Annotated in this window: 52 protein-coding genes and 2 pseudogenes (1 of these 54 cut by a window edge); 18 read left to right on the top strand and 36 right to left on the bottom strand. The window is 73.8% G+C overall.

The window, feature by feature from the left end; translation table 11 throughout:
* The 3 genes in view from ngcE (M2302_RS13910) to M2302_RS13900 are tightly spaced (at most 24 nt apart) and all read right to left on the bottom strand, a layout consistent with a single transcriptional unit that may run on beyond the window.
* Positions 1-802 carry the 5' portion of an N-acetylglucosamine/diacetylchitobiose ABC transporter substrate-binding protein gene (gene ngcE, locus M2302_RS13910; RefSeq protein ID WP_280838314.1) on the bottom strand. Its footprint begins 611 nt before the window's first position, so only the first 802 of its 1,413 coding nucleotides appear in the window; it begins with the start codon at positions 800-802; its stop codon lies off the left edge, out of view.
* A gap of 24 nt (positions 803-826) precedes the next feature.
* Entirely contained in the window at positions 827-1,576 is a 750-nt protein-coding gene (locus M2302_RS13905) for an SIS domain-containing protein (RefSeq protein ID WP_280838313.1), read from the bottom strand.
* A complete protein-coding gene (locus M2302_RS13900) occupies positions 1,573-2,520 on the bottom strand; it encodes a MurR/RpiR family transcriptional regulator (protein ID WP_280838312.1) in 948 nt (315 codons plus the stop codon). The genes M2302_RS13905 and M2302_RS13900 overlap by 4 nt, the downstream gene beginning before the upstream one ends.
* 200 nt (positions 2,521-2,720) lie before the next feature.
* Between M2302_RS13900 and M2302_RS13895 the strand changes: the two genes are divergently transcribed.
* Complete coding sequence (locus M2302_RS13895; RefSeq protein ID WP_280838311.1) at positions 2,721-3,710, top strand: BadF/BadG/BcrA/BcrD ATPase family protein; 990 nt, start codon at positions 2,721-2,723, stop codon at positions 3,708-3,710.
* 104 nt (positions 3,711-3,814) lie between these two features.
* Here the strand turns inward: M2302_RS13895 and M2302_RS13890 are convergent, their stop codons facing one another.
* The 6 genes from M2302_RS13890 to ngcE (M2302_RS13865) all read right to left on the bottom strand — a co-directional run bounded on the left by M2302_RS13890 (position 3,815) and on the right by ngcE (M2302_RS13865) (position 8,285).
* Positions 3,815-4,246: an SRPBCC domain-containing protein gene (locus M2302_RS13890; protein WP_280838310.1), complete on the bottom strand. Its 432-nt coding sequence runs from the start codon at positions 4,244-4,246 to the stop codon at positions 3,815-3,817.
* Positions 4,239-4,559 (bottom strand): metalloregulator ArsR/SmtB family transcription factor, encoded by a 321-nt coding sequence (locus tag M2302_RS13885; protein ID WP_154936109.1) that lies wholly within the window; start codon positions 4,557-4,559, stop codon positions 4,239-4,241. Before M2302_RS13885 ends, M2302_RS13890 begins: the two co-directional genes overlap by 8 nt.
* A complete protein-coding gene (locus M2302_RS13880; RefSeq protein ID WP_280838309.1) occupies positions 4,552-4,926 on the bottom strand; it encodes a VOC family protein in 375 nt (124 codons plus the stop codon). The genes M2302_RS13885 and M2302_RS13880 overlap by 8 nt, the downstream gene beginning before the upstream one ends.
* Before the next feature lie 75 nt (positions 4,927-5,001).
* Positions 5,002-5,901 (bottom strand): carbohydrate ABC transporter permease, encoded by a 900-nt coding sequence (locus M2302_RS13875; protein WP_280838308.1) that lies wholly within the window; start codon positions 5,899-5,901, stop codon positions 5,002-5,004.
* A complete protein-coding gene (locus tag M2302_RS13870; RefSeq protein WP_280838306.1) occupies positions 5,898-6,806 on the bottom strand; it encodes a sugar ABC transporter permease in 909 nt (302 codons plus the stop codon). The genes M2302_RS13875 and M2302_RS13870 overlap by 4 nt, the downstream gene beginning before the upstream one ends.
* A 63-nt stretch (positions 6,807-6,869) precedes the next feature.
* Positions 6,870-8,285, bottom strand: a complete 1,416-nt coding sequence (gene ngcE, locus M2302_RS13865; RefSeq protein WP_280838305.1) for an N-acetylglucosamine/diacetylchitobiose ABC transporter substrate-binding protein — start codon at positions 8,283-8,285, stop codon at positions 6,870-6,872.
* A 192-nt stretch (positions 8,286-8,477) separates the two neighbouring features.
* Between ngcE (M2302_RS13865) and M2302_RS13860 the strand changes: the two genes are divergently transcribed.
* Positions 8,478-9,923, top strand: coding sequence for an acyltransferase (locus M2302_RS13860; RefSeq protein WP_280838304.1), 1,446 nt, complete (start codon positions 8,478-8,480; stop codon positions 9,921-9,923).
* Here M2302_RS13860 and M2302_RS13855 read toward each other — a convergent pair.
* Complete coding sequence (locus tag M2302_RS13855; RefSeq protein WP_280838404.1) at positions 9,895-11,385, bottom strand: CoA-acylating methylmalonate-semialdehyde dehydrogenase; 1,491 nt, start codon at positions 11,383-11,385, stop codon at positions 9,895-9,897. The genes M2302_RS13860 and M2302_RS13855 overlap by 29 nt on opposite strands.
* Positions 11,386-11,399: 14 nt before the next feature.
* Positions 11,400-12,707: an aspartate aminotransferase family protein gene (locus M2302_RS13850; RefSeq protein ID WP_280838303.1), complete on the bottom strand. Its 1,308-nt coding sequence runs from the start codon at positions 12,705-12,707 to the stop codon at positions 11,400-11,402.
* A 266-nt stretch (positions 12,708-12,973) separates the two neighbouring features.
* Between M2302_RS13850 and M2302_RS13845 the strand changes: the two genes are divergently transcribed.
* Complete coding sequence (locus tag M2302_RS13845; protein ID WP_280838302.1) at positions 12,974-13,867, top strand: glutamate cyclase domain-containing protein; 894 nt, start codon at positions 12,974-12,976, stop codon at positions 13,865-13,867.
* A gap of 16 nt (positions 13,868-13,883) precedes the next feature.
* Here the strand turns inward: M2302_RS13845 and M2302_RS13840 are convergent, their stop codons facing one another.
* Positions 13,884-14,777, bottom strand: coding sequence for a hypothetical protein (locus M2302_RS13840; RefSeq protein ID WP_280838301.1), 894 nt, complete (start codon positions 14,775-14,777; stop codon positions 13,884-13,886).
* A 37-nt stretch (positions 14,778-14,814) separates the two neighbouring features.
* Positions 14,815-15,687: a hypothetical protein gene (locus M2302_RS13835; protein ID WP_280838300.1), complete on the bottom strand. Its 873-nt coding sequence runs from the start codon at positions 15,685-15,687 to the stop codon at positions 14,815-14,817.
* A gap of 87 nt (positions 15,688-15,774) precedes the next feature.
* Here M2302_RS13835 and M2302_RS13830 point away from each other — a divergent pair, with 87 nt between their 5' ends.
* A complete protein-coding gene (locus M2302_RS13830; RefSeq protein WP_280838299.1) occupies positions 15,775-16,743 on the top strand; it encodes a hypothetical protein in 969 nt (322 codons plus the stop codon).
* Between the two features lie 57 nt (positions 16,744-16,800).
* Here the strand turns inward: M2302_RS13830 and M2302_RS13825 are convergent, their stop codons facing one another.
* Together M2302_RS13825 and murD are read right to left on the bottom strand one after the other, a co-directional pair.
* Entirely contained in the window at positions 16,801-17,595 is a 795-nt protein-coding gene (locus M2302_RS13825) for a poly-gamma-glutamate hydrolase family protein (protein ID WP_280838298.1), read from the bottom strand.
* Positions 17,592-18,938 carry a UDP-N-acetylmuramoyl-L-alanine--D-glutamate ligase gene (gene murD, locus M2302_RS13820; RefSeq protein ID WP_280838297.1) on the bottom strand — a complete coding sequence of 449 codons (1,347 nt, stop codon included), beginning with the start codon at positions 18,936-18,938 and terminating at the stop codon, positions 17,592-17,594. Before murD ends, M2302_RS13825 begins: the two co-directional genes overlap by 4 nt.
* Before the next feature lie 92 nt (positions 18,939-19,030).
* Here murD and M2302_RS13815 point away from each other — a divergent pair, with 92 nt between their 5' ends.
* On the top strand, positions 19,031-20,380 hold the full coding sequence (locus M2302_RS13815) for a hypothetical protein (protein ID WP_280838296.1): 1,350 nt from the start codon (positions 19,031-19,033) through the stop codon (positions 20,378-20,380).
* Positions 20,381-20,496: 116 nt separating this feature from the next.
* Here the strand turns inward: M2302_RS13815 and M2302_RS13810 are convergent, their stop codons facing one another.
* From M2302_RS13810 to M2302_RS13790, 5 genes are all read right to left on the bottom strand, one after another.
* Positions 20,497-22,251 (bottom strand): PucR family transcriptional regulator, encoded by a 1,755-nt coding sequence (locus M2302_RS13810; protein WP_280838295.1) that lies wholly within the window; start codon positions 22,249-22,251, stop codon positions 20,497-20,499.
* Between the two features lie 63 nt (positions 22,252-22,314).
* Positions 22,315-22,893: a hypothetical protein gene (locus M2302_RS13805; RefSeq protein ID WP_280838294.1), complete on the bottom strand. Its 579-nt coding sequence runs from the start codon at positions 22,891-22,893 to the stop codon at positions 22,315-22,317.
* A gap of 38 nt (positions 22,894-22,931) precedes the next feature.
* A complete protein-coding gene (locus M2302_RS13800) occupies positions 22,932-23,741 on the bottom strand; it encodes an RNA methyltransferase (RefSeq protein ID WP_088964527.1) in 810 nt (269 codons plus the stop codon).
* 69 nt (positions 23,742-23,810) lie between these two features.
* The gene (locus tag M2302_RS13795; protein ID WP_210777536.1) at positions 23,811-24,380 is read right to left on the bottom strand and encodes a dihydrofolate reductase family protein; all 570 of its coding nucleotides are present in this window, start codon (positions 24,378-24,380) and stop codon (positions 23,811-23,813) included.
* A gap of 559 nt (positions 24,381-24,939) precedes the next feature.
* Complete coding sequence (locus M2302_RS13790) at positions 24,940-25,062, bottom strand: hypothetical protein (RefSeq protein ID WP_269458708.1); 123 nt, start codon at positions 25,060-25,062, stop codon at positions 24,940-24,942.
* A gap of 948 nt (positions 25,063-26,010) precedes the next feature.
* Between M2302_RS13790 and M2302_RS13785 the strand changes: the two are divergent.
* A pseudogene (locus tag M2302_RS13785) lies at positions 26,011-26,421 on the top strand (thymidylate kinase); the annotation flags it as partial.
* 214 nt (positions 26,422-26,635) lie between these two features.
* Here M2302_RS13785 and M2302_RS13780 read toward each other — a convergent pair.
* Complete coding sequence (locus M2302_RS13780; protein ID WP_280838293.1) at positions 26,636-27,115, bottom strand: SRPBCC family protein; 480 nt, start codon at positions 27,113-27,115, stop codon at positions 26,636-26,638.
* A 157-nt stretch (positions 27,116-27,272) separates the two neighbouring features.
* On the opposite strand from M2302_RS13780, the gene M2302_RS13775 reads away from it, so the two are divergent.
* Positions 27,273-27,692: a GNAT family N-acetyltransferase gene (locus tag M2302_RS13775; RefSeq protein WP_280838291.1), complete on the top strand. Its 420-nt coding sequence runs from the start codon at positions 27,273-27,275 to the stop codon at positions 27,690-27,692.
* Between the two features lie 63 nt (positions 27,693-27,755).
* Here M2302_RS13775 and M2302_RS13770 read toward each other — a convergent pair whose 3' ends face one another.
* From M2302_RS13770 to M2302_RS13755, 4 genes are all read right to left on the bottom strand, one after another.
* Entirely contained in the window at positions 27,756-29,921 is a 2,166-nt protein-coding gene (locus M2302_RS13770) for a transglycosylase domain-containing protein (RefSeq protein ID WP_280838290.1), read from the bottom strand.
* Positions 29,922-30,209: 288 nt separating this feature from the next.
* Positions 30,210-31,001 (bottom strand): hypothetical protein, encoded by a 792-nt coding sequence (locus M2302_RS13765; protein WP_280838403.1) that lies wholly within the window; start codon positions 30,999-31,001, stop codon positions 30,210-30,212.
* A 152-nt stretch (positions 31,002-31,153) separates the two neighbouring features.
* Positions 31,154-32,260 carry an SPFH domain-containing protein gene (locus tag M2302_RS13760; protein WP_280838289.1) on the bottom strand — a complete coding sequence of 369 codons (1,107 nt, stop codon included), beginning with the start codon at positions 32,258-32,260 and terminating at the stop codon, positions 31,154-31,156.
* Between the two features lie 5 nt (positions 32,261-32,265).
* Positions 32,266-32,739 carry an NfeD family protein gene (locus M2302_RS13755; RefSeq protein WP_280838288.1) on the bottom strand — a complete coding sequence of 158 codons (474 nt, stop codon included), beginning with the start codon at positions 32,737-32,739 and terminating at the stop codon, positions 32,266-32,268.
* A gap of 91 nt (positions 32,740-32,830) precedes the next feature.
* Here M2302_RS13755 and M2302_RS13750 point away from each other — a divergent pair, with 91 nt between their 5' ends.
* A complete protein-coding gene (locus M2302_RS13750) occupies positions 32,831-34,144 on the top strand; it encodes a serine hydrolase domain-containing protein (protein WP_280838287.1) in 1,314 nt (437 codons plus the stop codon).
* A gap of 193 nt (positions 34,145-34,337) precedes the next feature.
* On the opposite strand, the gene M2302_RS13745 is transcribed toward M2302_RS13750, so the two are convergent.
* Positions 34,338-35,150 carry a DUF3097 domain-containing protein gene (locus M2302_RS13745; protein ID WP_280838286.1) on the bottom strand — a complete coding sequence of 271 codons (813 nt, stop codon included), beginning with the start codon at positions 35,148-35,150 and terminating at the stop codon, positions 34,338-34,340.
* Between the two features lie 277 nt (positions 35,151-35,427).
* Between M2302_RS13745 and M2302_RS13740 the strand changes: the two genes are divergently transcribed.
* Positions 35,428-36,222: a hypothetical protein gene (locus M2302_RS13740; RefSeq protein WP_154936085.1), complete on the top strand. Its 795-nt coding sequence runs from the start codon at positions 35,428-35,430 to the stop codon at positions 36,220-36,222.
* Between the two features lie 73 nt (positions 36,223-36,295).
* Here M2302_RS13740 and M2302_RS13735 read toward each other — a convergent pair whose 3' ends face one another.
* From M2302_RS13735 to M2302_RS13720, 4 genes are all read right to left on the bottom strand, one after another.
* Positions 36,296-37,075: an HAD-IIA family hydrolase gene (locus tag M2302_RS13735; protein WP_280838285.1), complete on the bottom strand. Its 780-nt coding sequence runs from the start codon at positions 37,073-37,075 to the stop codon at positions 36,296-36,298.
* Between the two features lie 34 nt (positions 37,076-37,109).
* A complete protein-coding gene (locus M2302_RS13730) occupies positions 37,110-38,141 on the bottom strand; it encodes a ferrochelatase (protein WP_280838284.1) in 1,032 nt (343 codons plus the stop codon).
* A 70-nt stretch (positions 38,142-38,211) separates the two neighbouring features.
* Positions 38,212-38,979: an enoyl-ACP reductase FabI gene (gene fabI, locus M2302_RS13725; RefSeq protein ID WP_154936082.1), complete on the bottom strand. Its 768-nt coding sequence runs from the start codon at positions 38,977-38,979 to the stop codon at positions 38,212-38,214.
* 40 nt (positions 38,980-39,019) lie between these two features.
* Positions 39,020-39,724 carry a beta-ketoacyl-ACP reductase gene (locus tag M2302_RS13720; protein ID WP_280838283.1) on the bottom strand — a complete coding sequence of 235 codons (705 nt, stop codon included), beginning with the start codon at positions 39,722-39,724 and terminating at the stop codon, positions 39,020-39,022.
* Between the two features lie 428 nt (positions 39,725-40,152).
* Here M2302_RS13720 and M2302_RS13715 point away from each other — a divergent pair, with 428 nt between their 5' ends.
* The gene (locus tag M2302_RS13715) at positions 40,153-40,338 is read left to right on the top strand and encodes a hypothetical protein (RefSeq protein WP_154936080.1); all 186 of its coding nucleotides are present in this window, start codon (positions 40,153-40,155) and stop codon (positions 40,336-40,338) included.
* Between the two features lie 76 nt (positions 40,339-40,414).
* On the opposite strand, the gene M2302_RS13710 is transcribed toward M2302_RS13715, so the two are convergent.
* From M2302_RS13710 to M2302_RS13700, 3 genes are read right to left on the bottom strand one after another with little or no spacing between them, the layout of a single operon-like run.
* Positions 40,415-41,365: a VWA domain-containing protein gene (locus M2302_RS13710; protein WP_280838282.1), complete on the bottom strand. Its 951-nt coding sequence runs from the start codon at positions 41,363-41,365 to the stop codon at positions 40,415-40,417.
* Positions 41,362-42,366 carry a DUF58 domain-containing protein gene (locus tag M2302_RS13705; protein WP_280838402.1) on the bottom strand — a complete coding sequence of 335 codons (1,005 nt, stop codon included), beginning with the start codon at positions 42,364-42,366 and terminating at the stop codon, positions 41,362-41,364. Before M2302_RS13705 ends, M2302_RS13710 begins: the two co-directional genes overlap by 4 nt.
* Complete coding sequence (locus tag M2302_RS13700) at positions 42,345-43,466, bottom strand: MoxR family ATPase (protein WP_280838281.1); 1,122 nt, start codon at positions 43,464-43,466, stop codon at positions 42,345-42,347. The genes M2302_RS13705 and M2302_RS13700 overlap by 22 nt, the downstream gene beginning before the upstream one ends.
* 238 nt (positions 43,467-43,704) lie before the next feature.
* Here M2302_RS13700 and M2302_RS13695 point away from each other — a divergent pair, with 238 nt between their 5' ends.
* The 3 genes from M2302_RS13695 to M2302_RS13685 all read left to right on the top strand — a co-directional run bounded on the left by M2302_RS13695 (position 43,705) and on the right by M2302_RS13685 (position 46,293).
* Entirely contained in the window at positions 43,705-43,935 is a 231-nt protein-coding gene (locus tag M2302_RS13695; RefSeq protein WP_280838280.1) for a hypothetical protein, read from the top strand.
* A 22-nt stretch (positions 43,936-43,957) separates the two neighbouring features.
* The gene (locus tag M2302_RS13690; RefSeq protein ID WP_280838279.1) at positions 43,958-44,476 is read left to right on the top strand and encodes a PH domain-containing protein; all 519 of its coding nucleotides are present in this window, start codon (positions 43,958-43,960) and stop codon (positions 44,474-44,476) included.
* Between the two features lie 533 nt (positions 44,477-45,009).
* Entirely contained in the window at positions 45,010-46,293 is a 1,284-nt protein-coding gene (locus M2302_RS13685) for a PH domain-containing protein (RefSeq protein ID WP_280838401.1), read from the top strand.
* Positions 46,294-46,329: 36 nt separating this feature from the next.
* Here the strand turns inward: M2302_RS13685 and M2302_RS13680 are convergent, their stop codons facing one another.
* Positions 46,330-47,439, bottom strand: a complete 1,110-nt coding sequence (locus M2302_RS13680; RefSeq protein ID WP_280838278.1) for a phosphatase PAP2 family protein — start codon at positions 47,437-47,439, stop codon at positions 46,330-46,332.
* Positions 47,440-47,599: 160 nt separating this feature from the next.
* Here M2302_RS13680 and M2302_RS13675 point away from each other — a divergent pair, with 160 nt between their 5' ends.
* Both M2302_RS13675 and M2302_RS13670 read left to right on the top strand, forming a co-directional pair.
* Complete coding sequence (locus M2302_RS13675; protein ID WP_280838277.1) at positions 47,600-48,004, top strand: hotdog domain-containing protein; 405 nt, start codon at positions 47,600-47,602, stop codon at positions 48,002-48,004.
* A complete protein-coding gene (locus tag M2302_RS13670) occupies positions 48,001-48,831 on the top strand; it encodes an MBL fold metallo-hydrolase (RefSeq protein WP_280838276.1) in 831 nt (276 codons plus the stop codon). Before M2302_RS13675 ends, M2302_RS13670 begins: the two co-directional genes overlap by 4 nt.
* A 120-nt stretch (positions 48,832-48,951) precedes the next feature.
* Here the strand turns inward: M2302_RS13670 and M2302_RS13665 are convergent, their stop codons facing one another.
* On the bottom strand, positions 48,952-49,884 hold the full coding sequence (locus M2302_RS13665) for a PfkB family carbohydrate kinase (RefSeq protein WP_280838275.1): 933 nt from the start codon (positions 49,882-49,884) through the stop codon (positions 48,952-48,954).
* A 337-nt stretch (positions 49,885-50,221) separates the two neighbouring features.
* On the opposite strand from M2302_RS13665, the gene M2302_RS13660 reads away from it, so the two are divergent.
* Positions 50,222-51,340, top strand: coding sequence for a lytic polysaccharide monooxygenase (locus M2302_RS13660; RefSeq protein ID WP_280838274.1), 1,119 nt, complete (start codon positions 50,222-50,224; stop codon positions 51,338-51,340).
* Between the two features lie 122 nt (positions 51,341-51,462).
* Here M2302_RS13660 and asnB read toward each other — a convergent pair whose 3' ends face one another.
* Entirely contained in the window at positions 51,463-53,424 is a 1,962-nt protein-coding gene (asnB, locus tag M2302_RS13655) for an asparagine synthase (glutamine-hydrolyzing) (RefSeq protein ID WP_280838273.1), read from the bottom strand.
* A gap of 157 nt (positions 53,425-53,581) precedes the next feature.
* Between asnB and M2302_RS13650 the strand changes: the two genes are divergently transcribed.
* A complete protein-coding gene (locus M2302_RS13650) occupies positions 53,582-55,063 on the top strand; it encodes an aminopeptidase P family protein (protein ID WP_280838272.1) in 1,482 nt (493 codons plus the stop codon).
* Between the two features lie 293 nt (positions 55,064-55,356).
* Positions 55,357-56,773: pseudogene (locus tag M2302_RS13645) on the top strand (hypothetical protein); the annotation flags it as partial.

Here is a 56,773-nt window from a genome sequence, read left to right as displayed (position 1 = left end):
TGAGGATGCCGTCGGCCTTCCAGGCGCCGTCCTTCAGGTTGTCGATGTCGACGATGACCTGCTTGCCGGCGGACTTCCAGATGCTGGCCATCAGGGCCCAGCGCGGGTAGTAGCCGTGCACAGCGTCGTGGACGTACGGCGCCATGCCCTTGGCCTTGATCTTCGGCGCCAGGACGAAGAACTCGTCCCAGGTCTTCGGCGCCTCCCAGCCCTCCTGCTTGAACCTGGCCGCGTTGTACCAGTTGCCCCAGACGGTGAAGGCGACGTTCACCACGTAGAACTTGCCGTTCTGCGTGCCGTCGGAGACGGTGCCGGGCAGCAGCGAGTCGGCCACGGTGCCCTCGCCGTCCCAGGCGGGCGCGGTGAGCAGGTCGTCGAGCGGCTCGATGGCGCCCTCGTTGATCAGCGTGGCGCGGTCCATGCTGTCGGCGCCCGAGTTCATGACGAGGTCGCTGGGCTGCGTCGCCATCTTCGGCTGCTCTTCGGTCTTGATCTTCTGGGTGGAAGACATGTTGACCGTGATGTTCGGGTGCTTGGCGTTGAAGATGGCCTTGTCTTCCTTGGCCCACTGGTCGCCCAGGCCACCGTTGAAGACGACCACCTTGACGGCGCTGCCGTCCTTCACGCCGAACGGGTTGTCCTTGCTCTTCGCCGTGCCGCCGTTGTCGGACTTCTCCGGCTCGCTGCCGGCGCAGGCGCTGAGCAGGCCGGCGGCCGGGGTGACCAGAAGGCCCGCCGCGGCGGCCCGCCGCAGCAGGGTCCGGCGGTTGAGGTCGCCGGGGTTCTCGGGGGTAATCGACATCGTCGTCTCTCCTTGTGTGTCGGGTCAGGCGGTTCGCCGGAGACGCCCGGCGTACCGCGACTCGAGGGCGAGGTTGTGCTCGTCCCCACCGGGGACGTTGGCGGAGAGGTAGATAGGGGGTACCTCTCCGGCCTGGTGGAACCGTCGTACGACCTCCGCGGTCAGCAGCTGCGCCAGCAGCGCGGTGGTGACCGAGGAGACCGCACAGACCGCGCCGCCGCCCTCGAGCGGCAGCAGTGCGTCGCCGTACGGCGCGCCGTTGTCCAGCACGACGTCGGCGAGATCGGCGAGCCGGTGGCCGGACGGGTGGCGCGGGGCCACCCGTGCGGTGTGGGCGACCGAGGTGACCGCGATCAGGGGGTGGCCGCCCGACTTGACCAGCAGCGCCAGCTCGACGACCGAGCCGTTGATGCCGGACTGGGAGGCGACCACGAAGACGTCGGCCGGGTGCGGGTCGGCGAGGGCGTACAGCTGGTGGGCGACGGCCGGGTCGCGCTCCAGCTTCGGGTCGGCGAGCAGGCCGCGCGGCGCGTCGCCGTGCAGCACCAGGTCGTGCAGGGAGAGCCGGTTGGTGGGGACCAGCCCGCCGGCCCGAGCGACGAGCTCCGCGGCGAACGCCTCGGAGTGCCCGGCGCCGAAGGCCTGGAGCACCCCGCCGGCCCGCAGGCTGGCCACGATCAGGTCGGCGGCCTGGCCGATCGCCTCGGTCTGCGAGTCGACCACCCGGTCGAGCACCGGGCGGACGGCCTCGGCGTACCCCTGTGCGCTGATCATGAGGCGGCCCCCTTCGCGGCCTTGTGCCCGTCGACGGCCTGGGCGGTACGCCGGAAGGCCGCGTGGGCGCGGTCGTGGGTGCGCTGCGCCACGGCGATGTAGAGCAGGTCGAGCACGACGAGCTGCGGGTGCCGGGCGGAGAGCGCGTCCGGGCGGAAGGTGGTGGCCTGGCTGGCGGTGACCAGCACGATGTCGGCCAGCTCGGCCAGCGGCGAGCGCGGGAAGCCGGTCAGCGCCACGGTGGTCGCGCCCCGGCTGCCGGCCTCGGCGAGCATCTCGATGGTCTCCCGGGTCTGTCCGGTGTGCGAGATGCCGAGCGCGACGTCGCCGACGCCGAGCAGCGCCGCGCTGGCCAGCCCCTCGTGCACGTCGCTCCAGGCCCAGGCGGCCACGCCGATGCGGTGCAGGCTGAACTGCATCTCCTCGCCGACCAGGGCGCTGCCGCTGGCGCCGAAGATGTTCACCCGGGACGCCCCGGCGATGGCGACCGCGGCCCGTTCCACCTCGGCGAGGTCGAGCAGGGTGGCGGTGTCGTGCATGGCGCGGGTGTCGGCGGCCATGATCTGATCGAGCACCCGCTCCAGGGGGTCACTGGGCTGGATCTCGCGTCCGATGTCGACGGTCCACCCGGCCGACCGGGCCCGCCCGGTCTCGGAGGCGATGCCGAGCCGCAGGTCGGCGTAGCCGTCGAAGCCCATGGCGCGGCAGAACCGGGTGATGGTGGCCGGCGAGGTGCCGCTGCGCTCGGCCAGCTCGACGATGGTGGCCCGGGCGGCCGCCTCCGGGTCGCTGAGCACGTGCTCGGCGACCCGGCGCAACGCCCCCGTCAGCTCTCCGGCGCCGGCCCGGACTCTGGCCAGCACCCCGTCGGCGCCCCGCCGGTCGACCGTGTCGGCGTCGACCACCGCGGTCCCCGCGGAAGCGTCCACCTCATGATCCACCATCGGAGCGCCTTTCGGAAAGGAGTGTTTACTGTTAGTGGTAAAATTTCTTACTGAAGGCCCCTCCGTGTCAATAGCGTGGGCGAAGTTTTCAAACTGTTACCTGGCGCACACCGGCCCCGCCGACCGCCGATCTTGCCTTGCGGGCTCGGGTCGGACCAGCATGAACCCACCCGTACCGCCGCACCGGGAGGCCCGTGAGCATGTCCGACACCGTCGTGGTCGGTCTCGACGTCGGAGGTACGTCCACCCGCGCGACCGCGCTGACTCTGGCCGGCGAACGCCTGGGCACCGGTCGGGGCGGCGGCGGCAACCCGACCAGCCACGGCGCCGACCGCGCCGCCGCCGAGCTGCTGACCGCGCTGCGCGGCGCGCTCGCCGGGGTCGATCCGACCCGGGTACGCGCCGGCACGATCGGCCTCGCCGGCGCCGCCCGCCTGCTGGCCGACCCGGCGGGGCGGGCCGCCTTCGACCGGGCCTGGGCCGAGGCCGGCCTGCGCTGCCCGTACGCGGTGCACGGCGACGCCCTCGTCGCGTACGCCTCGGGCACCGCCGCCCCGGACGGCACCGTGCTGATCGCCGGCACCGGCGCGATCGCCGCCCAGGTACGCGACCTGCGGCTGGACCGGGTCGCCGACGGTCACGGCTGGCTGCTGGGCGACGCCGGCTCCGGCTTCTGGCTGGGCCGCGAGGCGGTCCGCCGGCTGCTGGCGACCCTGGACAGCGCCGGGACGCCCGGCCCGCTGGGCCGCCGGCTGCTCACCGAACTGCACGGCACCGCCGAGGTGGCGGCCCGCCCCCGGGACACCGTCGACGCGCTCATCCAGGCGGTGACCCGCCGGCCCCCGGTCGAACTGGCCCGGCTCGCGCCGCTGGTGGTGGCCGCCGCCGTCGAGGGCGAGCCGGCGGCGGTCGCGCTGATCGAACGGGCCGCCGCGCACCTGGTCGACAGCGCCGGGCGGATCCGGCCGGCCGGCGTGGTCACCCCGATCGTGCTCGGCGGTGGGCTGCTCACCGGGGACACCCCGCTGGCGGCGGCGGTCCGCGCCGAGGCGCACCGGCACTGGCCGGACGCCCCGGTGCGCCCGGCCGGCGACGGGGCGGCCGGGGCGGCCTGGCTCGCCGCCCGGGAGCTGCCCGAGGTGACCGATCCCGTCGCCCTGCACGCCCTGCTGGTCCCCGCCACCGCCTGAGCCCACCACCCCGGATCGACGCGGGCCAGGCCCGCCCACCTCGGATCGACGCGGGCCGGCCGCCGAGCACGTCCCGCGCACCGCGCGGGCCGGAACCACGCCCGTCAGTCGGCGGCGAGGATCTCCTCCAGCCGGCGCCAGACGTGCGAGCGCCAGCCGCCGCCGAGCAGGGTGGCCGTGCGCTGCTGGACCGGGTCGTCGGGATCGAAGCCGCTGTGCTCCAGGAAGAGCCGGGTGCCGCGCCCCTCCGGGGCGAGGGTCCAGCTCACCTCGGTGTCGAGCGACCCGCCGCGCCAGGCCCAGCGCAGCCGGCGCGGCGGGTCCACCTCCAGCACCTCGCAGTGCACCACGCCGTCGAAGCCCTGGGCCGGCCGCGGCTCGGTACGGAAGGTGAACCGGTGCCCGACGACCGGCACGACGTCGTTCGGCATCAGCCAGCGGGCGAGCAGGTCGGGCTCGGTCAGCACCCGCCACACCTTGGCCGGCGGGTGCGGCAGGAACTGGTCGACCCGGATCGTCGTGGTGGGCTCAGTCATCGGGCATCCCGTCGAGGACGTCCCGCAGCTCGGCCAGCTTCGCCCGCCAGAACCGCTCGTACGGGGTGAGCCAGTCGGCCACCTCGCGCAGCGGCTCCGGGCGCAACGCGTAGAGCCGCTGCCGGCCGACGGGGCGTTCGGTCACCAGGCCGGCGTCCTTGAGCACCCGCAGGTGCTCCGACAGGCTGGGCCGGCGCATGTCGAAGTGCGTGGCGAGCCGCTGCACCGGCTGCTCGCCACGCTCGCGCAGCAGCCGGAGCACCTCGCGGCGGGTGGGGTTGGCCAGCGCCGCGAAGACGTCGGCCTCAGACACGGGTGGACTGGAGCACGATGCCGTTGCCGTCCGGGTCGTCGAAGGTGGCGTAGCGCCCCCACGGGGCGACCTGGATGCCGTCCTCGGCGAAGACGACGCCCCGGTCGCGCAGGGCGGCCACGTCGCCGTCGAGGTCGTCGGTCTCCAGCACCAGGCCCTTGAGCGAGCCGGGCGGCATGGTCGGGAACCAGGTCACCAGGGTGAGGCCGGTGGCGGCGCCCTTCGGGGCCACCTGCACCCAGCGCTGCCCGGGACCCATCGGGTTGTCCCGGACCAGGTCGAAGCCGAGGACGTCGACGTAGAAGTCGCGGGCCCGGTCCTGGTCGCTGACGGGCACGGAGAGCAGCTGCACATGGGTCACGGTCATGCGCCCACCATAGGTAGGACTTTTCCTACCGGTCAAGTTGGCGGGCCGGCTGTGCTGATCGGTATCGGACAGGAGTCACTTGAGCTGACCGGCGGTCAGACCGGACTGGACCTGCCGCTGGAAGGCCACGTAGACGGCGAGCACGGGCAGCACCGCGATGGTGAGGCCGGCGAAGAGCCGGGCGTAGTCGCCGGCGTAACCCTGGCTGACCGAGAGCGCGAAGAGTCCCTGGGCGAGCACCCACTTCGACTCGTCGCCCTGCATCAGCACCTGCGGCAGCAGAAACTGGTTCCAGTGGCTCAGGAAGTTGAAGATCGCCACGCTGATCAGTCCCGGACGGGCCATCGGCAGCATCACCCGGAAGAAGAGCCGGAAGTGCCCGCAGCCGTCGACCAGCGCCGCCTCCGCCACCGAGGTCGGCAGGGTGCGGAAGAAGGCCGTCATGAAGAAGACCGTGAACGGCAACGAGTACGCCGCGTACACCAGGATCAGGCCGGTCCAGGTGCCGAAGAGCCCGGCGTTGCGGACCACGAAGAAGAGCGGCACCAGGGCGAGGAAGACCGGGAACATCAGGCCGCCGACGAAGAGGTAGTAGACGAACTGCCGGCCCCGGAACTCGTACCGGGCGAAGACGTACGCGGCGGTGGCGCCCATCAGCATGGTCAGGCTGACCGAGCCGGCCACCACCACCAGGCTGTTGAGGAAGTACCGGCCGATGTGCGCGCCGGTCCAGGCCCGGGCCCAGTTGTCGAAGTGCAGCGTCTCGGGCAGCCCCCACGGGTCGGCGAGGATCTCGCCGTTGCTCTTGAACGAGCTGACGAACATCCACACCAGCGGCAGGACCGTCAGCGCGGTCCAGACCAGCAGGAAGCCGTGCGAGAAGACGTTGGCGACGCCGAGTTCGCGGCGGACCGGGCGGTCGGCCGAGCGCACGGTCGTCGCGGCGACCGGGGCGGCCTCGTCCAGGGTGGTCACGAGTACTCGATTCGGTCACGTCGGCCGGCGCGCAGGGACAGCACCGCCACCGACAGGGTCAGGAAGAACATCACCACGCCGATCGCCGAGGCGTAGCCGAACTTGGTCTCGCTGCCGAACGCGGTGTCGTACATCCGCACGCCGATCACGTCGGTGGAGAAGTTGGGGCCGCCGTTGGTCATCAGCTGCACCAGGATGAACCCGTCGAGGGCGAAGATGGCCAGGTAGACCCAGGCGACCTGGACGGTGTCCCAGAGCAGCGGCAGGGTGACCCGGCGCAGGGTGGTCAGCCGGGACGCCCCGTCGAGCATCACCGCCTCGTAGATCTCCTTCGGCACGGCCGACATCGCGGCGCCGAAGAGCACCACGTAGAAGCCGACGTTGCTCCAGACCATCACGGCCAGCACGCACCAGAAGGCGGTCCGCGGGTCGCCGAGCCAGGTGGGCGAGCCGAGCCCCACCGCGTGCAACGAGCTGGTGAGCAGGCCCTTGTTGGGGTGGTAGACCTCCTTCCAGAGCAGCGCGATGATCACCACCGAGAGCACCTGGGGGAAGAAGTAGACGGTGCGGTAGAGCGCGCTGCCGCGTACCCCGGTCACCCCGGCCCGGCCCTTGCGCCCGCCCATGTTGAGCATGGTGGCGAAGAAGAGCCCGAGGACGATCGTCAGCACCGGCACCAGGGCCAGCAGGATCGCGTTGTTCTTCAGCGCGTTCCAGACGTAGTCGTCGTGCCAGAGCGCGCGGAAGTTGGCCAGCCCGACGGAGTTGGCGTCGGCGGAGTAGCCGAGCCAGTCGGTGGTGGAGATCTGGAACGCCTGCAGGTACGGCGATACGACGAAGACGACGTAGAGCAGCACCGGCGGCACCAGGAAGGTGATGATCAGCGGGTACTTGCCATGTTTCACGGTGGGCCCCAACTCCCGGCGGTCGGCCGGTGGGGGCCTCGGGGGTCCCCACCGGCCGGGTTGTCACGCGGTGCGCTTGTACTTCTTGACCGAGCTGTCCTGGGCGATCGAGTCGGCGCCCTTCTGGCACTGGTCGAGGAACTCCGCCGGTCCGATCCGCCCGCTGAAGAACTCGCCGCACGCGGCGTCGACGAGGTTGCGCTCCAGCTTGCGGTAGTAGTTGTTGTAGACCCAGTTGAAGCCGTTGGCGCCGGAGGCGTCCAGCGCTTTCACCACGGTGCTCAGCCCGTACGGCAGTTCGACGCCGTCGGTGGCGCCGGCGACCACGGTGAGGCTGGAGACCTTCTTGGTGAAGTCCTGGGCGCCCTTCTTGGACAGCATGGTCCGGAAGTATTCCAGGCCACCGGCGACGTTCTTCGCCTTCGCCGGCACCATGAACGGCTCGCCGGCGGTGCCCCGGACCGCCTCGAACGGCAGCTTGTCGCCACTGCCCAGGCTGGGCGTCGGCTGGACGGTCATGTTGAACCCGGCCGGCGTGACGTCCTTCTGCTCGCTCTCCAGCCAGGAGCCGCAGGAGATGAAGGCGGCCTTGCCCTGGCACCAGGCGGTCTGCGACTGCTTGTGGTCCAGGCCGGGCGAGCCCTCCAGGATGTACTTGTCCTTGACGATCTGGTGCCAGGCGTCGGCCGCGGCCTTCATCGCGTCGGACTTCCAGGCGTTCGGCTCCAGGTTGTCGATCGCGGTGGCGACCGACGGCCCGCCGAACTTGATCGCGGTGGCGATCAGCGGCCAGCTCATGTAGCGCGGGTGCAGGCCGGCGTACGTCCAGGGGGCGATCCCGGCGGCCTTGATCTGCTTGCACAGCGCGATGTGGTCGTCCCAGGTCTTCCCGTACGACCAGTTGCGCTCGCCGAACAGCTTGGTGGAGTGCCAGATGCCGTAGACGGTGTAGGTGTAGTTGAACACCAGGAACTTGCCGTCGTACGAGCCGACCTCGACCGCGCCGGGCAGCAGGGTGTCCTTGACGGTCTTGCCGGGGATGTCGAGGCTCGGGGCGGCGAGCAGCTCACCGAGGTCGGCGAGGGCGTTCTGCGAGACCAGGCCGTTGAAGTCGATCTGGCCGGCGCCGGAGTTGTTGACCACGTCCGGCGGGGTGCCGTCGACGAAGCGCGGCTGCAGGGTCTTGCTGATCTCCTGCGTGGCCGAGTGCTTGATCTCGGCCTTCGGGTACTTCTCCTTGTACATGGCCTCGTGGGCCTTGGCGTACTCCTCGCCGAAGCCGCCGTTGAAGATCACCACCTCGAGCGGCGCGTCCTCCTTGACCCCGAGGGGGTTCTGCTCGCTCTTGGTGCCCTTGTAGGTGCCGCCGTCGGCCTTGTCGTCGCCACCGCCGGTGGCGCAGCCGGCGAGCAGGCCCGCCGCGGGGGTGGCCAGCAGGCCGGCGGCGGCGGTACGCCGCAGGATCTCACGCCTGTTCATGAGCTCTCCTCGGTTCGGGTGGGGCGGATCGCCGCTGACATCCGGTGGCGTCCGCCGGTCGAGGCACGTCGATTCTCTTCAGTTTGCCTGTTGTTGCTGAAGAATTTCTACGGCAGGAGCGCGTCGACTTCAAGACCCGGCAGCCGATCCGTTATCACCACCGGCCGCACCGCGTTGGCATAGCCTGAGCGCATGCGCCGCCTGGGCCAGCTCGCGGAGCGCACCCCGGCAGGGCGGGAACGCTACGTCGACCTGCTCCGCGCGCTCGCGATCACCATGGTCGTCGCCGGCCACTGGGGCGTCACCGTGATCGGCCGGGACCCAGCCGGCCGGCCGACCGGGCACTCCGCGCTCGCCGACCTGCCGTGGGCGTACCCGCTGACCTGGCTGGCCCAGGTGATGCCGGTCTTCTTCCTGGTCGGCGGCTATGCCAACGCGGCGTCCCTGACCCGCCACCGGGCCCGCGGCGGCGACGGGGCCGGCTGGCTGCTGGACCGCAGCGCCCGGCTGGTCCGCCCCACCAGCGCGCTGCTGCTGGTGCTCACCGTCGGCGCGGCGCTGGGCCGGCTGCGCGGCACCGACCCCACCCACGTGCGCACCGTGATCTGGTTCGCCACCATCCCGCTGTGGTTCCTGGTCGCCTACCTGCTGGTCGTGGCTCTCACCCCGCCGATGTACGCGCTGCACCGCCGCTACGGGCTCGCCGTGCCGCTGGCGCTCGTCGCCCTGGTGGCGCTGGGCGACCTCGGCCGGCTGACCGGGCCGGCGACGCTGGCCGCCGGCAACTACGTCTTCGGTTGGCTGGCGGTGCACCAGCTCGGCTTCGCCTGGTACGACGCCCGCACCCCCGCGACCGGGCCGCCGTCCGGGCCGTCCGGGCCGTCCGAGACCGCACCGCCCGACCCGGCAGAGACGGCCCTCCCACCGTCGGGGTCCGACCGGCCGGGCGTACGCCGGCGACGCCTGCCCACCTCCCGGCCGACGGCGTTGGCGCTGCTGGTCGGGGGCCTGGCCGCGCTGATCCTGCTCACCGTCGTCGGGCCGTGGCCGGTGGCGATGCTGAAAGTGCCCGGGGAGCGGCTGGACAACGCCTCGCCGCCGAGCCTGGCGCTGCTCGCCCTCGCCGCCGCCCAGCTCGGGCTGATCCTGCTGCTGCGCGCCCCGGCGCGACGCTGGCTGGGCCGGCCCCGACCGTGGCGGGTGGTGATCGCGGTCAACCTGGTGGTGCTGACGGTCTTCCTCTGGCACCTGACCGCCGCCGTGCTGCTGATCGGGCTGCTCGACGCCGTCGGCCTGCTGCCCACCCCACCGGTCGGCTCGGCCGCCTGGTGGGGCTGGCGGGTGCCCTGGCTGCTGCTGCTCACCGTGGTGTTGGCCGTGCTGGTCGCCGTCTTCGGCCCGATCGAGACGCGCAGCGCCCGGCACCGCACCGGGCGGCGGATTCGCCGGGCCGGCCGGGTCCGCGCGGCGCTGACCGTCGCCGGGTACGCCGCCGTCATCGGCGGGCTGCTGGTCAACAGCGCCACCCCGAAAGCCGCCCCGGAGCCGCTCGGCACGCCCGTCCCGGCGCTGGTGGCGTACCTGGCCGGGGCGGGCGTGCTGCGGTTGCTCAGGTCTGGGTGGGGAAGCCGAGGTTGACCCCGCCGTGGCGCGGGTCGAGCCAGCGACTGGTGACCACCTTGCCCCGGGTGAAGAAGCGCACCCCGTCCTCGCCGTGCGCGTGCAGGTCGCCGAAGAGGGACGACTTCCACCCGCCGAACGAGTAGTACGCCATCGGCACCGGGATCGGCACGTTGATCCCGACCATGCCGACCTCCACCTCGTGCTGGTAGCGGCGGGCGGCGCCGCCGTCGTTGGTGAAGATCGCCGTGCCGTTGCCGTACGGGTTGGCGTTGACCAGCTCGACCGCCTCGTCGTACGAGCCGACCCGGACGACGCTGAGCACCGGGCCGAAGATCTCGTCGGTGTAGATCGACATGTCCGGGGTGACCCGGTCGAACAGGGTCGGGCCGAGCCAGAAACCGTCGGACTCCCCGTCCGGGGTGACGTCCCGGCCGTCGACCACCGGCACCGCGCCGGCCGCCACGCCGGACTCCACGTAGGAGCGGACCCGCTCGGCGTGCGCGGCGGTGACCAGCGGACCCATGTCGCAGCCGCGCCGCCCGTCGCCGGTGCGCAGCCCGGACATCCGTTCGGCGATCTTCGCGACCAGGGCGTCGGCGACCGGCTCGACCGCGACCAGCGCCGAGATCGCCATGCACCGCTCCCCCGCCGAGCCGAAGCCGGCGTTGACCGCCGCGTCCGCGGCCAGGTCCAGGTCGGCGTCGGGCAGCACCACCATGTGGTTCTTCGCCCCGCCGAGCGCCTGCACCCGCTTGCCGGCCATCGACCCGCGCTGGTGCACGTACCGGGCGACCGGGGTGGAACCGACGAACGACACCGCCCGCACCGAGGGGTGGTCCAGCAGCGCATCGACCGCCTCCTTGTCGCCGTTGACCACGTTGAGCACGCCGTCGGGCAGGCCCGCCTCGGCGAACCAATCGGCCAGCAGGAGCGCGGCGCTCGGGTCCTTCTCGCTCGGCTTGAGCACCACCGCGTTGCCGCAGGCCACCGCCACCGGCACGAACCACAGCGGCACCATCACCGGGAAGTTGAACGGCGAGATCACCGCCACCACGCCCAGCGGCTGCCGGAGGCTGTACGAGTCGACCTCGGTGGAGACGTTCTCGCTGAAGCCGCCGCGCAGCGCCGACGGGATGCCGCAGGCGTACTCGATCACCTCCAAGCCGCGCTGCACCTCGCCGGCGGCGTCCGCGAGCACCTTGCCGTGCTCGGCGGTGATCACCTGGGCGAGCCGGTCGCGGCGGGCGTGCACCAGCTCCCGGAAGGCGAACAGCACCGCCGTGCGCTTCGCCAGCGACGCGTCCCGCCAGGCCCGTGCCGCGCGCTCGGCCGCCTCCACCGCGGCCGCGACGTCCGCGGCCGAGGCCAGCTCCACCTCCCCGGTACGCCGGCCGGTGGCCGGGTCGAAGACGTCCCCGCGCCGCGGGGAGCCGCCGGAGACCCGCTTGCCGTCGACGAAGTGCCCGATGACCGTCACGTCGTCCGTCCCGCTCATGCCGCCACCTCCGCCGAGGCGCAGGAGCGGATGGCGTCGACGAGAATGGCCAGCCCCTCGCGGGCCTCGTCCTCGGTCAGCGTCAGCGGCGGGCCCATCCGCAGCACGTTGCCGTGCAGGCCGCCCTTGCCGGCGAGCAGCCCACCGGCCCGGCACGCCTCGAAGACGCGGGCGGTCAGCGCGGGGTCCGGCTCGGTGCCGCCCGGCCGGACGAACTCGACGCCGAGCATCAGCCCCTTGCCGCGTACCTCGGCGACGCAGTCGAGACCGGCCACGGCGGCGCGCAGGCCGTCGGCGAGGATCGCGCCGGTGCGGGCCGCGTTGGCCTGCAGGTCGTGGTCGCGCAGGTAGTCCAGGACGGCGTTGCCGGCGGCGGTCGAGATCGGGTTGCCACCGAAGGTGGAGAAGCTGATCGCCGGCACCGACTCCAGCACGTCGGCCCGGCCGACCACGCCGGCGAGGGCGAAGCCGTTGCCGACGCCCTTGGCGAAGGTGAGCAGGTCCGGGGTGACGCCGTGCGCCTGGTAGCCCCAGAAGTGCTCGCCGGTACGCCCCCAGCCGGTCTGCACCTCGTCGGAGATCAGCAGGATCCCGTGCTCGTCGAGGACCTTCTTCCAGGCGGCGAAGAGCCCGTCCGGCGGGGCGACGAAGCCGCCCACGCCCTGGATCGGCTCGGCGATCAGGCAGGCCACGTCGCCGGCGGTCTGGGTGGCCAGCACCTCGCGCAGGTCCTCCACCGCCGCGTCGATCCGGTCGGACTCATCCAGGCGGGCCAGCAGGCCGCGCAGCCGCTCGCCGGAGTGCAGCCAGGCCACCTGGAGCGGGTTGAGCGCGCTCGCCGTCCAGCTCCGGTTGCCGGTGACGCCCATCGCCGCGTACGACCGGCCGTGGTAGCTGTTGCGCACCGCCAGGATCTGGTGGGAGCGGCGGTGGTTGGTGGCGACCAGCAGGGCGGCCTCGTTGGCCTCGGTGCCGGAGTTGGTGAAGAAGACCCGGGCGTCCGGGATGCCGGAGAGCCGCGCGATCTTCTCCGCCAGCTCCACCTGCTGGCGGATCAGGTAGAGCGTGGAGCTGTGCACGATGCCGGTGCGCAACTGGCGCTCCACCGCCTCCCGGATCTCCGGGATGTCGTAGCCGATCATGTTGGTCAGCACGCCGCCGAAGAAGTCCAGATAGCTCCGGCCCTGCGCGTCGGTCACCCGGCGACCCGAGCCGGACACCAGCTCGATCGGTTCGGCGTAGTAGAGCGGCATCCAGGACGGGAGCACGGCCCGGTGTCGGGCCAGCAGGTCGTCGGAGGTCATCGTCGCACCCTTCAGCGGCGGCGGATTCGCGTTCCCCGCACGCTTCCACCACCCGGCGACAGGGACAACTGTCACTGTGTAGCGCAGCCGGGGTGGCGGCCTGACACCGCGTCAACCTGCTCGGTGCGGTTTCCGGAGCCGACCGCCTCCTTCGCAATCCTTTCCGGTGGACATCTGAGCGATCCACGACCCATTCCGCAGGGCGGCGGCCGGCTGGACCGCTCGCCCTACGCTGGGCCGGTCCCCCGGGTTGCAGGAGGTCCGACATGCGGCTGGCGCAGACCATCGCGGAGCTGGAGCGGACGGCCGCCCGGGAGGTGGGCCGGGGCAGCGAGCGGCTGGCCGTACCGGCGGCCGGCGGCCTGCTCGCCGCCGCCCGCTCGCTCGCCGCGACGCCCGACGCCGCCGTCCTCACCGGGTTCTACATCCCCGCCGCCGACCCGCCCGCGGCCGAGACCGACGGTCCGATCGGGGCGGTCCAGCTCGCCGCCGCGCTGCGGGCGCTCGGCGGCGAGGTCCGGCTGGTCACCGACGCGCCCTGCGCGCCGGTGGTCGCCGCCGCGCTCGGGGCCGCCGCACCGGACGTGCCGCTGGACGTGGCGCCGGTCCAGGGGTACGACGAGTGGGCCGGCAGCGTCCTGCCCCGCTACGCCGCGCTGTCGCACCTGATCGCCTGCGAGCGGGTCGGCCCCTGCCTCGACGGGTGCCCGCGCAACATGCGGGGCGAGGACATCGGCGCCCACACCGCGCCGCTGGACCGGCTCTACGCCGCCGGTTCCGCCTACCGGATCGGCATCGGCGACGGCGGCAACGAGCTCGGCATGGGCCGACTGCCGGCGGAACTGGTGGGCCGGGTGGTGGACCGGGGCGAGCGGATCCACTGCGTGGTCGGCTGCGACGCGCTGCTCGTCGGCGGCACGTCCAACTGGGCCGCCGCGGCGCTGGTGGGTGCGCTGGCGCTGCTGCGCCCCGAGGTGCCCGCCCTGCGCGACCTGCTCCGCCCCGACTGGTCGTACGGCGTGCTGACCGAGATGGTGACCCGGGCGGGCGCGGTGGACGGCGTACGCCGGCGGGCCGAGGTCAGCGTCGACGGCCTGGACTGGCCCGCGTACGCCGAGCCGCTGACCCGGATCGCGGAGCTGGTCGCCGCGGCGGGTTGACCGGCGGGCGTCGGTCTCAGGTGGTCGCGCGGCGCTCGGCGGCGGTCGGACGCGGCCGGGGCCGGGCGCGCGGGGCGCCGGCCGCACCCTCCGGCGCGGGCCGGGTCGAGGGGTCCGGCGCGGGCCGGGTCGGCGCTGCCGGGGCGGGGCCGGCCGACGGGTCCGAGAGGGCGCCGGCCGGGGCGGGTTCGGCGCGGCGGCGGCGCGGCAGGTGCAGGGCGGTGGCCAGCAGCGCGAAGGCGGCCCAGCCCCCGGCCAGGGCGACGACCGGCGACCCGTCCTGGAGATGGTGGTAGGCGGTGAGGAACCCGACCAGCGCGAGGCTGTTGCGGGCGAAGTGCCGGCTGAAGTCGACCAGTTGGCGACGGGCCTCGACGGCGACCAGCACGCCGGAATAGGGGAAGGTCACCACCATCCCGCGCAGCAGCTGGCCGAGCAGGCCGGTGAGCACCGCCCCGGCGAAGATCACCGCCAGCTTGGCCGGGGCGGGGAGGCTGTCCCCGCGGGCGTCGACCGGCCGCTCCGGTGGCGCGGCGACCGCCCGGGCGCGGCGGCGCAGCACCACCATGGCGAGCAGCCAGAGCGCCAGCGTGCCCGCCAGGGCCGGCCCGAACGGCACTGGGACCGCCAGCAGGCCGGCGCTCAACGCCACGTAGGCGGCGATCCCGGCCAGGTCGGCCAGGAGGATCGGCCAGCGCAACCGGTGGTGGGTCAGCGCCACGGTGACGAAGAAGAGGTTGAGGCCGAGCACGCCGAGCAGTTGGGCGCCGTCGACCCGGTGGTCCGTGGTGACCAGGGCCAGCGTCATCGGCAGCGGCAGGCTGTAGACGAACGCCCGCAGCCGCACCGAACGGATCACGCTGACCGCCCAGACCACGGCGGTCACCAGGAGCACGGCACTCCACGTCATGGCTGGCCCATCTCCGCTCCACCGCCCGCCGGCGCGGTCAGTCCTCGAAGGTCGCGACGTTCGCGCACAGGTCGAACACCCGGGTGAGCCGGTCGATGTCGGCGCGGTTGACCGAGAACTGGTTCTCGCTGATCTCCCCGTGCGCGCTCATCCTGGCCTCCCAGCAGCTCGAGCCGTCCCAAAGTGTCAGATTGACGTGCAGGTGCGGGCTGACGACACCCAGCGGCAGCAGGCCCACCCGGACCCCGGCCCGGCGCTGCTTCTCCACCAGCTCGACCAGCTGGTCGGAGAGCGTGGCGTAGGCGAAGACCCGGGTGATCCGCACTCCGCGCGCCAGGGCCGCCAGGTTCGCCTCCCAGTAGCGTCGCCCGATCTCGCTGCGCCACCAGCTCAGCTCGCCGCTGGCCCGCGGCGCCAGGTTGGTCAGCCCCCGCAGGCTCCGGGTGCAGTCCCGGGTGGCGCCGATCAGGTCCTCGTCGTCGTCGCCCCGCCGGACCACCCGCCCCGTGGCGAGCTGCTCGGCCTCGATCCGGAACTGCTCGTAGCGGCGCTGCGCCTCCTCGGCGACCCGGGTGCCCGGGTGCCGCTCGACCGCCTCCCGGACGGCGACGACGATCTCCGGCGCGCCCTGCACCAGCCAGGGTGGCCCGTCCAGCAGCGTACGCAGGTGGAACCGGCGCTCCGCGCGGGCCAGCGAGTCCACCAGCAGCGAGATGGTGATGCCCATCAGCCCGGCCAGCAGCGACTCGACGCCGCTGGCGGCGTTGGTGAGGTCGAGCGTGACGGAGAGCGCGATCGACAGGGTGATGCCGATCAGCGCCACCGGGTCGGTGTGCGCCACCAGCCGGACCAGTCCACTGGTCGACCCGGTACGCCCGGTGGAACGCCGGCGGAGCACGTCGCCAGTCATCGGCAGCCCCCGATCTCGTCGGTGCGCCCAGCGTAGTGCCGATCCACAAGGGCCTCTCGTGGCCACGGCCGTCGGTACGATCCGGATGTGCGGATCGCGGACGTGGCGCTGCCGAACTGCCCGGCCGGCGCGTCGCCCGCGCAGCTCGCCCACGGGGTGCGGGCCTGGGTGGAGTCCCCGCCGCTGCGGGCGCTGGTCGCCCGGTTCGGTGGCGAGTGGCCGACCGGCGACCTGACGGCCGTGCTGGCCGGGCTGGACGACTTCTCCGCCCGGCACTGGGACTTCCGGGGCGGCCGGGAACGCCCCGAGGCGCGGGAACCGACCCTGGACCCCAGCACCGCCGCGCTGGTGCACGCCACGGCCGAGGCGCTCGGCCTGGTCCGTCCGGTGCCGCCGGCCCACCCCCGGTACGCCCACCTGGTGGTCCTGGGCGGGCTGGCGCACGCCTGCCTGCGGCGCGTGGCGTACGCGGCCCACCTGGTGCGGCGCGGGTTGGCGGTGGACGGGGAGGTGGCCGTGCTCGGCAGCTTCCGGCCGCTGTCCGAGGTGGAGCGGGACGTGCTGGCCGGGGCGGGGATCGCGGCCGACACCGAGGTCGACGCCCTCGACGCGGCGGTCCGCGCGGTCCTCGGGGTGGCCGCGCCGGACGAGGAGGACGGGCACGACGCCGGCCACCCGCACCAGTCCTGGTCCGCGCGGACCTACCGGTCGGACGGGCTGCCGCCGGTCCGGGTGCTCGCCGCCCCGTCCAGCGAGCCGGAGCGGCGGCGGGCGCACACGGCGGACACCCAGCGGTTCTGGGCCGGGCACGTCCGGCTCTCCCCCGGCGACGCGCTGCTGATGGTGACCGCGCCGATCTACGTGCCGTTCCAGCACTGCGACGCGCTGCGCACCCTGGCGGTGCCGTACGGCTGCGCGATCGACACCGTCGGCGTCGACCCGGCCCTGCCCGACCTGGTCCGGCTGCCCGAGCCGGCCCTCACCCCGGGGCGCTACCTCCAGGAGATCCGTTCGGCGATCCGCGCGATGCGGGCCCTGTACGAGGTGCTCGGCTGACCCGGGCCGCACCCGGGCCGCCCGGATCAGGGGCCGCTCGGGTCGGGGCCGCTCGGATCAGGGGCGTCCGGCGTCGGCGTGCAGGGCGAGTGCCGTCCGGGTCGCGGAGACGAAGTCCCAGAACAGCGGCCGGGTGCTGTGCTTGCGTCCGTCCCAGGTGTTGGTGCCGAACATCGCCTCGCGCAGCGGCGTGGTCAGCTCCAGTTGCGCGCCCGCCCTCGACGCCGTCCGGTTGCAGATGTTCCGCGGGCTGGTCCCGTCGATGGCGCGGTTGACCCGCCGGGCGACGGTGATGTCCACCTTCGCCAGCTCCCGGCGCAGCAGGTCCCGCAGCCTGGCGTCCAGCCCGCCGATCACCACCGCCTCGGCCCCGGCCGGCGCACCGGCCTGCCGGGTCGTGCAGCCGTGCAGGGCGACGGCGTGGTGGACCGCACCGCAGATCGACTCCGCCCACGGGTCGTCGCAGTTCACCGAGGTCACGTGCAGGGCGGCGTTGCCGGAGCCGAGCAGTCCCTCGAACATCCAGTAGTGGTGCAGGCCCTTGCCGTCGGTGCTCGGCTCCAGGGTCGCCGGGTGGTAGCCGGCGACCGCGAGGCACAACTCCGACGTGCCCACCTCGATGCCGCCACCGTGCGGCGCGAGGACCGCCGTCCGCGTCGTCCCGGTCGCGCAGCCGGGCGGCTCGTCCGGGGCGCATCGATGGCAGCAGCGCAGGGCGTACCCGACGCCCTCGACGAGGCCCGCGGTGGCGTACAGCTCGGTGTTGGAACCGTACCGGTCGGTGGGGTGCGCGGTGGGCCGGCTCGGGCGGGGACGGTCGGGATCCCCGGTCCGGTCCTCGGCGGAGGTCACCGCGCGGTGTCGGCGACCGCTTGGGCGAAGACCTCGGAGCGGTGCTCGAAGTTGCGGAACCGCCCGTAGCTGGGCGCGGCCGGCGAGAGCAGCACCACCCCGCCGGACGGGGTGAGCTTGCGGGACAGCCCCACCGCCGCGACCAGGTCCTCGGCGAGCTCGGTACGCACCGCCGGCAGCCCGGCCAGCGCCTCGACGATGCGGGGGCCGCTGTCCGGGATGCCGATCACGGTGATCTCCCGCTCGGCCAGGTGCGCGGCGAGCGGGCTGTAGTCCAGCCCCCGGTCGGTGCCGCCGACGATCACCGTCAACGGCCGCCCCTCGTACGCGTCGATCGCGTGCATGGCCGCGTACGGGCTGGTGGCGAGGGTGTCGTCGACGAAGGTGAGGCCGGACGGGTCGGCGATCTCGGTGAGCCGGTGGGCCAGCCCCTGGAACTCGGCGACCGCCACGGCCAGGGTGTCCTTGCGGGCCACCACGTCCACGTCGAGCGCGTCGAGCACGGCCAGCGCCACGCAGAGGTTGCCCTCGTTGTGCCGGCCGACCAGCGGCAGCACGGCGCGCGGGAAGAGCGGCTGCTCGCCCAGGTAAAACCAGGGCGTGCCGTCGGGACCGTTGGCCACGTTCGCGGTGTCCGGCCGGCCGGCGCGCACGGCAGCCCGGTCGCCCAGTTCCACGGCCAGCCGCGGGTCGGCGCCGTTGACCACCACGGTCCGCGGGCCGTACGCCAGCAGGTTGAGCTTGTCCCGGTAGTACTCGGCCTCGCCGCCGTGCGCGTCGAGGTGCTCGGGGAAGAGCGCGGTGACCACGGCGACGCGGGGCGAGTCGGTCAGGTCGGTGCACTGGTAGCTGGAGAGCTCGAGCACGTACAGGTCCGCCTCGGGCAGGTCCAGGGTGGGCACCCCGATGTTGCCGCCGAAGACGTTCGGCCGGTCCACCGCGGCGAGCAGGTGGCTGATCAGGCTGGACGTGGTGCTCTTGCCCTTGCTGCCGGTGACCCCGACGGTCCGCTCGGCGTGGTCGGCCATCCAGAGCGCGGTGCCCTGGGTGATCGTGGCCGCCCGCGCCCGCAGCTCCACCATCCACGGGTGGGTGTTCGGCACGCCCGGGGAGCGGACCACCACGTCGGCGGCGGCCAGCCGGTCGAAGCCGGCCTCCCCGGTGATCAGGGGCGCGGCCTCGGCGAGCGGACCCTCCCAGGGCAGGGTGAGGAAGTTGGCGCTGTCGTCCACGGCGACCAGGCCGGCGGGGCCGTGCGCGGCGATGGCGGTCACGGCGGCCCGGCCCTCGCGGCCGGCCCCCCAGACGGCGACGGTACGTCCGCGCAGGTCAGACAGGCGCACGGGCTCTCTCCTCGGGGGTCTCGACGGCGTGGCACGGGGCACGGTCCGGCGCAGCCGGACACGGCCGGACGAACCAGGGCCTAGTATGGCGTGTGCCCAACGAGCAGCTCCGGCGGATGGACGCCTTCACCTTCCCGTCCTACTCGATCGACCTCGCCACCGGCGAGGCGTTGTTCGACTACAAGCTGACCGGTCCCGACGGTGAGCAGCGGTTCACCGAGGCCATCACCCTGCCGCTGCCCGCCGACCCGCCGTCGGACGAGACCGTGGCCACCCTGGGCCGGGTCCTGGAGCTGCTGCACGTGGTCGCCGGGGTCAGCTACTACAAGGCCGCCGCGCCGCGCCGGCTGGTGCTGCCGGCGCCGCTGGGCGCGGCCGCCGCCGAGCTGGTCACCGCCGTCTACACCAAGGGCCTGGCCGAGTACGCCTACCGCAACCAGCTGCCGCACGTGCTCGAACTGCGCCCGGAGGTGCCCGCCGGCACCGTTTCCCCGGCCCGCGAGTACGACGACTCCGACCGTCGTCCGCTCTCGGCGGTTGGCGGCGGCAAGGACTCCATCGTCAGTCTCGAGGCGCTGCGCCGGGCCGGCTTCGACCCGGTGCCGTTCTCGGTCAACCCGAACCACGTGATCGTCTCGGTGAACGAGGCGTCCGGGCTCGCCCCCCTCGCGGCCCGCCGGCGGATCGACCCGGTGCTGTTCGACCTCAACGCGGCCGGCGCGCTCAACGGCCACATCCCGGTCACCGCGATCAACTCGCTGATCGCGGTCGCCACCGCCGTGCTGCACGGGCTCGGGCCGGTGGTGATGTCCAACGAGCGCTCCGCGTCGGACCCGAACCTGATCTGGAACGGTCACGAGATCAACCACCAGTGGTCCAAGGGCGTCGAGGCGGAGGGGCTGCTGCGGGCGGCGCTGGCCGAGCACGCCGGTCTCACCGAGCCGTACTTCTCGCTGCTGCGCTCGCTGTCGGAGCTGCACATCGCCCGGCTCTTCGCCGGGATCGACCGGTACGACGCGGTGGTGACCAGCTGCAACGCCGCGTTCAAGCTGCGCGACGCGAGCGAGCGCTGGTGCCGCGACTGCCCGAAGTGCCGGTTCGTCTTCCTGGCCATGGCGCCGTTCATGCCGCGCGAGCGGGTGGTGCGCATCTTCGGCGGCGACCTGCTGGCCGACCCGGCGCAGATCCCCGGCTACCGGGAGCTGCTCGGCGTCGACGGGCACAAGCCGTTCGAGTGCGTCGGCGAGGTGGAGGAGTCGGTCGTGGCGCTGAGCCTGCTCGCCGAGCAGGAGCAGTGGCGCGACGCTCCGGTCGTCCGCGCCCTGGTCGACGCGGTCCCGGAGACCGCCTGGTCGGCGGCGGCGTCCTCGGACGTCTTCACCCCCGGCGGCCCGAACTTCGTCCCCGCCCCCTACGCCAAAACCCTCACCGCCCTCGCCTGACCCCCGTCCCCCTCCCGCGCCATCCCCGTTGATCATGACGTTATTGCCGCGATACGCCGCGGCGGACGACAACAACCTCATGATCAACAGGACGACGGGCCCGGGAGGCGCGCGGGTCAGGGGGTGCGGATGGCGTCGAGGGCGAGCAGGGCGACGTGCAGGGAGAGGCAGGCCTCGACCGAGTCGAGGTCGACGTCGAGGATGCGGGCGATGCGGGCCAGCCGCTCGTAGAACGCCGGCCGGGACAGGTGCGCCGCCGCGGCCGCCGCCGACTTGTTGCGGCCCTGTTCCAGGTACGCCCGCAGCGTGCCGAGCAGCTGGTCGCGGGGGTGCCGGGCGTCGTGGGCGAGCAGCGCGCCGAGTTCCCGCTCGACGAAGGTCTGCACCCGGGGCTCGTCGCGCAGCAGGTGCAGCAGCCCGGCGAGCCCGACGTGGGGTAGCCGGAAGATGGCCAGGTCGCGGCGGTCGCGGCGGGCCGCGTCGGCGATCTGCCGGGCCTCGATCAGCGACCGCCGGGCCTCCCGCAAGCCACCCACCCCGGAGCCGGCGGCGACGATCACCGCGTCCGGCGGCACGGCGCCGGCCAGCGCGGGACGGGCCGGGGCGGCGTCGAGCCGGATCCGGCGCAGGGCGGCCGCGAACGCGGTCAGCGCCCGCTCCTCCGCGGCCGGGTCGGGCAGGGCGAGCAGCGCGCCCACCGCCTGGTCGTCGACGGCGCTGGTCAGCCCGGTCAGCTTCGCCTCCCGCAGCGCCTGCCCCACCGCCTCGGCGAGATCCCGCAGCCGCGCCGGGCCGGCCTCCGGGGCCGACTCGGCCGCCACGGTGCTCTCCCCGGTGGCGCCGCCCTCGGCGGCGGGGTCGTCGAGGCGGTGCCGGACCACCACCCCGACCAGGTGCCGGCGTTCCAGCGTGACGCCGAGCGCCCGCGCCCGCAGCGCGACCTCGTCGACCGGGCGGGAGTGGTCGAGCAGGGCGGTGAGCAGGGTGCGGTGGATCTGCCGTTCCAGGCCCTCGGCGTCGCGCCGGATCAGCCGGCCCAGCGCCAGCGTGGAGGCGGCCCGCTCCACCAGGATCGTCAGCCGGGTCGGCGGGGTGCCCGCCGGCCGGCCGCCCAGCGTGGTCCCGGCGGCCAGGTCGCCCCCGCCGGGCCAGCGCAGCAACAGCCGACCCCAGTCCTGCCCCCGCGCGCCGACGGTGGTCACCAGCCAGCCGCTGTCGGAGTCGTACGCGGTGCGACCGGCGGGACGGATCCGCCGGGAGTGCTGCTCCCAGCCGTCCAGCAGCAGCTCGGCGCTCTCCCCCGCCGGGTCGTACGCGAGAACCTGCCGGGACAGGTTCTCCAGCACCACCGGACAGCCGGCCAGCTCGGCGGCCTGCCGGACCACCTCGGCCGGGCCGGCGCCCTCGACCGACAGCTCGGTGAACCGCTGGTGGATCTCCTCGGTGGCGCGCAGCTCGGTGAGCTGGGCGTCGACGATCAGCGCGTGCACCGCCTCGGTGATCCGGACGAACGGGGTGGCCCGGCGCAGCTCGACCAGGGGCAGGCCGCGCCGCTCGGCGGCGGCCGCCATCACCCGGGGCACCCCGCTGACGTACCGGCGGCCCAGCTCGACCACCAGCCCGGAGACACCGACGTCGGCCAGGTCGCCGATGAAGGCGCGCAGCCCGGCGTCGTCGGCCGGCAGCCCGATGCCGGTGGTGAGCACCAGTTCGCCGCCGCCGAGCAGGGTGGCGATGTCGGGCACCTCGGCGACGTGCACCCAGCGGACCGGCGCGTCCAGGCCGGCGTCCCCGGCGACCAGGCGCGGCGCGCCGTGGCGGACCGGGTCCAGGGCGAGGACCTCACGCACGGTAGGGAACACGGGCGACACGCTACCGTCCGTGACCCCGGTCCCGATACCTGCTGCTCAGCGGGGGCGGCACGCCCCCGACGGTCACCAGCTCGCGGTCCAGCCGTACCAGCCATCGCCGAGGGGCCAGAACATCGGCGACTCGAAGGAACCGTTGTGCAGGGAGGGGCTGGGGCCGCCCGGCAGGTAGGCGAAGCCGGCGTCGTTGAAGAAGGCCCCGTTCTCCTCGTAGAAGATGACCCCGCCGGGCACGAGATAGGCAGTTCTGATCCGGTAGCTGGCGACCCGGGCCGGCGCCTCCACCCGGTCGAACCTCGTTGCCGCAGTCGACTCGGGGAGGCGGGCCGCGACCGCCTCGAACGCGCCCCGGCTCAGCTCCCAGCGGGAGTGCAGCGGGGCCCGCGTCACCAGCAAAGCCAGGGTGACGGCCGCCATCACTGGGGCGACGAGCAGCCACCACGGCCACGTGCGGCCGGCACGGTGTGACAACTGCGCCCCGACGGTCCAGAGCACTGCCGCCACGGCGAGCACGGTGAGGCCGATCAACGCGACGATCACCGAGAAGCCAGGAACGCTGAACGCCCAGAGCAGGATCAGCGCCCCGCAGCCCCCGACCGTGTGGGCGGCCCACGCCACACGACGGAGGCTCGCGGCCAGGCTCACGCCGCGACCCTACCGGCCCGGTGGCCGGCCGTGGGGGCTCAGAGCGGGTCGTCGCGGCCCAGCTCCCAGCAGGCCACTGCGGTGGCGGCGGCGACGTTGAGCGAGTCGACGCCGCGGCGCATCGGGATGACCACCCGGGCGTCGCTGGCCTCCATCGCCGCCCGGGTCAGCCCGGCGCCCTCCGCGCCGAGCAGCAGCGCGGCACGGGCCCGCTGGGCGGCGTCGAGGCGCTGGATGGGCACGGCGTCCGGGGCCGGGGTCATCGCCAGCACGGTGAAGCCGGCCGCCCGTACCTCGGCGAGCGCGTCGGGCCAGGGCTCCAGCTTCGCGTACGGGACGGCGAAGACCTCGCCCATGCTGACCCGTACGCTGCGCCGGTAGAGCGGGTCGGCGCAGGTCGGCGAGAGCAGCACCGCGTCCACGCCGAGCCCGGCCACCGCCCGGAAGATCGCGCCGAGGTTGGTGTGGTTGTTGACGTCCTCCAGGATCACCACCCGGCGGGCGGTGGCCAGCACCTCGGCGGCGGCCGGCAGCGGCTTGCGGCGGAACGAGGCGAGCACGCCCCGGTGCACGTGGAAGCCGGTGGCCCGCTGGAGCACGTCCGGGGTGGCGGCGTAGACCGGCGCGTCGCCGGTGTCGAGGTCGGCGAGCTGGTCGACGCGCTTGGCGTCCACCAGGTACGACCGGGCCGGGTAGCCGGCGCGCAGCGCCCGCCGCAGCACCAGCTCCCCCTCGGCGATGAAGAGCCCGTGCGGGGGCTCCCAGCGGGTACGCAGCTCGACGTCGGTCAACGCGCGGTAGTCGGCGATCCGGTCGTCGTCGGGGTCGGTGATCTGGTGGACGGGCACGGCGACGATTCTGCCGGGTGCCCGTGGTGCGGCGGCCGGGGCGGGTCGCCGGGGCGACCCGGGCCACCCTCACCCCGCCGCACGCTCATAGCGCAGCAGCACGGTCCGGCCGTCGAAGACGCGCGACCCGGCCAGCCGCAGGTCCAGCCGCTCCGGGCCGCCGGGGAAGACCGGCCGGCCGCCGCCGAGCAGGACCGGGTGCACGATCACCTGGTACTCGTCGATCAGGCCGAGCGCGGTCAGCGCGGCGGCGGCGCCGGAGCCGCCGGTGAGCAGCAGGTCGCCGCCGGGCTGCTCCTTGAGCGCGGTGATCTCCTTGGCGAGGTCGTCGCCGCCGACCACCTGCGCGTCCCACTCGGCCCCGGTCAGCGTCCGGGAGACGACCACCTTCGGGGTCCGCCGCCAGATCGGCGCGAAGGCCAGGTCGTGCGGGTCCGTCGACATCGACTCGGCGCGCGGCCAGTACCAGGACATCATCTCCCAGACCTTGCGCCCGTAGGCGAAGGCGCCGGCCCGGTCGGTCAGCTCCAGGGAGTACGCGGACAGCTCCGGCCCCATCGACGGCCAGTCGAACTCGCCGTTCGGGCCCTCGATGAAGCCGTCGAGGGACTGGTGGACCCAGTGCACGACCTTGCGCATGATCTCTCCTCACGCCCGGGCGCCTCCGATGGGCGCTCTCACCGGTGGGTCGGAGCGGGGCGCCGGTTCCCGACAGCTCGGCGGAGATTTTCTTGCCCGGGCCGGCTAGTGCGGTGTCCACAAACGTTGGCCGGGTGGTGTCGGGTGCGAGAGTGTCGTAGGGGTGGTGTTGGCTTCGGTGTATGCCTCGTCGTCGTGATCCGTGCGGTCCTCGGGTGGTGTATCGCACTGCTCGAGTGGGGTTGTGGGTGACGGTGGGGCAGCGGCGGCGGTGTTTCGGGTTGCTGCGTTCGGCCGGTGACGTGTGGGCGTGCCTGTTGGAAATCAACGGGTGGCGGCGTCGCCGCGGGGACGCCCCGCTGGTGGGCTATCAGGAGTTGTGCCGGGAGTTGGCGGCGTCGGGTCCGGGCACGTTCGCCGAGTTGGACAGCACGGGTGCGAGGTCCGTGCTGCGCCGGTTCTCCGACGCGTGGTTCGCAGCGGCGAAACGCCGCAACAGCGGTGACGTGTCGGCGCGGTTCCCGCGGCGGCGGCGTGGGCTGGTGCCGGTCCGCTGGTATCACGGCACCTTCACGGTGGACGGGCGCGGGGTGCGTATCCCGGTGGCGAAGGGCAGCCCGTCGTTGTGGGTGCGGTTGGCCCGGGATCTGCCGTACCCGCCCGAGCAGGTTCGGTCGGTCACGCTGCTGTGTGAGGGTGGCCGGTTGTTCCTGGACGTTACCGCCGAGGTGCCGGTCGCCACCTACACGCCGGGTGAGGGGCCGGACCCGGGTCGGGTGGCGGGGGTAGACCTCGGTGTGATTCACCCGTATGCGGTGGCCGGCCGGGACGGGGAGGGGCTGTTGGTGTCGGGGCGGGCGATTCGCGCCGAGCATCGCATGCACCTGGCCGACAGCAAAGCCCGCGGCCGCGCGGTCGCCCGCCGCGCCCCGAAGCCGGGTCAGCGGGGGTCGCGGCGGTGGCGCAAGTATCGTCGCCGGGCCCGTCTGGTGCAGGGCCGGCACCGGCGTCGGGTCCGTCAGGCCCAGCACGAAGCCGCCGCCACGGTCGTGTCCTGGGCGGTCCGCCATCGGGTGGGCGTGCTGCACGTCGGGGACCCCCGCGGCGTGCTCGAGGTACCGGCGGGGCGGCGGCACAACCTGCGGCTGCGGCAATGGCAGGTCGGCCAGCTCATGCAGGTCCTGACCGACAAGGCCACCCTGGCCGGTATCACCGTCCACCTCGTGGATGAACGTGGCACTTCCTCCACCTGCCCCGCCTGCCGGCGGCGGATACCCAAACCGCGTGGGCGGAGCCTGTCCTGCCCGCACTGCCAGCTCACCGGGCACCGCGACCTGGTCGCGGCCGCCATCATCGCCACCCGCATCCCGGGCGGCGGACCCACCACCCCCACAGCCGCAGTTGTGCTGCCCGGGGTGCTCACGCACCGTCGAGCCGGACGGCACTTGCCCGGTGCCGGCCGGTCCCGGCGTGACCCCCGCCGCCCACCCCTGGTGGCGCGAGGATCAGTTGGCCCGCGGAGGCCCGCCCCACCATCCGGTGGGGAGTCGCTCGCCCGAAAGGCGAGGATCCACAACCCTCACCGGACACCCGGTGAACGTTCGTGGACACCGCACTAGCGTGCCGGGGCATGGCCCGTCCCGTGATCATCGCGCTGCTCGGGGTCGACGGCTCGGGCAAGTCGACGCAGGCCCGGGCGCTGGCCCGGCGGCTGTCCGAACGGGGCATCCCGGCGACGTACTTCGAGAACGCCGGCGGCCGCCCGCTGTGGAACCGGCTGGCCCACCGGCTCGGGCGGCGCGACGGCGGGCACCTGTTCGGCCGGCGCCTCTACCCGGCGCTGGAGGCGGCGGTGCGCTGGCTGGCCGTGGCCCGGGCGGTCGCCGGGGTCCGGCTGACCGGCCGGGTGGGCGTGATGGACCGCTGGACCTGGTGCCAGTACGTGATCATGCGAGCCCGTGGCGACCGGGGCGTCCGGCTGGTCCGGACGGCGTACGCGCTCTTCCCCCGTCCCGACCTGGTCTGCTTCCTGGCGGTGTCGCCCACGCTGGCGCAGCGGCGGGTGCACGAGCGGGGCATCGACACCGAGGAACTGGGCCACCTGGCCGCGCTGGACGCCGCCTACCGGGCGCTGCCGGAGTTCGCCGACTTCCGGGTGCTCGACGGCGAGGCCGACCCGACGGCGGTCGCCGCCGCCCTGGACCGGCTGGTCCGGCCGCTGGTCACGGTGGCCCCGGGGACCGGGCGCGACGCGGCTAGGCGATCGTCCTGCCACCTTCCGGCCCCGGCCCGCCGCGCTCCCGCTCCAGCAGCGCCTTCAGCCGGGCCAGGTCCTTCCGGTTCGCCCGGCGCATCGCCGCCGCCATCACCGGGGCGGTCACCGTCGCGAAGCCGCGGGGCTCGCCACGGTTGCGCAGGGTCATCCGGGTGCGCCCCTGGCCCTGCGGTTCCCAGCGGTAGGTCGTCTCCATCGGAAACGGGCCCTGCGCGGTCCGCATGACGAGCCGCTCGCCGGGGACCAGCTCGACGATCTCGTACGTGTAGGCCAGCCGCCGACCGAGGAACTGCGCGACGAAGGCGAGGCGGGACCCGACCCGCAGTGGCGCAGGTGTGCGCCACTCCACCGACTCGATGTTCACGTACCAGGTGGGAGCGTTGCCGGGGTCGCCTGCGTACGCCGCCACGTCGGCGACCGGCCGGTCGATCACGATCTCCGTCACCACGTCCATTGCCATGGCGGCACTCCCCTCGGCGGACATCCCTCGTCCGGTCCCACGGTGGCGGTCCGCGGCGCGAGCGGCCGCCCCTCATTCTGGCCGCCCTCCGGTCACGGCGCCCGCGCTACGGGGAACCCACGACTCGGGTCGACAGCACCCGGCCTAGGCTTCGATCATGGAGTACCGACTGGTCGACCGGCTGCCCACCGTCGAGGAGTTCGTCGCGGTGACCCGCGCCGTCGGCTGGGCCGACGCGTACGACCCGGCGGCGATCCCCGCCTCGCTGGCCGCCTCGCTGCACGCCGTGGTGGCGGTGGAGGGCGACCGGGTGATCGGGCTGGGCCGGCTGATCGGCGACGGGGCGATCTACTACTACCTGCAGGACCTCGCCGTGGTGCCGGAACGGCAGCGCCGGGGGGTGGGGGCCGCCATCCTCGGTCGGCTGGAGGAGTGGATCGCCGGCCGCGCCTCGGCGCGTACCTTCGTGGGCCTCTTCGCCGCGGGTGGGTCGGTCGCCCTCTACCGACGCTTCGGCTATGCCGTCCACGAGGACATGACCGGCATGTTCCGGGTCGGCCCGCGCCGCACGTCCTGAACCGGCGACGGTCACCGTCCCCGGGCGGGGAACGGTGACCGTCCACGATCGTGCGGCCGGGCGTCAGCCGCGGCGGTTCTGCAGCCAGCGCAGGATGTCGTCGGGGATCTCCTGCTCGCGCCGCGGCTCGTCCGGGCGGGGCGCCGGCTTCGGCTCGGGGCGCTGCGGGTTGCCGGCCCGCTCGCGGCTCGGCGCGGTGAAGTCGCGGACCGGCTGGCCGTCGACCGCGGCGCGGATGATCCGGGCGACCGCGTCGATCACCTTGGTCTGCACCGCGGCGCCGACGGCGTCGCTCGGGTCGTCCGGGTTGGCGGCGATCCCGGCGACCGCCACCTGCGGGGTGAACCCGACGAAGGTTTCGGTGGCGTTCTTCTCCGAGCTGCCGGTCTTGCCGGCGACCGGGCGGCCCACGATCCGGCTCACCCCGCTGGCCGTGCCGCCGTTGCACTGCGCGTACGCGGACTGCTGCCCGACCGGGCAGCGCGCCGCGTCGGTCGCGGCCCGGGCGATGTCGGCCTCCAGCACCCGCTTGCAGGACGGCTGGCCGACCGGCACCTTGGTGCCGTCCGGCGCGGTCACCGACACCACCGGGGTCGGGGCGCAGTACGTCCCCTCGGCGGCCACGGTGGCGTACGCGTTGGCCAGGTCGAGCGGGGTGGTGGCGGCCACGCCGAGGGTGAACGCGCCCCAGTCGGCGGCGTCGTTCGCGGCGAAGTCCGCGTCGGACTCGGCCCGGAAGGTGATGCCCAGCCGCTGCGCCATCTCCACCACCTTGTCCTGGCCGACCTGCTCGGCCAGCCAGACGAAGTAGGTGTTCACGGAGCGGCCGAAGCCGTCCCACATCATCCGGTAGCCGTCCATCCGCTCCGGGTTCGCGTTGGCCGGGCACCACCTGCCGTCGCAGCTGCCCTCGCCCTCGGCGGCGTACCGGGTGGGCAGGCGGCTGGGGGCGTCGAAGCCGGTGGCGAGGGGCTTGCCGGCCTCCAGCGCGGCGAGCATGGTGAACATCTTGAAGGTCGAGCCGGCCTGGTAGCCCTCGACGCTGCCGCCGCCGGAGATCAGCGGGTTGACCGTCTCGTTCTCGGCCACGCCGTACCGGCGGTTGACCGCCATCGCCAGCACCCGGCCGGTGCCCGGCTCGACCGCCGCGATCGGCACCGCCCGCGCGTCGTCGTCGGCGTACACCTTGCGGGCCTGGCTGGCCGCGGTGGCCTGCACGTCCGGGTCGAGCGAGGTGACCACCCGGTAGCCGCCCCGGCGCAGCGCCTGCTCCCGCTCCTCGGCGGTGGCGCCGAACGCGGGCTGCTCCAGCCACCACCGGCGCAGGTAGTCGCAGAAGAAGCCGGCGTCGTCGGTCCGGGTGGCCACGCAGCCGTTGGGCTGAGCGGTCGGACGCAGGGTGAGCTTCTCGGCCCGGGCCTGCGCCCCCTGGGCCTCGGTGATCACGCCGGTGGCGACCATCGCGTCGAGCACGTACCCGCGCCGGGTCAGCGCCGCCTCGGCGTCGCCGTCGATCGGGCTGTACTCGTCGGGCGACTGGACCAGGCCGGCGAGCAGGGCGGCCTCGCCGAGGGTCAGGTCCGCCGGGGCCTTGCCGAAGTAGCGCTGGCTGGCCGCCGCGACGCCGTACGCCCCGGAACCGAAGTACGCGATGTTCAGGTAGCGGTTGAGGATCTCGTCCTTGCTGAGGGAGTCCTCCAGCGCGGTGGCGTACCGGATCTCCTGGAGCTTGCGCCCGACGGTCTGCTCGGTGGCGGCCTGCCGCTCCTCGGCGGTCCGGCTGGGATCGGTCTTGAGCACGTTGCGGACGTACTGCATGGTCAGCGTCGAGCCGCCCTGCGCCGAACCGCCGGTCAGGTTGGCGACGACGGCGCGGGCCAGGCCGCGCAGGTCGGCCCCGCCGTGCGAGTAGAAGCGCCGGTCCTCGGCGGCGACGATCGCCTGCCGCATCACCGGGGCGATCTCGGCCAGCGGCACGTCCGTGCGGTTCACGTCGTAGAACGTGGTGAGCAGCGTCGTGCCGTCGTTGGCGTAGAGGTAGGACCGCTGCGGGGTGGCCGGCGTGCGCAGGGCCGCCGGCAGCTCGTCGTACGCCCCGAGGGCCGCCTTGGCCACGGTGCCCGCGAGCAGGTTGCCCGGCAGCGCGGCGACCGCGAGAACGAGGCCGGCCAGCAGGCCGGCGAGCAGCACGGTGAAGAGCCGCGACAGCGGCGACCGGGGTCGGGGCATGGTGTCCAGGATTGCCAGCAATTCGTGAAGCGGGCCACCCCGGCACGCGATTGTCAGCTAACTCACCGTGACCTGCCAGCGATCTCCCCGCCCCACAACCCTCCCGTCCCCACTCCGCCCTGTCATCCCCTCTGCACCCCCGCGCTCCCCGCACCCCCCTCACGGCCCTGCTGTCCCCGCCCGCCTGCCTGGCGTTGATCAAGAGGTTTGCGTCAGCCGGCGGCCATTTCCCGACGCAAACTTCTTGATCAACCGGCCAAGGCGGGCACGGGCGCGGGGGCGGGCGGGTCAGGCGGCGGGGAGGGGGCCCTGGGGGCCGCCGGTCGAGGTGGGGACGCTGGCGGTGGCGGCGTCGCGGGCGATCGCGGCGGGGACCAGCCGGCCGGAGCGGTAGCCGATCCCGATGCCCGAGATCAGGATGAAGATGGCGCCGAAGGTCTGCAGCGAGCCGATCAGCGCGCCGCCGAGGCCGAGCAGCGGGGCGGCGATCATGAGCATCACGCCGTCCCCCATCGAGAACATCCCGGAGCGGGCCACCGACCAGCCGGTGAACAGCCAGCCGGCGCTGTAGAAGGTGGCGCCGACCAGGACCAGCATCCGGGCGGTGGTGCCGAAGACCGGGGTCTGCTCGGCCAGCCCGGCGAAGGGCAGCATCAGCACGGTGCCGGCGATGCTGACCAGCAGCCCGGTGACGGCCACCTTGCGGTCGCGGGTGGCGGCGAGCAGCCCGGTCAACGCCAGCAGGGCGAGCAGGCCCAGCCAGACCGCGGCCACCCAGCCCACCAGGTAGAGCGGCCGGCCGTCGGCCGGGTACGGGTCGTTGCCCACCCCGCCGTCGCTGGCCATCGCCACCACGCCGTACAGCACCGCGTACGCGGGCAGCAGCCACACCGATGCGCGGGCGAAGCGCCGCAGCGACCACGCCCAGCTCGCGTTGGTGGCCGGCGCCGCGGGGCCCGGGTCGCCGACGAAGGGCAGCACCCCGAACCCCCCACCGGTACGGCGGGTGCCCAGCGGGCCGGCGGGATCGTGCGCGCCGGGGACGGGGGTGCTGGAGAAGAGCCGCTTCGCCGGGTCCATGGTCACCTCGCTCGCTCCGACGGGCGGCGCGGGGACGCATCCGGCGCCCCGGCTCCTGTCCACCACCCGTCCGTCAGACCGATCGTGGCAGGCGCCGGGACGCCGTATGAGTGTTTCTCGCATTTGCCGTCCGGGGTCGGACGGCCGCCGGATCAGCCGCGGGCGCGCTGGTCCGACGGGTCGTTCACCAGGCTCTCCGGCGAGACCGGCTCCGGGGCGGGCAGCCCCTGCGGGGCCTTGCCGCCGGTGGCCTGCGCCTCGGCGACGCGTACCTCGTCGTGGATCGCCTGGGCGGCGGTGGCCGCCGCCCGGGCGGCCTCGGCCGCCTCGCGCTCGACCTCGCTGGCGGTGTTGGAGGCCTCCGGCGTCGGCTCGTCGCCGACCATCCGGCTCAGCCCGCCGAGCGCGCCGCCCATGCCCTCCAGGGCCTTGGTCAGCTCGGCCGGGACGATCCAGACCTTGTTCGCGGTGCCGTTGGCGATCTGCGGCAGCGCCTGGAGGTACTGGTAGGCCAGCACCTTCTGGCTCGGGTTGGCCTGGTGGATGGCGTCGAAGACGGTACGGATCGCCTTGGCCTGACCCTCGGCCTGGAGGATCCGGGCCTGCCGGTCACCGTCGGCGCGCAGCACCGCGGACTGCTTGTCACCCTCGGCGGTGAGGATCTGCGACTGCTTGTGCCCCTCCGCGGTCAGGATCGCCGCCCGGCGGTCCCGCTCGGCACGCATCTGCTTCTCCATCGAGTCCCGGATGCTCGCCGGCGGCTCGATCGCCTTGATCTCCACCCGGGTGACCTTGATGCCCCAGCGTCCGGTGGTCTCGTCCAGCACCCCGGAGAGGTGCCGGTTGATCTCCTCCCGGCTGGTCAGCGCCCGCTCCAGGTCCAGCGAGCCGATCACGTTACGCAGCGTGGTCACGGTGAGCTGCTCGATGGCCTGGATGAAGTTGGCGATCTCGTAGGTGGCCCGGACCGCGTCGACCACCTTGTAGTAGAGGACCGTGTCGATCGACACGACCAGGTTGTCCGAGGTGATCACCGGCTGCGGCGGGAAGCTGACCACCTGCTCGCGCATGTCGACCTTGGTACGCACCGCGTCGATGAACGGGACCAACAGGTTCAGGCCCGGGTTCAAGGTGCGCTTGTACTTTCCGAGCCGCTCCACCACGTCCTGACGCTGCTGCGGCACGATGCGTACCGCCTTGACCAGCGTCACCACGACGATCAGGGCCACGGCCACCAACAGGACCGCTGCAAACTCCATACCGCTCACCTTTTCGCTTCCGGCAGCTCGCCGGGGGAGGAAATGTCGTCCTGCCACACCAGGGCGGTGGCGCCCCGGACCTTGATCACCTGCACCCGCTCACCGGGCTCGAACGACTGCGTCGCGTCGTACGCCCGGGCGCTCCACAGCTCACCGTCGATCTTGACCAGGCCGCGCCCGTCGTCGACCCGCTCCAGCACCAGCGCGGTGGCGCCCTCCAGCGCCTCCACCCCGAACGCCTGCTCACCGGTCTCCAGCGCGCTGCGCGCGTGCCGGGCGATGACCGGCCGGACCAACGCCACCGAGAGCACCGACACGGCGGCGAACACCAGCGCCTGCACCGGGACCGGGGCGCCCAGCGCGGCGGCCCCGGCGGCGGCGAACGCGCCGGCCGCGAACATGATCAGAATAAGGGTCGTCGTGAAGATCTCGGCGACGCCCAACAGCACACCCAGCACGATCCACACCACGGCGTCCACCAATCAATCGTGACACGCCGACGCACGCCGCGCCGACCGCCATGATCAGTAAGCTCGCCGAGGTAGGCCACGACCGACCGAGGAGAGCGCCGTGCCCCTGCTGCCCGAGACCGTCCGCCGGGCTGACGCGCTGGTGGCGCAGGCACAGTCCACCGGCCGCGCGCCGTCGCTGGTGCTGGGTGTCGTCCGCGACGGGACGCTGGCCCACCTCGCCGCCGCCGGGGACCACCCGCGTCCCGACGCCGACCTGCAGTACCGGCTCGGCTCGATCAGCAAGACCATGACGGCCACCCTGATCATGCAGCAGCGCGACGCCGGTCGGCTCGCCCTGGACGACCCGCTGGAGCGGCACCTGCCCGGCACGCCGGTCGGCGCGCTGACCCTGCGCCAGCTCCTCGGGCACGCCGGCGGGCTGCAACGCGAGCCGGACGGGCAGTGGTGGGAGCGCACCGAGGGCGGGGACCTGGCCACGCTGGTCGCCGGGCTGACCCCCGACAAGATCGCGTACCCGCCGCACCGGGCGTACCACTACTCCAACCTGGCGTACGGGCTGCTCGGCGGGGTGCTGGAACGGATCACCGGCACGCCCTGGGCGGAGCTGACCCGGGAGCGCCTCCTCGCGCCGCTCGGCATGCACCGCACCACCTACGACGCCACCGAGCCGTACGCCCGGGGCTACGTGGTGCACCCCTGGCACGACACGCTGCGGGAGGAGCCGCGTACCGACACCGGGGCGATGGCGCCGGCCGGGCAGCTCTGGTCCACGGTGGCGGACCTGGCCCGCTGGGCGGCGTTCCTCGCCGACCCCGTGCCGGCCGTGCTCGCCCCGGAGACGCTGACCGAGATGTGCGCGCCCGTGGTGATCAGCGACCTGGACTCGTGGACCGGCGGGCACGGCCTCGGGGTGGAGCTCTACCGGGAGGGCGACCGGGTCTACGTCGGACACGGCGGCTCGATGCCCGGGTACGTCGCCGCGCTGGCCGTGCACCGCCCGAGCCGTACCGCCGTGGTCGGCTACGCCAACGCGTACGGCCTTCGCTCGGCCCACCTCGGCGGGCTCGCCCGGCAGCTGCTCACCCTGGTGCTCGACACCGAGCCCGAGCCGGTGACGCCGTGGCGGCCGGCCGCCGCGCCGCCGGCCGGGGAACTGGCCGAGCTGACCGGCCGCTGGTGGTGGATGGGCGTCGAGTTCGAGTTCCGCGCCGACCCGGCGGGCGAGCTGTGGGCCGGCCGGGTCGGCGAGCCGGTGCTCCGGTTCACCCCCGAGGGCCCGGACCGCTGGCGGGGCCGCACCGGCGCCCAGGACGGCGAGCTCCTCACCGTCGTCCGCGACGACGCCGGCCGGGCGGTCGCCCTCGACATCGCCACGTTCGTCTTCACCCGCACCCCCGACCAGGAGCCCTGAGCGCCGGTCCAGACCCGGGCAGGCGGCCTCCTTGCCGGGATCGGGACGAACGAAGCCGGCCGGGATCGGCGAGGACACCGCCCGGCACTCGGAGGACATGACGGCTCAGGGCCGCCGCACCCCGCCAGAAGCAGGACCGGCGCCATGCGACCAACCGCCAACAGGCGGCGGCGAAGGGCGAATGGGCGGGCGGTCAGCCGGGCTCGGTGACGAAGTCGATCAGGCGTTCCATCGCGTTGATCAGCGGCGTCTCCACGTCGGCGAAGCTGTCGACGCGGGACAGGATGTGCCGCCACATGTCCGCCGGCTCGGCCACCCCGAGCGCCGCGCAGACGCCTTCCTTCCAGGGCCGCCCGGGCGGCACCACCGGCCACGCCGCGATGCCCAGCGCCGCGGGCTTCACGGCCTGCCAGACGTCGACGTACGGGTGGCCGGTGACCAGCACGTGCGGCGAGGTCACCTTCGCCACGATCCGGCTCTCCTTGGAACCGGGCACCAGGTGGTCGACCAGCACCCCGAGCCGCCGGGTCGGTCCGGGGCCGAAGTCGCGCACCTCGACGTCGAGTGCGTCGATGCCGTCCAGGGGCTCGACCACCACGCCCTCGATCCGCAGGTCGTCACCCCAGATCCGCTCCACCAGGGCGGCGTCGTGCACGCCCTCCACCCAGATCCGGCTCGCCTTGGCCACCTGCGCCCGGACGTTGTCGAGCGCGATCGAACCGGAGGCGGTCCGCCGGCGGGCCGCCGGCACCGGGGCGCGGGTCGGACGGCGCAGCGTCACCGGCCGGCCGTCGAGCAGGAACGCCGCCGGCAGCAGCGGGAAGTTGCGCCGCCGACCGTGCCGGTCCTCCAGCACCACCGCACCGGACTCGAACCCGACCACCGCGCCACAGAAGCCGGAGTCGGCGTCCTCGACCACCAGGTCCGGCTCGGCGTCGATCTCCGGGGTCACCTTCCGCCGCCGCCAGTCCCCCGCCAGCACGTCCTCGCCGTATCGCCGCGCCATGTCGATCAAACTAACCGCCGCCCCGGCGCGCCGCCCGCCGACGCGCCGCCGCACCCGCTCCGGCCCGGCCCGAGCCCGTCGATCATGAAGTTATCGCCCCGACACGCCGTAGCGAGTGACAACAACTTCATGATCAACGGGGTGGTGCGGCCGGGCGGGGCCGTGGCGGGGCGGCGGCGGAGCCGGGCGGGCGGGGCGAAGCGGGCAGTTCGGGGCAGGTGACGCGGCCGGAGCGGCAGTCGAGACAGGGCAGGCGGGGACCACGTACCCTTTCGGCATGTCCTCCCCCGCAACGGGCGCGGCCACCCTTGCCCCGCGCCGGTCGAGCCGGTTCGTTGCCTGGGTACGCGCCTGGCGCGCCGGCCTGGTGCCGTACGACGAGGTCGCCGAGTCCATCGCCGGCGACGAGGAGCACCTGGTCGCGGACGCGCCCGGCACCTGGACCGACGTCCCGCTGCGCGACGCGCTACCCAGCCTGGCCAAGCTCTCGCCCGACGAGATCCGGTTGGTGCTGCCGGCACCCGGCGACCCGCGCGGCCTGCCCGGCCCCGGCGACTTCGCCGGCGCGGCGCTGCTCGCCGGCGAGGCGGTGGTCGCCGGGCCGCTGGGGCTGATCCCCGAGGTGCGCACGCACACGTCCGGTTCCGGGATGACCTGGGAGACCGTGCTCTGGCGGGTGTACCCGCTGCCGGCCGACGCGCCGAAGGCGTCGCTCGCGGCACCGGGCGCGGCGGAGGCCGAGGCCGAGCTGGCCGCCGCGCTGGCCGAGACGACCGCCGCGCTGACCCGGCTCGACGTGGCCCAGTGGCGGCCCGAGCTGGCCGGGGCCCTCGCGGCGCTGCGCCGCCCGGACGGCGCCACCGACCTGCCGCCCGGCTTCGACCCGCGCGCCCGGCGGCTCTTCGCCCGGGCGGCCGTGCTGGACCGGGTGCTCGCCCTGGCCGGGCACAGCGCGCCTGGCGGGGCGATCAACAACTACGAGGCCCAGCAGCGCGATGCCGCGCTGCGCCCGCTCACCACCGCCTGCCGGCAGGCGCTGGTCGCCGCCTGCAACGCTCCGCTGCGCCCCTGAGGGCGTACCCGTGCCGGCCGGCACGGGCGACGGACGCCCGGCCGGCGCGCGGCCGGCCCACGACGCCGGTCGGTCAGATCTCGTCGATGAGGTCGGCGACCGAGTCGACGATCCGCGACGGCCGGTACGGGTAGCGCTCCGCCTCGACCCGGCTGCTGATCCCGGTGAGCACCAGGATGGTCTCCAGCCCGGCCTCCAGGCCGCAGAGGATGTCGGTGTCCATCCGGTCGCCGATCATCGCGGTGGTCTCCGAGTGGGCGTTGATGGTGTTGAGCGCCGAGCGCATCATCATCGGGTTGGGCTTGCCGACGAAGTACGGCTCCACCCCGGTCGCCTTCGAGATCATCGCGGCGACCGAGCCGGCGGCCGGCAGCGCGCCCTCCACCGACGGGCCGGTGACGTCCGGGTTGGTGCAGATGAACCGGGCCCCGTCGTTGATCAGCCGGACCGCCTTGGTGATCGCCTCGAAGCTGTAGGTGCGGGTCTCCCCCAGCACCACGTAGTCCGGCGCGAAGTCGGTCAGCACGTAGCCGACCGCGTGCAGCGCCGTGGTCAGCCCGGCCTCGCCGATCACGTACGCGGTGCCGTCCGGCCGCTGGTCGGCGAGGAACTGGCCGGTGGCCAGCGCCGACGACCAGATCGCCTCCTCCGGCACGTCGAGTCCCATCCGGACCAGCCGGGCCTGGAGGTCCCGCGGGGTGTAGATCGAGTTGTTGGTCAGCACCAGGAACGGCTTGCCGGAGGCGCGCAGCCGCTTGACGAACTCGGGGGCGCCGGGCACGGGCTGGCCCTCGTGCACCAGTACGCCGTCCATGTCGGTGAGCCAGCTCTGCACCGGCTTGCGGTCCTGCATCGTCTCGTCCCAGGGGGTGTCGGAGTGGGTGGTCTCAGGGGCGGCGGGCGGCCGGCACGCAGCACGGCGTGGGACAGGTGTCCCACATCGGCAGCTCACCTAGGCGGCGGCGCAGCCGCTCCCCGTCGGGCGTGGTGCGCTCGGCCACCAGTTCGCGGACCATCGCCACGAAGCGCGGGTCGGTGCCCGGGGTGCCCGCCCGGACGAAGTCCAGGCCGAGCCGCTTGGCCGTCTCCAGCGCCTCGGTGTCCAGGTCCCAGACCACCTCGAGGTGGTCGGAGACGAAGCCGATCGGGCTGACCACCACGCTGGTCACCCCGGACTCGGCGAGCGCGGTCAGGTGGTCGTTGATGTCCGGCTCCAGCCACGGCACCTGCGGCGGCCCGGACCGGCTCTGCCAGACCAGGTCGTACGGCAGGTCGGGCGCGGCGGCGGCGTGCACCAGCCGGGCGACCTCCGCCAGCTGCGCGGTGTACCGGCCGCCGTGCGGGCCGGCGGTGGCCGCCGCCGAGACGGGAACGGAGTGCGCGGTGAAGACCACCCGGGTGGTGTCCCGCTTCGCCGGGTCGAGCTGGGCCAGCGCCGCCTGCACCGCGTCGGCGTGCGGCTCGACGAAGCCGGGGTGGTCCCAGAACTGGCGCAGCTTCTCGATCACCGGGGCGTCCGCGCCGACGGCGGCCCGGGCCGCGGCGATGTCCTCCTGGTACTGCCGGCAGGACGAGTAGCCGCCGTACGCGCTGGTGACGAAGGCCAGCGCCCGCGTGACCCCGTCGTCGCGCATCCGCGCCACCGTGTCGGCGAGCATCGGATCCCAGTTGCGGTTGCCCCAGTAGACCGGCAGGTCGACGCCGTTCGCGGCGAAGTCCGCGCGGATCCCGGCGAGCAGGTCGCGGCACTGCTGGTTGATCGGAGAGACCCCGCCGAAGTGCAGGTAGTGCTGGACGACCTCGTCGAGCCGCTCCGGCGGCACGCCCCGGCCCCGGGTCACGTTCTGCAGGAAGGGCAGCACGTCCTCGGGGCGCTCCGGGCCGCCGAAGGAGACCAGCACCAATGCGTCGTACGCCATGGTCCTATTCTCCCCCGACGGCCGGGCCGGGCGGGCGGCCACCCCGCGGGCACCGGCGTGCGCCGGTGGCTCAGGCGCCGATCGCGTGGTAGCCGCCGTCGACGTGGACGATCTCGCCGGTGGTGGCCGGGAACCAGTCGGACAGCAGCGCCAGGCAGGCCCGGGCGGCCGGCTCCTGGTCGGTGAGGCTCCAGCCCAGCGGCGCGCGCTCGGTCCAGGCGTCCTCGAACTGGTCGAAGCCGGGGATGGACTTGGCGGCGATGGTGCGCAGCGGGCCGGCGGCGACCAGGTTGCTGCGGATGCCCTGCTTGCCCAGGTGCAGGGCGAGGTAGCGGGAGGCGGACTCCAGGCCGGCCTTGGCCACGCCCATCCAGTCGTAGACCGGCCACGCCTTGGTGGCGTCGAAGGTGAGCCCCACCACGGCCCCGCCGGACGACATCAGCGGCAGCGCCGCCATGGCCAGCGACTTGTACGAGTACGTGGAGACCTGCAGCGCGGTGGCCACGTCCTCCCAGGGGGCGTCGAGGAAGCCGCCGCCGAGGCAGCTCTGCGGGGCGAACCCGATCGAGTGCACCACCCCGTCCAGGCCGTCGACGTGCTCGCGCACCTTGTCGGCCAGGCCGGCCAGGTGCTCCGGGTTCGTCACGTCCAGCTCGATCACCGGGGCCGGCTCGGGCAGCCGCTTGGCGATCCGCTCGACCAGGGAGAGCCGGCCGTAGCCGGTGAGCACGACCTGCGCGCCGTTCTCCTGGGCGAGCTTCGCCACCGAGAAGGCGATCGAGGCGTCGGTGATGACACCGGTGACCAGCAGCCGCTTACCGGCTAGCAGTCCGGACATTCGGGGGTTCCTCCGTACGTTTTCTCGGGTGGGGCGGTCGTCAGTGGCCCATGCCCAGGCCGCCGTCGACCGGGATGACGGCGCCGGAGATGTAGCCGGCGGCGTCCGAGGCCAACCAGGTGACCACGCCCGCGACCTCGTCCGGATCGGCGAACCGGCCGGCCGGGATGGCCTTGCGGTACTCGGCGCGACGCTCGTCGGGCAGGTTGGCGGTCATGTCGGTGTCGATGAAGCCGGGGGCGACCACGTTGGCGGTGATGTTGCGGCTGCCCAGCTCGCGGGTGATCGAGCGGGCCACGCCCACCAGGCCGGCCTTGCTGGCCGCGTAGTTGACCTGACCGACGCCGCCGTAGAGGCCGACCACCGAGGAAATGAAGATCATCCGGCCCCACTTCGCCCGGAGCATCTTCGTCGACGCCCGCTTGGCGCAGCGGAAGGTGCCGGTGAGGTTGGTGTCCAGCACGCCGGTGAACTGCTCCTCGGACATCCGCATCAGCAGCGTGTCGGCGGTGATGCCGGCGTTGGCGACCAGCACCTCCACCGGCCCCAGCTCCGCCTCGACGGCGGTGAAGGCCGCGTCCACCGACGCGGCGTCGGTGACGTCACACCGGACGCCGAAGAGCCCGGCCGGGGCGTCGCCGCTGCGGTGGGTCACCGCCACCCGGTCGCCCTGCTTGGCGAACGCCTGCGCGATGGCCAGGCCGATCCCCCGGTTGCCGCCGGTCACCAGCACGGTACGGGCCACGGGTCCCCCTCTGCTCAACTGATCTCTGCGTCGGTCGGAGCCTAGGCGCTACCGACAGGTAAGCGCTAACGCCCGGACCCCCCGGGACCCCGCCCGACGGGTCCGGACGCCCTGCACGGCCCCTCCGCGCCGACCCTTCGGCCGGGTCGGTCCAGACGCTCGGCCGGGTACGCGGCGGCAGCGTCCCCGTTGTACGATGATCGGCGTTTGCGGGTCGGCGTCCGGCCCGCGTTCCGGGCCCCGCCGACCGCAGGAGGTGATCGCTGTGCGAGATAGCGATCCTCCCAGTCGTGGCCGGGCCCTCCGTCAGCCCCGCTGAGCCACGACTCAGTCGGTCGAGCTGACCCAGCTCCCGCTCCCCGCACCGCCCGCCCCGGCCACCGCCGGGGTGGCCGGCCCGCGCCGTCCCGCTCCCGGGACGGCCCACGGTGGAGCCGCCCGGTCACGACTTCGTGTGCGCGTCCTGCTCAACCCCTGCGGTCCGCCCCCGCACGCGCGGACCGTCCAGCCGCCACCCGGAGCCGTCCATGAGCCGCTACGTCGCCCCGCTGGGCTTCACCCTCGCCGCCGTCTGGGTGGCCGTCGTCTTCGTCCTGGCCGGCGGCGGTCACTGACCACCGCCGGCCGGTACGGCCACCCGTCCCGCCCGCCCGCACCCGGGACGGGTCCCGCTCGCACCCCGGACGGGTCTCAGAGCATCCGGGACGACCAGAGCAGGCTCAGCCCGCCGGCGCAGAGCGCGAGCAGCAGGGCCACCCCCGCGTACCACTGGGTGATCTCGCGCGGCTGGGTGCGGAACCCGATCGAGCTGCCCATGTCCTGGTAGACCTGCTTCAGCTCGGAGACCGAGGCCGCCTCGTAGAAGTAGCCCTCGGTGGTCTCGGCCAGCTGCGCCAGCGCCAGCCGGTCCACCGGCACCCGCTGCGGCTGGCCGTTGATGTCGACCTGCCCCGAGTCGGTGCCGAAGGCGATGGTGGAGACCGGCACGTTGGCCGCCTGCGCCGCCGCGGCGGCCTCCTCCACCGACCGGCCCGACGTGCGGAAGCCGTCGGAGAGCAGCACGATCCGGGCCGGCGGAATGCCGGCCGTGCCGTCGGCCGGGACCGACCGGATCGCCTCCAGGCAGGTGAAGACCGCCTCGCCGGTAGCGGTCGCCTCGGCCAGGGTCAGCCCGTCGATCGCCGCCGTCACCGCCTCCCGGTCCTTGGTGGGGGCGACCAGCACGTTCGCCGACTTGGCGAAGGAGACCAGCCCGAGGTTGTAACTCTCCGGCAGCTCCCCGACGAACTGCTTCGCCGCCTCCTGCGCGGCCTCCAACCGGTTCGGCGCCACGTCGTCGGCCTGCATGGACAGTGAGACGTCGATCGCCAGCATGACGGTGGCCCGCTCCAGGGGCTCCCGGGTGTCCACCGCCGGGCGGGCCATCCCCGCGGCCAGCGCCACCAGGGCGAGCAGGAACGCGGTGGCCGCGGCGTGCCGCCGCCAGCCCAGGCCCTTCGGCGCCAGGGTCCGCAACAGGTCCACGTTGGTGAACCGCATCGCGTACGCCCGGCGGTGGCGCTGCCGCCAGACGTAGAGCGCGGCGAGGGCCAGCACCGGCAGCAGGGCCAGCAGCCACCACGGTTGCAGAAAACGGATCATCGCGTCGTCCCCCGGGTGCGGGCGTGCCGCTGCGCGGCCACGAATCGCACCATGTCCAGCAGCCAGTCTCGATCGGTACGCAGGCGCAGGTGCCCGGCGCCGGCGGTGCGCAGCTCGGTGGCGATCGCCTCGCGCTGGGCGCCCGCCGCCTCGGCGTACCGCTGGCGAAGCCGGGGATCGGCGGTCTGCACCTCGTGCAGCTCCCCGGTCTCCGGGTCGACCACCGGCAGCACTCCCACGTCCGGCAGCTCCAACTCGCGCGGGTCGACCACCTCGATCGCCAGCACGTCGTGCCGGACCCGCAGCTTACGCAGCGGCCGGCCCCACTGCTGCGGCGGCGCGAGGAAGTCCGAGATCACCACCGCCAGGCCCCGCCGCCGAGGCGGGCGGTTGAGCAGGTCGATCAGCGCGCCCAGGTCGCTGCGCCCGGGCCGGACCGGGGTGTGCGCGACGGCCCGCAGCAACGCGTGTGCCTCCCGGCGACCCGAGCGGGCCGGCACCCGGGTGAGCACGCCCGGCCCGGCGGGCGGCGGCGGGGCGGCCCGCCAACGGCCGGCGGGCGCCACGGTCTCCGCGCCGGTGCCGATCACCGCGCCGATCCGGTTGCCGCCGCGCACCGTCAGGTGGGTCAGGGCGGCGGTCGCGGCGATCACCACCTCCCGCTTGAGCCAGCGCCCGGTGCCGAAGTCGAGGCTCGCCGACAGGTCCACCGCGAGCCAGGTCTCCAGCTCCCGGTCCGCCACCGTCCGCCGCACGTGCGGCATGGTCGTCCGGGCGGTGACCGGCCAGTCCATCCGGCGTACGTCGTCGCCGGGCCGGTACTCCCGCGACTCCCCCGCCTCGCTGCCCGGGCCGGGCAGCAGTCCGGCGTAGTCGCCCTGGAGCAGGCCGTCGAGCTTGCGGGTGACCAGCAGCTGCAACCGGGACAGCACCGCCTCGGTCCGCTCGCCGCCGGCGTCGGTCGGGCGCACGGGTGAGGTCACGGCCGCTGCCCGGGCCAGCCGGCGCCGGGCGGCGCGCTGACCGGCGGGACCGGGGTCGCCTGCTGGCGGGGCGCCACCGAGGGCAGCGGGATCGTCGACATGACCCGGTGCACCACGTGGTCGGCGGGCACGTCGTCGGCGAGCGCGTCGTAGCTGAGCACCAGCCGGTGCCGGAGGATGTCCGGCGCGATGTCCTGCACGTCCTGGGGCAGCGCGTAGTCGCGGCCGCGCAGCAGGGCCAGCGCCCGGGTGGCCCGGACCAGGCCGAGCGAGGCGCGCGGGCTGGCGCCGTACTGGATGAGCCGGGCGACGTCGGGCATCCCGTGCTCGGCCGGGGTACGGGTGGCCAGCACCAGCCGGACCGCGTAGTCGACCAGCGCGTTGTGCACGAAGACCTGGTCGGCCTTCTGCTGCAGGGCGATCAGGTCGTCGGTGGTGAAGACCTGCGCCGGCTCCGGCGGGGCGACGCCCATCCGGTAGACGATCTCGCGCTCCTCGGCGTCGGTCGGGTAGCCGACCACGATCTTCATCAGGAACCGGTCCCGCTGCGCCTCCGGCAGCGGGTACACGCCCTCCTGCTCGATCGGGTTCTGGGTGGCCATCACCAGGAACGGGTTCGGCACCCGGTGCGTCTCGCCGCCGATGGAGACCTGCCGCTCGCTCATCACCTCCAGCAGCGCGGACTGCACCTTCGCCGGAGCCCGGTTGATCTCGTCGGCGAGGAGGAAGTTGACGAAGACCGGGCCCAGCTCCACGTCGAACTTCTCGCTGGACTGCCGGTAGATCCGAGTGCCCATGATGTCGGCGGGGACCAGGTCCGGAGTGAACTGGACCCGGGCGAAGTCGCCGCCGACCACCTTGGCCAGGGTCTCCACCGCCAGCGTCTTGGCCACCCCGGGTACGCCCTCCAGCAGGCAGTGACCCCGGGCGAGGAGCGCGACGAACATCCGCTCCACCATCCGGTCCTGGCCGACGATGACCCGTTTGATCTCGAACAGCGCCCGTTCCAGCAGGCTGGCATCCTCCGCCGGCGTGCTCACCGGTGTGCTCACCGGCGTGGGCGTCTCGGGGGCCGACCCGTTCGGGGTCGGGGCGTCGGGCGTGGTCGGCTGGGCCACCGGTCCTCCACAGCATGATCGGTCGTCGCGGCGTGGTGCGTGTCAAGACTCCCATGCCTGGCTGAGAGCCGATGGAGGGAGAAGCCGATTTCCGCCGCGCCGTCCCGTTCGCCGAATCGCTGAACGAGGGTGGACATACAGGGGTCCGGCGCGTGTACGATTCACCCCGTCGCCGGGCGGCTCCCCCCGTGGTCGCCCGGCGCTCAAACTTCCGGCACCCCGGCTTAGACTGCCCCGGATGACCGACTCCAGCACCGCCGACGAGGCACCGATCTGTTCGGCCCGTGGCTGCCGCGCTCCCGCCGTCTGGGCGCTGCGCTGGAACAATCCCCGCCTGCACGACCCGGAGCGGCGCAAGACCTGGTTGGCCTGCCCGCAGCACCGGACGTCCCTCGGCGACTTCCTCGACGCGCGCGGCTTCCTGCGCGAGGTCGTACCACTGCCGGGATCGCATACGCTCGAACGGTGAGCGCGCAGAGCGGATCTTCCCGGTGAACGGCGCCGAGCCACCTCAGCGTCCGGTCAGCGCCCTGGAACCCTGGCCGGACACCGTCCGGTGGCAGCGGATCTCCGGCGACCTGATCTGGGTGGAACTGCTCCGGCTCGCGATGGTGCTGGCCGTGCTGCTGGCCGGTCTCGGCCTCGGCTGGGCGCTCAGCGGTCACTGGGCCTTCGGCGTCGCGTTGGGGCTGGTCCTGCTGCTCGGCGTCTGGCGGGCGGTGGCGATCGTCCGGGCCGTCCACGCCTGGGGCTACGCCGAGCGCGAGAACGACCTGCTGGTCCGGCACGGGCTGGTGATCCGGCGGCTCTCCATCGTGCCGTACTCGCGGATGCAGTTCGTCGACGTCAGCGCCGGGCCGCTGGAGCGGGCGTTCCGCCTGGCCACCGTGCAGCTGCACACCGCCGCCGCGGCCAGCGACGCCCGGGTGCCCGGCCTGCGGCCGGAGGAGGCGGCCCGGCTGCGCGACCGGCTCACCGCGCTGGGCGAAGACCGCGCGGAGGGGCTGTGAACGACGGGCCGCGCGGGCCGGAACCGGCCCGGCCCGACACCGGCCCCGCGCCGGCCCCGTCGGAGCCGTCCGCACCGGCCGTCCCACCCGGACCCGAGCCGGTCTCCGGCCCACCCGGACACGGCCCCGTCTCCGGCCCACCGGCACACAGCCCGACGTCCGGCCCACCGGTCCACGCTGCGGTCTCCGGCCCACCGGCACACAGCCCGACGTCCGGCCCGCCGGTCCACGGCCCTACGTACGGCCCACCGGAGCACGGTCCGACCTCGGGCCACCCCGAATACGGCTCCACCTTCGGCCAACCGGCGCCCGGCCCGGCACCCGGCCCACCCGGACCCGGCCCGGCCCCCGCGCCGCCCGGATACGGCCCACCGCCCGGATACGGCCCACCGCCCGGATACGGCCCACCGCCCGGATACGGCCCACCGCCCGGATACGGTCCCGTGCCCGGCTCGCCCGCCCACGCCCCGCCGCCCGGCAGACCCGGGTACGCCCCCGCGCCCGGCCCCGCAGGGGAGGAGCCGCGGCAACGGCTGCACCCGCTCAGCCCGGTGCTGCACGGGGCGAAGTCCCTGGTCGTGGTGATCGCGGGCCTGTCCTGGTCGACCCTGTCCCGGGTGGGCTTCGGGGTGTTCGCCGGGATGGTGGTGGTGCTCGCGCTGGGCGCGACCGTGCTGGCGGTGATCAGCTGGTGGAACACCGGCTACCACATCGTCGGGCGGGAGCTGCGGGTGCACGAGGGGCTGCTCTGGCGGCGCACCCGGGCGATCCCGCTGGAGCGGTTGCAGGCGGTGGAAGTGGTCCGGCCGCTGCTCGCCCAGCTCACCGGCCTGGCCGAGCTGCGGCTGGAGGTGGTGGGCGGCGGCAAGACCGAGGCGCCGCTGGCGTACCTCGGCGTGGCCGAGGCGGCGGCGTTGCGGCAGCGGCTGCTCGCCGTGGCGGGTCGGGCCGCCGGCGGGGAGGTCGCGCCGGCCGTCGCACGCGCCGGGGTGCCACCGGAGCCGGCCGGCCGGCCGCTGCACGCCGTCCGCAACACCGACCTGCTGGTCAGCCAGCTGCTCACCCCGCAGGCGTTCCTGCTCCCGTTCGGCGTGGCCTTCGTGGCGGCGCAGTTCCTCTCCGAGGGTTCCTGGTCGTTCATCGCGGTGGCCAGCACGCTGACCGCGATGGCCGGCGTGATCCTGCAACCGGTCCGCCGGGTGCTCGACGACTGGAGCTTCCGGCTGGACCGGGAGGAGGACCGGCTGCGCGTCCGCAACGGCCTGCTGGAGACCCGGGTGCAGACCGTACCGCTGGACCGGGTGCAGACGATCGGGGTGACCTGGCCGCTGCTCTGGCGGATGAAGGGCTGGCTGCGGCTACGGCTGGAGGTGGCCGGCTACTCCGGTGGCGAGCAGGACGACCGGAACCGGCCGGATCGGCTGCTGCCCGTCGGCGATCTGCGTACCGGCGAGGAGATCGTCGCCGAGGTGCTGCCCGGGGTGCGGCTGACCGCCCTGCCGATGACGTCCCCGCCGGCCCGGGCCCGCTGGCTGCGGCCGCTCACCGTTCGGGCGCTCGGCGCCGGGCTGGGCGAGCGCGTCTTCGCCGTCCGCTCCGGCCTGCTGACCCGGCAGCTGGCGATCGTGCCGTACGCCCGGATCCAGAGCGTGCGGGTGGTGCAGGGGCCGGCGCAGCGGCGGCTGCGGCTGGCGACGGTGCACGCCGACACCGCGGGCGGTTCGGGCGCCGCGGCGCACGACCGGGACCTGGCCGAGGCGTGGGCGCTCGCCGCGGAGCTGATCGCCCGGGCGCACGCCGCACGGCGCGCCCGCTGACGGTCCGGCGAGTGGCCCGGCGCGTTCGCCGACGGTTCAGCGGGCGGCGCGCTGCTCCGCCGGCTGTCCGGCCGGCGCGCCGGCCGGCTCGGCGACGGCCGACTCGACAGCGACCGGCTCGGCGGTGACCGGCTCGGCCGTGGCCGAGGAGACCACCGCCGGGGAGGCCGCGGTCGGCGGGGCCGCCAGCGGGCGACGGGCCGGGTGGGCCGCCCACCAGCGCTCGGCGAGCCCGACCACCAGGAAGGTCATCCCCACGTACGCCCAGCCGACCAGCACGTCGATCACGTAGTGCTCGCCGCAGTAGACCAGGGTGAAGGTCATCGCCAGCGGGTACGCCAGCAGCAGCGGCCACCACCGCTTCCGGGTGGCCCGGAGGAAGAACAGCACGACGAACAGGGCGAACGCGGTGTGCAGCGACGGCATCGCGGCGACCGGGTTGCTGGCGATCTGCCCGGCGTTGAGCAGGTTGCCGGCGCCGTGCATGCCGAACGCCTTCCAGCCTCGGGTGGAGATCCGGGCGACCTCGGTGAGCAGGCCGTTCTGCGCCGCCCACCAGGGCGGGGCGGCCGGGTAGAGGAAGTAGGTGACCAGCCCGGTGGCGCAGAGGAACCCCCAGCGCCGCATGAACGCCGCCCACCGGCCCCGGTCGCGCAACCAGAGCACCGCGGCGGCGGCCAGCGCCACCACGAAGTGGGAGAAGTAGACCCAGCTCGCCAGGACGTCCCACCACTGCACGTCGGGCCGGTAGAGGTGCTCCTGGAGCCAGACCGTCGGCACCTCGCCGCCGGTGGCCCAGCCGAACATCACCCGGTCGGCGACGATCAACTCGTAGGCGTGCGGAGTCGCCCCGTTGTCGGCGAAGCCCCGGGAGAGGTTGTAAGCGGCCAGCAGCAGCACCACCGGCACCCAGTCCCGGGCGAAGTGCAGGTGGCTGCGCCACGGACGGGACGAGTTCCAGGCGATCGTCGCCGCCCAGATCCAGACGAACGCGTACGCCGGGTCGGTCGGCAGGCCGATGGCCAGCCAGGCGACGACGAAGGCGACGCCCCAGACCGCCATGGCGATCACGCGGCGACGCCCGCCGTCGGCGGACGCGGTCGGTCCGGTGGGGGCGGGGGGCTGGGGGTCAGTCACGACGGCCATCGCGGTCAAGGTTAACGGCGGCCGACGGGGGCCACCGGGCCGGCTGCCTCCCCCTGCCCGGCCCGGCCACCGCGGGCCGCCGCGCCGGCCGCTCGGCGGTGGGTGGTCCGGTTCGCCGTCGTCGTGGCCGGGGCCGCCGCCGAACACCTACGCTGAGCCCATGCAGGAGCAGTCGGACACCCCCTTTCCGATCGGGCTGACCGCCCGGGTCGAGCTGACCGTCACCGACGCCGACACCGCGCAGGCGGTGGGCTCCGGCGACGTGCCGGTGCTCGGCACGCCCCGGTTGCTCGCCCTCGCCGAGGCGGCCACCGTCGCGGCCACCGCCGCCCACCTGCCGGCCGGCTCGACGACCGTGGGCAGCCGGGTGGAGCTGGAGCACCGCGCGGCGACGCCGGTCGGGCGGACGGTGGTGGCGCAGGCCCGGCTGGCCGAGGTCGCCGGGCGGCGGCTGGTGTTCGAGGTCACCGTCACCGACGGTGGCGAGACGGTGGCCGAGGGCCGGGTGGAGCGGGCGCTGGTCGACCGGCAGCGCTTCGTGGCGCGCGCGGCGCGGGTGTCATGACCCTCCGGTTCGTGGAGGTCGCCGACCGGGTCCACGTGCTGCGCGAGCCGGTGCTCGACGTCAACGTCACCCTGGTCGTCGGTGACGGGGAGGCGTTGCTGGTGGACAGCCTCTCCACCGCCTCGCAGGCCGCCGAGCTGGCCGCGGCGGCCCGGGCGGTCACCGGCCACCCGTGGACGCTGGTCAACACCCACCACCACTACGACCACTGCTTCGGCAACGCCACCCTCGCCGCCGACCCGCCCCGCCCGGTGTACGCCCACCAGCTGGCCGCCGCCGCGCTTCGCGAGCGGCCGGACGCGCTGCGCCGGGAGGCGTACGAGGAGCTGCGGGGCGAGCGGCCGGAGTTCGCCGCCGAGGTGGCCGGGACGGAGCTGCTCGCCCCGACGCACACCGTGCTCACCGAGGCGGTGCTCGACGTCGGGGGCCGCCGGGTGGTGCTGCGTCACCCGGGGCGCGGGCACACCGACGCCGACCTGGTGGTGCACGTGCCCGACGCCGACGTGCTGGTCGCCGGGGACCTGGTGGAGCAGAGCGGGCCGCCCGCCTTCGAGGACTCGTACCCGTTGCAGTGGCCGGACGCGGTGGCCGAGCTGCTGCGGCTCACCACGCCCGCGACGGTGGTCGTGCCCGGGCACGGCGATCCGGTCGACGCCGAGTTCGTCCGGGCCCAGCACCGCCAGCTGGTCGACCTGGCCTGGCTGATCCGCGCCGCCCACACCGGCAGTGCCCCGCCCGAGCGGGTCGCCGCCGAGGCGCCCTTCGGCGCTCGACCCGCCCTGATCGCCGCCCGCCGCGGGTACGCCGAACTCAACGGCACCCCGTGACGCCCGGCCGTCCCCGGCCGGGACGGCCCACTGCGGGCGACGGTCAGTCCGTGGGCCAGGACGCGGTCCAGGGCCGGAACGGCGGCGCGGACGGCGGGGTCGAGGGCGGCCAGTGCCGGCTCAGTCGACGAAGCGGGCCAGCACCTCGGCGCGGGTGGGCATCGACACCGCCCCGCCGGGCGACTCGCAGACCAGGCCGGCGACCCGCAGCGCGAACGCCACCCGCTGGTGCCAGTCGGTCGGCTCGGCCGGCTCCCCGTCGACCAGCAGCTCGGCGATGAGCGCCGCCATCACCGAGTCGCCCGCGCCGGTGGCGTCGACCGCGCGTACCTTCGGCGCGGGCACGCGTACCGGATCGGGGCCGGCCGCGACGATCGCCCCGGCCGCGCCGAGGGTGACCACGACGGTGCCCGCCCCCAGCTCGCGCAGGTACGCCGCAACCCCCTCGACCGGCTCGCGCGGGTAGAGCAGCGCGGCGTCGGCCTCGCTCAGCTTGACCAGGTGCGCCCCGGCGGCGAACTCCGCGACCACCTCCCGCAGCCCGTCCAGCGTCGACGGACCGTTCAGCAGCCGGGGCCGCACGTTGGGGTCGAACACCCGCAGGCCGGTGGCGAGCGACCAGGCGTGCCGCGCGGCGGCGAGCACCGGCGGGCAGAGCAGCACGATCGACCCGCAGTAGAGCACGTCGGCGCCCTCGATCAGGGCCAGGTCCAGATTGTCGGCGGTGAGCAGGCCGTACGAGGGCGGCTCACCGTAGAAGCGGAAGTCGGGCTCGGGCCCGGCGTGCGTGGTGACCGCGAGGGTGGTGGGCACCCCGACGGCGACCGCGCCGGCCAGCCCGACGCCGGCGTCGGCGAGGAAGGCGCGGATCCGGCCGGCCAGCACGTCGTCGCCGAACGACCCGACGAACTCGGCCGCGCCGCCGAGCCGGGACACCCCGACGGCGACGTTGAGCGGGCCACCGCCGATCTCCTGCCGGAAGACCGGCCGGCCCTCGCACTCGGCGTCGAGCAGGTCGACCAGCGCCTCACCGAGCACCACCGCGTATCCCACGTCGCCTCCCAGCGTCCGTCGCTTCGTACCAGGCTGGCACAGTGCCCGCCACGGCGGGCGCGAAGCCCCGTCTCCACGTATCGAGCAACGACTATTGCGCCGGGTCGCCGGGGCGTGGTGGGATGACGCGTGCCGGGCCGGTGCGGGGGCTGCCGCACCACCGGCGCCGAGCTGGAGCCGACGCGAGGGCACCGGTCCGCGGGACGCGGACCGAGGGCGGTGCGCGGCCATCCGGCCCTCCCGACTTCCGGGCCGCCGGCCGTGGCGCCGCGATCGTCGCATCCGCTCGTCACAGCGGGGCCGGCCGTCGCGCCGCCCCGCGGGTCAGGAGAACCTCGTGATCCGTTCCCGTACGGCCGCGCTGCTCACCGCGGCCGCCACCCTCGCCCTGGGCGCCGTCGCCCTGACCTCCGGTCCAGATCCGGCCGCCGCGCACGGCGCGGCGATGACTCCGGGCAGCCGGACCTACCTGTGCTGGAAGGACGGCCTCAGCCCGACCGGCGAGATCAGGCCGGTCAACGCGGCCTGCTCCGCGGCGGTCGCGCAGAGCGGCGCCAACTCCCTCTACAACTGGTTCAGCGTGCTCCGCTCCGACGCCGGCGGCCGGACCGTCGGCTTCATCCCCGACGGCAAGCTGTGCAGCGGCGGCAACCCCGGTTTCGCCGGGTACGACCTCGCCCGCACCGACTGGCCGGTGACCCACCTGACCGCCGGGGCGCGGCTGGACTTCCGCTACAGCACCTGGGCCCACCACCCGGGCACGTTCTACTTCTACGTCACGAAGGACAGTTGGAGCCCGACCCGACCGCTGGCCTGGAGCGACCTGGAGGAGCAGCCCTTCCTGACGGTGACCAACCCGCCGCAGCGCGGCGCGGTCGGCACCAACGACGGGCACTACTACTTCAGCGGCAACCTGCCGTCCGGCAAGAGCGGGCGGCACATCGTCTACTCCCGCTGGGTCCGCTCGGACAGCCAGGAGAACTTCTTCGGCTGCTCGGACGTCACCTTCGACGGGGGCAACGGCGAGGTGACCGGGGTCGGTTCCGGCGGCGGCACCACACCTCCGCCGAGCCCCACCACGCCGCCACCGAGCCCGACCACTCCCCCGCCCTCGCCCACCACACCGCCGCCGAGCCCGACCACGCCGCCGGGCGGCGACTGCATCGCGGTCTACAAGGTGCTCAACTCCTGGCCCGGTGGGTTCCAGGGCGAGGTCATGATCATGAATCACAGCGCCCGGACGTACGGCGGCTGGGTGGCCAACTGGACGTGGCCCAGCGGTCAGTCGATCAGCAGCCTCTGGAACGGCACGGTGAACGCCTCCGGATCGGCGGTGACGGTCGCCAACGCGGCCTGGAACGGCACGATCGCCCCCGAGGGCACCACCACGTTCGGCTTCACCGCGACCACCACCGGCACCAACACCCTGCCCACCGTCACCTGCTCCGGCCGCTGACCTCCCGCCCACCGACGGGCCCTGAAACGATCAAGAGGTTTGCGTCGCCGGAGCGGACTCCGGTCGACGCAAACCTCTTGATCAACGGCGGTGGCGCGCCCCCGGCGCGCCGGGCCCGGCCGTCAGCGGACCATGGAGCCGACCACGGGCTTGGTGAGCAGGGCGGACTGGTTGCGCTGGATACCGGGGTCGAGGGTCTTGGCCACGAAGATGGCGTGCCAGATGCAGAAGATCAGCACGGTCCACACCTTGCGGGAGTGGTCCGCCTCCTCCCGCTTGTGCTCGTCCAGCAGCCGCAGCGCGTACGACAGGTCGATCAGGTCGCCCGCGCCGGAGGTGGCCAGCACGTGCCGGGCCCACTCGTACATCTCGCCGCGCAGCCAGACCCGGGTCGGGGTCGGGAAGCCCAGCTTCTTTCGGTTGACGATGGCCGGCGGCACCACGCCCTGCAACGCCTGGCGCATGGCGTACTTGGTGGCGTCCGAGCGGGGCGGGAGCTTCAGGTCGACCGGGATGCCGGCGGCCACGTCGAAGACCGCCCGGTCGAGGAAGGGCACCCGCACCTCCAGCGAGTGGGCCATCGAGATCCGGTCGGCCTTGACCAGGATGTCGCCGCGCAGCCAGGTGTAGAGGTCGACGTACTGCATCTTGGTGACGTCGTCGAGCTCGGTGCACTCGGCGTAGATCGGCGCGGTCACGTCGGTGTAGCGGACCGAGGGGTCGTAGCGGCGCAGCAGGTGCTGCTTCTCCTCCTCGGTGAACATCCGGGCGTTGCCGTAGTAGCGCTGCTCGATCGGGGTGGTGCCGCGCTCCAGGAAGCTCTTGCCCTTGACCCCCTGCGGGATCGCCTTGGAGACCGCGCGCAGGCCCTTCTGCACCCCGTCCGGCAGACCGTTGACCGCGCCGAGGGAGAGCGGCTCCCGGTAGATCGTGTACCCGCCGAAGAACTCGTCCGCGCCCTCGCCGGAGAGGACCACCGTGACGTGCTCGGCGGCCTTCTTGGCCACGAAGTAGAGCGGCACCAGCGCCGGGTCGGCCACCGGGTCGTCCAGGTGCCAGACGATCTTCGGCAGGGCGTCGATCATGTCCTGCGGCCCGATCTTGGTCGGGATGGTGGTCACGTCGAGGTGCCGGGCCGACTCCTGGGCCACGTCGATCTCGGAGTAGCCGGGCACGTCGTACCCGACGGTGAAGGTGAGGATGTTCGGGTTGAACTCCCGGGCCAGGGCCACCACCGCGGTCGAGTCGATTCCGCTGGACAGGAACGAGCCGACCGGCACGTCCGAGCGCATGTGCATCCGGACGCTCTCCCGCAGCGTCTCCCGGATCTCCTGGTAGAGCCGCTGCTCGTCCGAGACCGGGGCGGGCCGGAACACCGGGCGGTACCACCGGCGCACGTCGATGCGCCCGCCCGGGCTCCAGGTCAGGTACTCCCCCGAGCCGATCCGCCGGATCCCCTTGTGCAGGGTGCCGGGTTCCGGGACGTACTGGAGGGTCAGGTAGTGGCTCAGGCTGGCCGTGTCGATGCCGGCGTCGCCCTCGTAGTTCGAGTGCGCGAAGGGCAGCAGCGCCTTCTTCTCCGAGGCGAGGTAGAGCCCGTCGGCGGTCTCCAGGTAGTGCAGCGGCTTGATGCCGAAGTAGTCGCGGGCGCCGAAGGCACGCCGCTCCTGCCGGTCCCAGATGACGAAGGCGAACATGCCGCGCAGCCGGGTGAGCACCTGCTCACCCCAGTAGTGGTAGCCGGCGACGATCACCTCGCCGTCGCCGGCGGTGGCGAACTGGGCGCCGTAGGTGCGCACCAGCTCGTCGCGCAGCTCGATGTAGTTGTAGATCTCACCGTTGAAGGTGAGCAGGTAGCGGCCGTCGGCGTACGGCAGCGGTTCGTGGCTGGAGGCCACGTCGATGATCGCCAGGCGCTTGTGCGCGAACACCCCGTCCGCGTACCGGCCGGAGGCGTCCCCGACCACCTCGACACCGGTCTCGTCCGGGCCGCGGTGGTGCAGGCATTCCAACGCCCCGGCGATGTTGTCGCGGTGAGCGGCGGCGTCGCCGCGCGCACTGAAGAAGGCCAGGAGTCCGCACATGGTCGTCATCTTTTCACGCGTCCCATTCGGGGGTCGCGGCACCGCTGGCTCTGCCCCTTTCCACGCGCGTGAAGCGGCCGTCGCGGCACCGCAGGCTCTTTCGACCGGGACCGGACGGGTACCGTCTGGACCAGCAACGAGGCGGAGGGAGCGGACCATGACCGAGGACCGGACGAGCGGAAAGCCGGCGGACGGCACCGAATCGCACGACCCGGACTTCCCGCAGGCGTTCCTGGACTTCATGCGCCAGGGCTGGCGGGACACCACGCTGCCGGTCGGCCCGCGCCCCGAGGTCCCCAACCACGCCAAGCGCCGGGCCGCGCTCTCGGCGGCCTTCCCGGGCGAGACGCTGGTCATCCCGACCGGCACCGAGAAGGTACGCGCCAACGACACCGACCACCCGTTCCGGCCGGGCAGCGACTTCGTCTACCTGACCGGCGACCACGACCCGGACAGCGTGCTCGTGCTGCGCCCGAACGGCTCCGGGCACGACGCCACGCTGTACATGCGGCCCCGGTCCTCGCGGAGGACCGACGAGTTCTTCCGCAGCCGGCACGGCGAGCTGTGGGTCGGCCGGCGGCACACCCTGGCGGAGAAGTCGACCGAGCTGGGCCTGCCGACCGAGGACCTCACCGAGCTGGACGCGGCGCTGGCCGGGCTGGCGCCGGGGCGTACCCGGGTGTTGCGCGGTTTCGACGCCCGGGTGGACACGGCCGTGCGGCCCTGGGACGGCCCCCGCGCCGACGGCCAGCCGGCCCGCGACCGCGAGCTGGCCATCGCGATCTCCGAGCTGAAGCTGGTCAAGGACGAGTGGGAGATCGCCCAGCTCCAGGACGCCGTCGACGCGACCGTACGCGGCTTCGAGGACGTGGCCCGAGGGCTGCCGGCCGACCGCGGGGTCTCCGAGCGGCTGCTGGAGGGGATCTTCGCGCTGCGCGCCCGGCACGACGGCAACGACGTCGGGTACGGCTCGATCGTCGGGGCCGGCGAGCACGCCACGATCCTGCACTGGGTGCACAACCACGGCGCCACCCGTCCGGGTGAGCTGCTGCTGATGGACATGGGCGTGGAGAACCGCAACCTCTACACCGCCGACGTCACCCGGGTGCTGCCGGTCGACGGCCGGTTCACCCCGTTGCAGCGCCAGGTCTACGACGCGGTGTACGCCGCCCAGCAGGCCGGCATCGACATCATCAAGCCCGGGGTGGCGTTCCGGGAGGTCCACCTCACCGCGATGCGGGTCCTCGCCGAGGCGCTCAAGGACCTCGGCCTGCTCCCGGTGAGCGTGGACGAGGCGATGGACCCGGCGTCGACGGTCTACCGCCGGTGGACGCTGCACGGCACCAGCCACATGCTCGGCATCGACGTGCACGACTGCGCCAACGCGCGCAAGGAGCACTACCGCGACGGCCCGCTCGGCGAGGGCTACGTGCTGACCGTCGAGCCGGGGCTGTACTTCCAGCCCGAGGACGAGCTGGTCCCCGAGGAGCTGCGCGGCATCGGCGTGCGGATCGAGGACGACATCCTGGTCACCGCGACCGGCGCGGTGAACCTGTCGGCCGGTCTGCCCCGCCGCTCCGACGAGGTGGAGACCTGGCTCGCCGAGCAGCGCGAGGCGGGCCCGCGCCTGCCCGGCTGACCCGGTACGACCCCCGGCGGGGCCCCGCCGCCGGTGTCTGCGACGTTTCCGTCGTCGCGGCACCGGTGGCGGGGCCCGCCGCTGTTTGCGCTGCTCACCACCTTCTTCACGACCTGCGCCCCGCTGCGCCCGCCCGTCCGATGTGAGGGAAATGCGGGGTTTTCTCAGATACGTCCGCGTCGCGAGGATCCTTCTCATACGGTGTGGATAACAGGCTGCAACCCATTTGTGGCTGCTCGTGCCGCTCAGGTGGTACGAGCCCGTCTGGTAGCAGGAAAGGGCGGAAGGCTCTGATGTCCAACGACCTAACGACTCCCGACGGCGGGGCCCCTTCGGCCCTGTCGTCGACTAGGCGACGCAAGCTGTGGGTCGCCACCGGCGTGGCCGGCCTGACCGGCGTCGTCGGCCTGGCGGCACTGGGCGGGCTGGCGGCCCGCAACGACAACTCCGACGACCCGCAGCGGGCCAGCGACTCGCAGGCGGCGCCGAAGCAGAACGTCAGCGATGCGGGCCCGGACTCCGACAAGCGCGACGACAAGGGCAAGGGACACGACGACCGGGCCGGTAGCGACCGCGACCGCGACCGGGACAAGGACCGGGATCGTGACGAGCACGGTCGGGTGCGGGAGGTGCCGTGTGACGACGAGAAGCTGATCGAGGCTGTCGATCTGGCGAACCGGGATCACGGTGGCACGTTGAAGCTGGCCCCGCACTGCACCTACGAGCTGGACGGCTACGACCGCAAGTCCGGCACGGGCCTGCCGACGATCAAGCAGGAGATCACCATCAAGGGTGAGGACTCCACGATCAAGCGGGACTCCGAGCAGACGTTCCGGCTGTTCCGGGTCGCCGACGGCGGCGACCTGACCCTGAAGGACCTCACGCTCAAGGGCGGCAACGCCTCCGAGTTCAAGTACGGCGGCGACCAGGGCCCCGGCGGACCTGGTGGGCCGGGCGGACCGAGCGGACCGGGCGGACCTGGCGGGCCGAGCGGACCCGGCGGACCCGGCGGACCCGGCGGACCCGGCGGACCCGGCGGACCCGGCGGACCGGGCGGACCGGGTGGTCCCCAGGGACCGGCCGTCGGTGCCGCCGCGGCTCCCGGTGGCCCGCAGGGACCGGGTGGCCCGCAGGGCCCCGGTGACGGCAAGGACGGTGACCGCAAGGACGATGACCGCAAGGACGATGACCGCAAGGACGATGACCGCAAGGACGGTGACGCCGACGGTGGTGCGTTGCTGGTCGAGCGGGGCGGTAGCGCACACCTGAAGAACGTCACGCTGACCCGCAACAACGCCGAGGGCAACGGCGGCGCCATCGCCAACTTCGGCCGCGTCGACCTCGAGGACAGCGAGGTGGAGAACAACCACGCCCGGGAGAGCGGCGGCGGCATCTTCAACGTCGGCGTCCTCAAGGTCAACGGATCCTTTGACGACAAGGACAAGGACAAGGACAAGGGCGAGTCCGCCCGCGACGACAAGGGCGAGTCCCGCGACAAGGGCGAGTCCCGCGACAGGGACGAGTTCCGCGACAAGGACAAGTCCGCCCGCGACGACAAGGGCGAGTCCCGCGACAGGGACGAGTCCGCCCGCGACGAGAACAAGGACCACAAGGGCAAGGGCGAGTCCGCCGACGGCCAGGGTGGCTCCGCCGACGGCAGGGACGACTCCGACAAGAAGCGCCGCGAGTCCCGCATCGCCAACAACACCG

Source organism: Micromonospora sp. A200 (assembly GCF_029893845.1).
GTDB lineage: Bacteria > Actinomycetota > Actinomycetes > Mycobacteriales > Micromonosporaceae > Micromonospora > Micromonospora purpureochromogenes.
This window is presented reverse-complemented; position numbering and strand designations above follow the sequence as displayed.

Bases quoted from the DNA above. Each gene is read 5' to 3' on its own strand.
- asnB (WP_280838273.1), bottom strand. From the start codon at position 53,424: ATGTGCGGACTCCTGGCCTTCTTCAGTGCGCGCGGCGACGCCGCCGCT.
- M2302_RS13740 (WP_154936085.1), top strand. From the start codon at position 35,428: ATGTCCTCCCCCGCAACGGGCGCGGCCACCCTTGCCCCGCGCCGGTCG.
- M2302_RS13730 (WP_280838284.1), bottom strand. From the start codon at position 38,141: ATGGCGTACGACGCATTGGTGCTGGTCTCCTTCGGCGGCCCGGAGCGC.
- M2302_RS13770 (WP_280838290.1), bottom strand. From the start codon at position 29,921: ATGCCCCGACCCCGGTCGCCGCTGTCGCGGCTCTTCACCGTGCTGCTC.
- ngcE (WP_280838305.1), bottom strand. From the start codon at position 8,285: ATGAACAGGCGTGAGATCCTGCGGCGTACCGCCGCCGCCGGCCTGCTG.
- M2302_RS13890 (WP_280838310.1), bottom strand. From the start codon at position 4,246: ATGACTGAGCCCACCACGACGATCCGGGTCGACCAGTTCCTGCCGCAC.
- M2302_RS13675 (WP_280838277.1), top strand. From the start codon at position 47,600: ATGCAGGAGCAGTCGGACACCCCCTTTCCGATCGGGCTGACCGCCCGG.
- M2302_RS13775 (WP_280838291.1), top strand. From the start codon at position 27,273: ATGGAGTACCGACTGGTCGACCGGCTGCCCACCGTCGAGGAGTTCGTC.
- M2302_RS13760 (WP_280838289.1), bottom strand. From the start codon at position 32,260: ATGGAGTTTGCAGCGGTCCTGTTGGTGGCCGTGGCCCTGATCGTCGTG.
- M2302_RS13695 (WP_280838280.1), top strand. From the start codon at position 43,705: ATGACCGACTCCAGCACCGCCGACGAGGCACCGATCTGTTCGGCCCGT.
- M2302_RS13765 (WP_280838403.1), bottom strand. From the start codon at position 31,001: ATGGACCCGGCGAAGCGGCTCTTCTCCAGCACCCCCGTCCCCGGCGCG.
- M2302_RS13905 (WP_280838313.1), bottom strand. From the start codon at position 1,576: ATGATCAGCGCACAGGGGTACGCCGAGGCCGTCCGCCCGGTGCTCGAC.
- M2302_RS13795 (WP_210777536.1), bottom strand. From the start codon at position 24,380: ATGCGCAAGGTCGTGCACTGGGTCCACCAGTCCCTCGACGGCTTCATC.
- M2302_RS13710 (WP_280838282.1), bottom strand. From the start codon at position 41,365: ATGATCCGTTTTCTGCAACCGTGGTGGCTGCTGGCCCTGCTGCCGGTG.
- M2302_RS13900 (WP_280838312.1), bottom strand. From the start codon at position 2,520: ATGGTGGATCATGAGGTGGACGCTTCCGCGGGGACCGCGGTGGTCGAC.
- M2302_RS13650 (WP_280838272.1), top strand. From the start codon at position 53,582: ATGACCGAGGACCGGACGAGCGGAAAGCCGGCGGACGGCACCGAATCG.
- M2302_RS13840 (WP_280838301.1), bottom strand. From the start codon at position 14,777: ATGACGTGGAGTGCCGTGCTCCTGGTGACCGCCGTGGTCTGGGCGGTC.
- M2302_RS13680 (WP_280838278.1), bottom strand. From the start codon at position 47,439: ATGGCCGTCGTGACTGACCCCCAGCCCCCCGCCCCCACCGGACCGACC.
- M2302_RS13835 (WP_280838300.1), bottom strand. From the start codon at position 15,687: ATGACTGGCGACGTGCTCCGCCGGCGTTCCACCGGGCGTACCGGGTCG.
- M2302_RS13670 (WP_280838276.1), top strand. From the start codon at position 48,001: ATGACCCTCCGGTTCGTGGAGGTCGCCGACCGGGTCCACGTGCTGCGC.
- M2302_RS13850 (WP_280838303.1), bottom strand. From the start codon at position 12,707: ATGACCTCCGACGACCTGCTGGCCCGACACCGGGCCGTGCTCCCGTCC.
- M2302_RS13745 (WP_280838286.1), bottom strand. From the start codon at position 35,150: ATGGCGCGGCGATACGGCGAGGACGTGCTGGCGGGGGACTGGCGGCGG.
- fabI (WP_154936082.1), bottom strand. From the start codon at position 38,979: ATGTCCGGACTGCTAGCCGGTAAGCGGCTGCTGGTCACCGGTGTCATC.
- M2302_RS13880 (WP_280838309.1), bottom strand. From the start codon at position 4,926: ATGACCGTGACCCATGTGCAGCTGCTCTCCGTGCCCGTCAGCGACCAG.
- M2302_RS13895 (WP_280838311.1), top strand. From the start codon at position 2,721: ATGTCCGACACCGTCGTGGTCGGTCTCGACGTCGGAGGTACGTCCACC.
- M2302_RS13845 (WP_280838302.1), top strand. From the start codon at position 12,974: ATGCGGCTGGCGCAGACCATCGCGGAGCTGGAGCGGACGGCCGCCCGG.
- M2302_RS13735 (WP_280838285.1), bottom strand. From the start codon at position 37,075: ATGCAGGACCGCAAGCCGGTGCAGAGCTGGCTCACCGACATGGACGGC.
- M2302_RS13780 (WP_280838293.1), bottom strand. From the start codon at position 27,115: ATGGCAATGGACGTGGTGACGGAGATCGTGATCGACCGGCCGGTCGCC.
- M2302_RS13860 (WP_280838304.1), top strand. From the start codon at position 8,478: ATGCGCCGCCTGGGCCAGCTCGCGGAGCGCACCCCGGCAGGGCGGGAA.